The organism is Stutzerimonas stutzeri, from assembly GCF_000935215.1.
In the GTDB taxonomy this organism is placed as follows: Bacteria; Pseudomonadota; Gammaproteobacteria; order Pseudomonadales; family Pseudomonadaceae; genus Stutzerimonas.
This window is the reverse complement of record NZ_JXXD01000083.1, coordinates 1-55,554: the sequence shown is the minus strand read 5'-3', so window position 1 is coordinate 55,554 and position 55,554 is coordinate 1. Positions and strand designations below refer to the sequence as shown.

Sequence of the window (55,554 nt, the reverse complement as noted above, 5' to 3'; positions counted from 1 at the left end):
CCGCCGCGTACCGACTGACCCTGCTGGAAGGCTGCCTCTTCGCTGAGCCAGATGATCGGTGGTGCGTCGCCCTGGCGATAGCTGAGGATCTGCGCGCCCTGTTCGGCGATCAGCAGTTCGTCCTCGCCGCGGCGGACTCGCCAGACGGCGAGCTGGTCCATTTCGATGCGTTGGATATCGACAGGCATGGGCAATCTCGTGATGGGCTCGGGTTTGCGTCTGACAACGGTCACAAGGCGAGATTTCATCCGCCTCCGGGGCGTGGGGTGGATGTTGCTTATTACATCCAGCGTGGCTCCGTTCGATAGGGCCACTCGGTGGGGCGCCACCCGGTGGATCGCCATGGTGGATCGCCGGCGCGCGATCCACCCTACAGGTCGCGCGGTCAGCGACCCTGGCAGGCGTCGACCCGGAGCCAGCGTTCCAGCAGCTTGAAGCCCTGCATCAGGATGAAGGCGATCAGCAGGTAGATCAGGCCGGCGGTGAGGAACATTTCCTCGTGCAGGTAGGTGCGGGCGGCGATCTTGCGCGCCATGCCGGTCAGTTCCAGCAGCGTGATGGTGCTGGCCAGGGCGCTGGCCTTGAGCATCAGGATCACTTCGTTGCTGTAGGCCGGCAGGCCGATGCGCGTCGCGCGTGGCAGGATGATGTGCAGCAGCGCCTGCGCCCGTGACATGCCCAGCGCCCGCGCGGCTTCGACTTCACCCGGCGGCACGTTCTGGATCGCTCCGCGGATGATCTCGGCGATATAGGCGGCGGTGTGCAGGGTCATGGTGATGATCGCGCACCAGTACGGGTCACGCAGGTACGGCCAGAGCACGCTTTGGCGCACCACCTCGAACTGCGCCATGCCGTAGTAGACCAGGAACAGTTGCACCAGCAGCGGGGTGCCGCGGAAGAAGAAGATGTAGCCATAGGGCAGCGCGCGTATGGCCAGCAGGCGGGAGGAGCGGGCAATGCCCAGCGGCACGGCGAGGATCAGCCCGGCGACGACCGAAACGCCGACCAGTTGCAGCGTCAGCCAGGCGCCTTCGATGAAGCTCGGCAGCCACTTGATGAAGATTTCCCAGGTCATGCTGCGCTCCGCACGAAGCCGCGGCCGGCACGTTTTTCAAGAACATGCATACCGATCATGGCGACGATGGTCAGGCACAGGTAGATGAAGGCGGCGACCAGGAAGAAGGTGAAGGGTTCCTTGCTGGCGGTCACGGCGATCTGCGAGCGGCGCATGATCTCTTCCAGGCCGATGACGGATACCAGTGCCGTGTCCTTCATCAGGATCATGAACAGATTGCCCAGACCCGGCAGCGCCAGGCGCCACATCTGCGGCAGGATCAGCCGCGTGAAGATCCGCCGTTTGCCCAGCCCCAGGGCCAGGCCAGCCTCACGGTGTCCCTTGGGAATGGCCAGCAGCGCCCCGCGGAAGACTTCGGTGGCGTAGGCGCCGAAGCACAGACCAAGGGCTATGGTGCCGGCGGCGAACGGGCTGAGGGCCAGGTTCTCGATGCCAAACAGCTCGCCGATGCCGCGAATCAGGCTGATGGTGCCGAAATAGATCAGCAACACCCAGAGCAGTTCGGGTACGCCGCGCACGATGGTCGAGTAGGTGCCGCCGAGCCAGCGCAGCGCGCTGTAGGGCGAGGTCTTGGCGAGAGCGCCGAGCAGGCCGAGCACCAGCCCCAGCGCCAGGGAGGCGAGGGCCAGTTGAATGGTCATCCAGGTGCCGGCGATAAGCGCCGGACCGAATCCGTGAAGGTCAGGAATCATAGAAACTCAAACACCGAAGCCCGGTCGGCCAGTTTCAGGCGACCGGGCTTCGGCTCGGTTGGATCAGTAAATGCTGAACGGGAAGTACTTGTCGTTGATCTGCTTGTAGGTGCCGTCAGCGATGATCTCGGCCAGCGCCTTGTTCAGCTTCTCACGCAGCTCGTCGTTGCCCTTGCGCACGGCGATGGCGATCTTGTCGTCATCGAATACCGGCTCGCCCTTGAACTCGAAGCCCTTGCCAGCATCGCTCTTGAGCCATTCCCACTGCACGAAGGTGTCGGCCAGGATGCCGTCGACGCGGCCGGAGGCCAGGTCCAGGTAAGCGTTTTCCTGAGTGTCGTAGAGCTTGATGTCGACCACGCCGTCCAGGTTGTCTTCCAGCCAGGTGCCGGCGATGGTCGCGCGCTGGGCGCCGATGACCTTGCCGTCCAGGTAGTCCTTGTCGGTCTTGAAGTCGGTGGACTTGGGGGCCACGAATTGCAGCTTGTTGGTGTAGTAGTGATCGGTGAAATCGACGGCGTTCTTGCGCTCTTCGGTCACCGACATCGAGGCGGCGAGGAAGTCGAACTTGCCTGCGTTCAGCGCCGGGATGATGCCGTCCCAGTCCGAGGTGACCACTTCGCACTCGGTCTGCATCTTGGCGCAGAGGGCGTGGGCAATGTCGAGGTCGAAACCGACCACCTTGCCGCTGGCATCGATCAGGTTGAAGGGCGGGTAGGCGCCTTCTGTACCAATCCGTAGTTTTTCCGCGGCGAATGCCTGGGTGCCGATGATCAACGATGCAGCAGCGGTCAGCAGGATCTTCTTATAGCTCTTCATGCGGTGTTGCTCCATTAGCGATGGCTTGACATGAATTGTTTACAGCGCGCCGATTGAGGATTGTCAAATACCTGCTCGGGCGTTCCTTGCTCCTCGACCAGGCCCTGGTGGAGGAATACCACTTCGCTGGATACCTGCTTGGCGAAATTCATCTCATGGGTGACGAGCAGCATGGTGCGGCCTTCTTCGGCGAGCGACCGGATCACTGCAAGCACTTCTTGTACCATTTCCGGATCGAGTGCCGAGGTGGGCTCGTCGAACAGGATCACCTTGGGCTGCATCGCCAGCGTCCGCGCAATGGCCGCGCGCTGCTGTTGACCGCCGGAAAGCTGATTGGGATAGACGTGGCGTTTGTCGGCGATTCCGACCTTGGCCAACAGCGCCTCGGCCACCTCGGTGGCTTCGGCCTTGCTCTGGCCGAGCACGCGGCGCGGTGCCTCGATGATGTTGTCGAGGATGGTCATGTGCGGCCAGAGGTTGAAGTTCTGGAACACAAAACCCAGTTCGCTGCGAATCCGATTGAGCTGCTTACCGTCGGCGGCGACCAGGTCGCCCTGCTTGTCGCGCTTGAGCTTGAGCTGCTCGCCGGCCACCAGAATCTCGCCCTCGTGGGGGTTTTCCAGCAGGTTGATGCAGCGCAGAAAGGTGGATTTTCCGGAGCCTGAAGAGCCGAGGATGGAAATCACATCGCCATCGCGGGCGGTCAGCGAAATGCCTTTGAGAACTTCCAGATCGCCGTAGCGCTTGTGCAGATTGCGGATTTCCAGTGCAGGGATGGCCTCGGCCATGAGGGGTCCTCTTACAGACCGGCGAAGGCCGCCATGGTCTAGATATCTGATGGTGCGCTCCGCGCGAACTGCTCGCCGTCCTGGCGAGGCGCAAACCTAGCATGCGATGCGGCATGCGCCAAGCGCGATGCGGCGTTGAGCGGTGTGACCAGTCGGTCACGTTTCGCTGGTCGCCGATGCGCCCCTATCTATATAGATGAAATCGGTGCTGTACGCGCAGGCACACTCCGGTGCCTTGCGTAAACGGCAGGCTCGGTCCGCTTCCGTGCGGCCCGAAGCGGCCAGGGTCTCAGCTCGCTTCCGGCTTGGGCGTGTTTTGGTCGTCGGAGAGCATTTCGTCGTGCTCGGCCATCTTCCACGGCAAGCTGCCCGGCGAGATGTGCAGGAAGTGCAGGTACTTTTCGAACTGGTCGAGTATGTCGCTGATGATGTCCGCCTGGTCGTATCCGTAGACGTCGTAATGCTGGCCGCCGCGGCGCAGGAACACCTCGGCACGGTAGTACTGCTCGTCGGCCTCCGGCCCTTCGGTCAGCGCGAACGCCGGCATGGCGTAACCGACCGCACGGATCTCGTAGATGAAGTCCACCTGGTCGTCCTTGATGACCTCCAGGTAGAGCCGCGAGTGGGCTTCATCGGTGTGCACTTCGGCAGCCCATTCCTGGCCACTGAGTTCGCGCTGCACCCGGCGCATCGCCTTGAGCACCGTGGTGTTCATGAAGTCGTCGACCTCTTCCCTGCTGGGAAAGCTGACCATCCCCGCCAGGCGCTTCTTCCACAGGCCGGGACCGGCGTTGCTCGCCAGCCGGCTGCCCTGCATGTGGCTTTGCAGGCTGGTTTCGTGGTGGCCTTCGATCACCAGAGCACGCCACATGCCCAGCGCGGCGATCATCATGATGATTGCGAAGGGCAGCGCGCTGGCGATGGTCATCGTCTGCAGCGCGCTGAGGCCGCCGGCGAGGAGCAGGGCGGACGCAACTACGCCCTCGATGCTGGCCCAGAACACACGCTGCCAGACCGGCGTGTGCAGCGCGCCGCCGGCGGCCAGCGAGTCGATGACCAGGGAGCCGGAGTCCGACGAGGTAACGAAGAAGGTGATGATCAGAACCACCGCCAGGAACGAGGCTATGGACGTCATCGGTAGCAGTTCGAACAGTTTGAACAGCGCGATGGCGTTGTCCGCCTGCACATCCGAGATCAGCGAGGTGTAGCCTTCGACCATGATCATGTGCAGCGCGGTGTCGCCGAATACCGAAAACCAGAGGAAGGTGAAGATGGTCGGTACGAACATCACGCCGAAGACGAACTGGCGAATGGTCCTGCCGCGGCTGATCTTGGCGATAAACAGGCCGACGAAGGGCGACCAGGCGATGGTCCAGCCGAAGATGAACAGCGTCCAGTTGCCGATCCAGTCGCTGCGGCTGTAGGCCTGCAGGTTGAAGGTGCGCTCGATGATGTTGTTCAGATAGCTGCCGGTGTTCTGCAGAAACGTTTCGAGGATGAAAATGGTAGGCCCGACCAGAAACACGAAAAGCATCAGGCCAATCGCCAGGATCATGTTCAACAGCGACAGGTTCTTCACGCCCTTGTCCAGACCGGCGACCACCGAGCAGATCGCCAGGCCGGTGATGATCGCAATGGCGATGATCTGCACGTTGATGCTGATCGGTATCGACGGCCAGAGGTAGTTGATGCCCGCGTTGATCTGCGTGACGGACAGGCCCAGCGTGGTGGCGATGCCGAACAGCGTGCCGAGAATCGCGAAGACATCCACCACATGGCCGATCGGCCCGTGGATGCGCTCGCCGATGATCGGATAGAGCGCCGAGCGCATCGACAGCGGCAGGCCGTGGCGGAACGAGAAGTACGCCAGTACCAGGCCGGTCAGGCCGTAGATGGCCCAGATATGAAAGCCCCAGTGGAAGAAGGCGATCTGCATGGCCTGCTTGGCCGCGTCGACGGTTTCCCCCGCACCGGCGGGCGGCGAGGCGTAGTGCAGTACGGGTTCGGCCACGCCGAAGAACAACAGGGCGATGCCGTAGCCGGCGGAAAAGAGCATGGCGAACCAGGCCGGGAAGCTGTACTGCGGCTCGGCGTGATCCGGACCCAGCTTGATGTTGCCCCAGGGCGTCATGGCGATGCCGACGATGAACACCAGGAAAAAGGCGACCGAGAGCATGTAGAACCAGCCGAAATTGGCAGTGATGAAGGCCAGCGTCGAGCTGAACACCTCACCGGCCAGTTCCGGGTTGCTGATCGTGCCGATCACCAGCAGGAGCGTGACGATCACGGCTGGGATGAACACGGGGAACAGGATGATGGCCTTGGGCATTTTCTTGGCGGCGTCCATGGGCGGTCAGCCTCCCTTTGCGAATGGGTGATGAGCGGGATGTACGCGGCGAAACCTCCGGAGAGCCCGAACGCTGCCTCTGGGGTAGACGGCCCGAAGCGCCGAATGATTCAGCGAAAAGATGGGTTGGGTGCCGATTGACCGATAGCGCCGGTGCTAGAACGCGGGCTCCAGGCCATGGCGCCGTAGAATGGCCGCAACGCTGCCGTCGGCGATCAGCGCCTCGAGCGCGTCGTTGAAACGTTCGAATTCGGCTTCGCTGACCGCGGCGCGGGAAAGGCCGATCGCGTAGGACACCGGTTGCAGCTCGCCTGCCTCATGAATATTGGCGAGCCTTTCCTGATCGATCAGATGCCAGGCGACGTCCTGATTGACCACGGCGACGCCCTGTTCGCCGAACCTGCCGGCCTCCAGCATGCGCAGCAGCCGCCGGTTATCCGCCTCCAGAATCAGCGTCACGTCGCCGACCTCAGCCAGATGCTGACCGAGCACGAAGGAGGTTCCGGAGGGCCCATACACGGCGACACTGCGTCCCGCCAGGTCCTCGGGCGATGGAAGACGAAGCGGCTCGCCGACCGTGCATAGACCCCATAGCGGGAGGTGACGAGCATGCGGGTGAGGTGGAACGCGCGCTCGCGATCCGGTGAGCGGATCACGGTGAAGATCCCCTGCGCTTCACCGTCCTCGGCCAGCGCCAGTGCGCGTCGCCAGGGCAGCAGCTGCACCGGACAGTCGATTCGTAGCCGCGCGCAGACGGCTGCAACGATCTCGACGAAAGGCCCGGCTGCACGGTCCTCGGTGCCGGTGGCCGCCGTGGCATAGCTGAACGGCGGGAAGTCCTCGGTGACGAAGCGCAGCTCATCGGCTTGGCAATTGCCCATGAGTGCCAGGCCGACGACTATCGCAATCCATCGAGTGGGCATGCTGCAAGCTCCAGGCGATCGGCAGGGCGGCAATACGCTCCACGCCCTTGCAGGCTAGCGTGTCGCCGTCCGCGGCGCGACCCCCGAATCAGGGTAGCCAGCGCAGCAGGCCGGACTTCCAGGCGAGTGGCGTCGATCGATGCGAGCACCCCGGGCTAGCGGGTCTTGCGCATCTGCTCGCGCCATTCCCATGGCGGTTGCTGTTCGGTCTTGTGCAATGACCACAGGCCGCGCCGGAACTCGCGGGCGACCGCCTCCAGATCGAGCAGCGAGCGGTCGTCAAGGTGACCGCGATACGCCCAGGCTGCGCCAGACCTGACCATCTCCGAATTGACGTCGATGTTGCCAACGCCGACTCGCGCCAGGGTCCGTCCCAGGTCATCGCGGCCCTTGACTACGAGCGTCACGTTCTTGCCGAAGATGTGGTCGGAGAGCGCTTGCCGGGCCTGGCTGCCGTAGGGTTGCTTGAGCTCCGGGGTGTCGATTTCCGCCAGCCGGACCCTGAAACGTTCACCCGCGTTGGTCCGGCAGCTGAAGGTGTTGCCATCGGCGATGCCGATCACCCGGCAGTCGAACGATTCGGCAGAGGCAGGCATGGCAGTTATGAGCAGGGCGGCAAGCAGGTAGCGCAGCATGAGGGGGCATCCATGCGGTTCGGGGCGGGCGAGGGTAGCAGGCCGGTCGCCGCCCTGATTGGCGCCAGGTCTCAGATGGTCCGTCTGCGTTGGCGAAATGGCGGCCGGTCACGCATGCCGAGAAATACGCCGAACCGCCGCCTTGCCATGGCGCGCGCAACGCTCAGAAGGCGGCTTCGAGTTGGTGCTGGCGCAGGATCTTCGGCACCGTGCCATCGGCTATTGCCGCGTCCAGCGCCTGCTCGAACGCTTCGAACTGTGCCGCGCTCACCGTCTTGCGCGAAAGACCGATGCCATAGCTGATCGGGCCCATTTCGCCAGCCTCGCGCACATCGGCAAGTCGCTCTTCCTCGATCAGGTGCCAGGCAACATCCTGATTGAGCACCGCCAGGCCGTCCACACCGAAGCGCCCGGACTGCAGCATGCGCAGCAGTCGGCGATTGTCGGTAGTCAGGTGCAGGCGTACGTCGGGCACCGACTTGAGGCGCTCGGACAGCACGTAAGAGGTGCCGGATGGGCCATAGACGCCAATCAGCCGGCCCGCCACATCACCTGGTTGGTTGAAGACGAAGCTGCTCTCGGCCTGGGCGAAAACACTGTAGCGAGAAGTAACCAGCATCCGGCTGATGTGGAACATCTGCTCGCGCTGCGGTGAAGATGTCAGTGTGAATATTCCGTCCACCTGTCCCTGTTCGGCCAGGCGGAATGCGCGCTGCCAGGGATACAGGGTGATCGTGCATTGGTGCTGCAAGCGTGCGCAGATCGCATGTACCACCTCTACAAACGGGCCGGCCGCACCAACGCCTGCGGTTTCGCTGGCCGGGGCGTCAGCCGGGTAGGTGAACGGCGGGAAGTCTTCGGTCACGAAACGCCACTGCGCCGCGCCGGCCGGGGCGGCGTTCGACAACAGCCATATCAGCAGAATCGAGAGAATCCTGTGCACCGTTCGGCTCCTTGCGCTGTGCAGCATTCCTTGGCGGTTCGACGCGGCCGGGCAACATCTCGCTCAAGCCCGCTCCGTTAGCATCAGCCTAGCGCAGAATGAAGTCGGAGCGATTAAGTGATAAGGCCTGGCCGGGCATGCGTGGCACGTGCGGCGATTCGCCGAGGGACACTTCTGCAGTGGCCCCGTTGAGGCTTGCCAGCTCGCCGAGAGCGCAGAGGAATATCACGTTGATGCGTCGCTAAGTTTGGGCACTGCTCCCTTGCGCACCATCATAAAGATGCTTCTGGAAGCCGAAAAACAGACTCTTGATCAGTTCCGGCCTACCCAGATCTGCAACTGCATCGTTAATCGCATTCTTGTAGCGAAGCTTCAGCAAAGGGGAGAGCTTTTCCGGCCCCAATTCCTCCACACCCTCCTTCACGTATTGCGACAGCACGAAGTCAAGAAAGGCTTCTTGCTTGTCAGTGAATTGCCCATGCAGCGTGCTGCGAGCTCTGCTGGCGCGCTCTTCTCGAGTCTGCGGTTCGATGGAGAAGGCGACGTACGTCAGCACATCGAACAGGTCACTATGCTCGGCGTCGATGATGCGCTGCATTTCGTGCAGTACCTCGTTGCTAAAGCCACGTTCAGCCAGGCCCTGTAGGAGCGAAGTGCGAGTATCCGGGGCGCTCCAAAGCCCGCGTAGCTGGTCCTCATCTTTAAAAAATTCCGGCAGATTACCGAACAGGCTTTCCAGGAACTGCGCAGCAGACATCGGTTTGCCATCGGCGCCGAGGTACAGCGTCGCCATCATGCTCTTGATGCGGCGCACCGAGCCGTTGCTGAGTCTGACCTCGATCACGTCCGGGCGTGGATCGCGCGGTGGCTTGGGCGGCCTGGGTTCGTTTTCATAGCCGCCTCTGTCCTCTCCGGTGGCGACGCCTCCGGTCACGGTAGGCTCTATCGGTTCGCCATCCCATTCGGGATCGCTGAATAGGTGATGAGCTTTCACGAAGTCATAGATCGTGAAGTAATCCTTGCCGTCGAATAAGCGCGTACCACGACCGATGATCTGCTTGAACTCGATCATGTTGGTCACCGGCCGCATCAGCACAATATTGCGGACGTTACGCGCATCCACGCCGGTGGAGAGCTTCTGCGAGGTAGTGAGAACGGTCGGTATGGTCTTCTCGTTGTCCTGGAAATGCCGCAGGTGTTCTTCCCCCCGCGCACCATCATCGGCGGTCACCCGCACACAGTAGTCCGGCTCGCTGCTGCGCTTCATCTGGTTGATCAGGTCACGTACTTCCAGCGCATGCTGTTGGGTGGCGCAGAACACCAGCGTCTTCTCGTTTGGCGCGATCTGCTCCATGAACAGTTTGACCCGATAGGCCTCCCGCTCCGGGATCTTGATGACTCGATTGAAGTCCGCCTCGAGATAGCGCCGTCCCGCCTCAACCTCGCCTTTGATGACTATTCCGTCACCTGGCACATGCACGTACTCATCAAGCGTTGTAGCGATCTGCTTGACCTTGAACGGCGTGAGGAAACCGTCGTTGATGCCTTCCTTCAGCGAATACACATACACCGGCTCGCCGAAGTAGGCATAGGTGTCGACATTGTCCTTGCGCTTGGGCGTGGCAGTCAGACCGAGCTGCACCGCTGGGGTGAAATACTCAAGGATGCCGCGCCAGTTGCCCTCGTCGTTGGCGCCGCCACGGTGGCATTCATCGATGATGATGAAATCGAAGAAATCCGCCGGGTACTCGCCAAAGTAAGGCGTGCCGTTCGGCCCGCTCATGAAGGTCTGGAAAATGGTGAAAAAGATGCTGCCGTTCTTCGGCACCTTGCCCTTTTTGCGAATTTCGTCCGGGGCGATGCGCACCAGCGCGTCTTCGCTGAAGGCCGAAAACGAGTTGTAAGCCTGATCCGCAAGGATGTTGCGGTCCGCCAGGAACAGAATGCGTGGCTGACGCTGGGCGTCGCGCTTGAGGTTCCAGCGACTTTTGAACAGCTTCCAGGCCAGCTGAAAGGCGATAAATGTCTTGCCTGTGCCGGTCGCCAGCGTCAGCAGAATTCGCGACTGCTGCGCTGCGATTGCTTCCAGCACCCGCTTGATCGCAATGTCCTGATAGTAGCGCGCACCCCAGGTGCCTCCCTTGTCTTCGAACGGAATGGCGGCGAAGCGCTCGCGCCATTCATTGTGCTCGGCGAAGGTCAGGTTCCACAGTTCTTCCGGCGTGGGGAAGCTGAGCAAGTCGCCTTCTGCGCCAGTGAGCATGTCGATAGCGTAGATACGCTGGCCATTGGTTGCGTAGGTGAAGCGGATCGCCAGCTTCTTTGCATAGCTTTTGGCCTGGCCTGCACCCTCGGTGTAGTGCTTGTCCCAGGCTTTCGCCTCGATCACGGCCAGCTGAGTGTTGCGGTATACCAATACGTAATCGGCGATCTCCGCCTTGCCGCGTTGCCCCGCACCTTGGATGCGGCCATGAGTGATTTGAAACTCGCGTAGTACGCGGCTGCCATCGACCACGCCCCAGCCGGCTTCACGCAAGGCGGGGTCGATATGTTCGGCGCGGGTTTCAGCTTCGTTCACGGCAATATCCCTTTGGCATCATGCCCGGAGCATAACCCTCGGCGGCGTGGGTTTAGAAGGCGGAATCAACCTGCGAGCATGTTCATGATCAGGCGAATCAGCGTGTCTTTCTGCGCCGGGTCTGACTCCGCTACGAGCAAAGCGAGGGCGGCAAGGCCGATATCGTTGATCACTGGCTGGTTGGTAGCGTCCAGCAAGCGCCCATTGCGGTTGAGAAAGTCCACGAACAGAAACGCCCCGCTGCGCTTGTTGCCGTCGGCGAACGGGTGATTCTTGATCACGAAATACAGCAGATGGGCAGCCTTGGCCTCCACGCTGGGATAGGCCGGCTCGCCGAACACCGTCTGATCCAGATTGCCCAGCAGGCCGGCCAGTCCGTCGCCGCGTTCCAGGGCGAATAGCTCGGTGGCTTCGCCGCGAGCCATCAACTCGGCTTTCAGGCGAGCCAGCGCCTGGCGGGCTTCGTCCAGCGTAGGCAGCGCACCGCCAGCGATGGTGGGCGGATCGGTCAACAGGCCTTCGTCATACCGCTGAAGCAAGAGGAAGGTCTGCGCGTAGCGGGTAACGATATCCACCAGCCCTCGGCCGGTGTCGCTGAGCAACTCGGGGCTTTGCGCCGCTTTTCTCACCAGCTGCAGTGCGGCTTCCAGTTCCAGGGCATTGGCTTCGAAGCGTTGACGATTAAGGGTGTAGCCCTGGGTGAGGTGTTCGCGCAGCAAGCGTGTAGCCCATTGGCGGAACGACACGGCACGTTTGGAGCTGACCCGATAGCCCACCGAGATGATGGCGTCGAGGTTGTAGTGTTTCACCACACGGTTGACCTGCCGCTTGCCTTCCTGGCGAACTACCGAGGAATCCTCGGTAGTTGCCGCCTCGGCCAACTCGCCATCGGCAAAGATATTCTTCAGGTGCAGGCTGATGTTGTCGTTCGAGGTTTCGAACAACTCCGCCATCTGTCGCTGAGTCATCCATACCGTATCGCGCCCGGCATCCAGCCGAACCTCGACCGGCTGGCCCGCTTCCTGAAAGATCACCAGTTCCTGCTGAGCGTTATCCATCGTGTGCGCCTTGCGTCGATGCAGTTATAGCTGGCCGCTGAAGGCTTGGTGTAGCAGTGATTGCTTCAGTTCGTCGAGGGCGGCTAGTTTCTTTTTGTAGATGGATTCGAGGCGTTGGGTTTCTTTCGCGAGAGCATTGATCTTTTGGACTATTGCCAACTGCTCGGCTGTGTTTGCGGGAAACGGCACGACAACATCACCCATCTTGCTGGGTGATGTGTGGCGTACTTTTACACCAGACGCGCTGTCGTGTATTTCTTTCCTAACTCGCTGCGTATTGAAAACGTGAAAAAAGAACTCATTGCACCAAGGCGCTCCATTCTTCGCTGCGACTAACCCTAAACGCTGGTTATGTAGAAATCTACCAACCTTGGGCACCAGTATCGGGCTGCCGAGTAATCCTGCAGCCTGCTCAGTCATAGCGATCAGCAAATCGCCCTCAGCAAGTATGTAACCGGCAGGTATAGCGCCTTCGTAATATTTTTGCTTTCCGCCCCGATCCTTGTATCCGCCGCGCTCATGAAAATTGCCAGGGCTTAGCAGTATGTAGTCGCCCTTGGTCGAAAAGTATTCACTTTTGAATGCAAAACCATGTTTAAACTCGCACAGCTCATTTAACGGTTTCTCCAGCCAACCCTCTCCCTTTCGTATGAAAAGCGAATTCAAATAGCTTTCGAAAACCTCACGGGAGTTTTGCAGGTTCTTTTTGGCGTTGGCGCGGGCCTTGGCAATCTTGCCAAAGGCTTGGGCAAGGGTGGAGACGATGCGGCGCTGCTCGGGAATTGTCACGAGAGGGACATACATGTCCCGGATTTTTTGCTGTGAAATATTAGGCTGAGCGTTTCCGACTGCTTGGGCCACCAATTCACTCTTTCGTGACAGCAACAGGTAGTAAAGAAATTCAGGGATAAACGTTTTGTTAGGAAGAATCCCGCATACCGCCTGATTTGTCGCGGATTCAAAGCGCAATATGCCCACTTGTCCAGCTGTAGCCCCGTACATGGCGACCAAGACTGTGTTGGCCGGAAATAATTTGGCCGAGGATTTTTTTAATCCGAGTTCTGTAATAAAGGTTTTTGCCGCTGAAATTTCGCCCTGACTTACTTCGCCACTCTGAAGCCAAGGGATTTTTCCTCCTTCGTAAAACTCCTTATTAGACTTCAGCGGAGTACCGCCGGCCGCTGTCTTACAGACTTCGGCCAATCGGGTAACTTGCCAAACTGCTTTCACAGCAGCCCCCTGATAGTCGCCAGCACTTGCGCGCTCGCTTTATCCAGCGCCGCAATGTCGTCCAGGATTTCCTGCGGACTGCGGAAGGCTGCGTCTTGAGCGCCATTGGGGTTTTTCACCGACAGGTCGTAGCTCGCCTGATCAATGTCGGTCGCATTGACACTCCAGCTCTTCGGCGAATCGGCAAAGGTTTTTTGCAGTTCGATAAATTCAGTCAGGTCAGTGTCAGCCAGCGGGTTGGTCTTGCCCAGATTGCGGCCGGGGTCGAGCTGGTAGTACCAGACCTTGCGCGTCGGCGCGCCCTTGGTGAAGAACAGCACCACGGTCTTGACGCCCGCGCCCTGGAAGGTGCCGCTCGGGCAGTCGAGTACGGTGTGCAGGTTGCAGCTTTCCAGCAGCAGTTTGCGCAAGCTGACCGAGGCGTTGTCGCTGTTGCTGAGGAAGGTGTTCTTGATGACCACCGCGCCGTGCCCGCCGGCCTTGAGAGTCTTGATGAAGTGCTGGAGAAACAGGAAAGCGGTTTCGCCGGTCTTGATCGGGAAGTTCTGCTGGACTTCCTTGCGTTCCTTGCCGCCGAACGGCGGGTTGGCCAGCACGATGTCGAAGCGATCCTTGTCCTGAATATCGCTAAGGTTTTCCGTCAGGGTATTGGTGTGGATGATGTTCGGCGCTTCGATGCCATGCAGGATCATGTTCATGATGGCGATGACGTAGGCGAGGCTCTTTTTCTCCTTGCCGTAGAAGGTGTGCTTTTGCAGGGTTTCCTGCTGGCGAGTGGTCAGGTTCGGCTGGCTGCTCAGGTAATCGAAGGCTTCGCAGAGAAAGCCTGCCGAGCCGACCGCGCCGTCGTAGATGCGCTGACCGATGTGCGGATTGACCACCTTGATCATGGCGCGGATCAGCGGGCGCGGGGTGTAGTACTCGCCGCCGTTGCGCCCGGCGTTTCCCATGTTTCTGATCTTGACTTCGTAAAGGTGCGAGAGCTCGTGTTTCTCTGTCTGCGACCCGAAGCGCAGGCCGTCGACGATTTCCAGCACTTCGCGCAGGTTGTAGCCGCTCTGGATGCGGTTCTTCAGCTCGCCGAATATCTCGCCGATCTTGTACTGGATGGTGTCCGGTCCTTCGGCCTTCTGCTTGAAGCCATGCAGATACGGAAACAGCTTGGTATTAACGAAATCCTTGAGGTCATCACCGGTCAGTGCGCTGTTGTGGTCGATCTGGCCATTCGCGGTCTTGGGCGCCGCCCAGCGCTCCCAACGGTATTCCGGGTCGAGTATGTACAGGTAATACTTGCCCTCAAGCTGTGCCTCCACGGCTTTTTCCTGCTCCAGCGCGTCGAGGTACTTGAGAAAAAGCAGCCAGGAGGTTTGCTCGGTGTAGTCGAGCTCGCTGGTACAGCCGGCATCCTTGTGCAGGATGTCGTCGATGTTCTTGAAGGCCTGTTCAAACATGGCGGGCAGCTATTCCGTGAAGTGCCGGCTGGATCATAGCGGGCCGCTGGCACAAATCGCAGGCAATAAAAAACCCCAAGGAGGTTAATTTCGCTTGGGGTTTTTCGGTATTAGTGGTGCCCAGGGACGGAATCGAACCGCCGACACGGGGATTTTCAATCCCCTGCTCTACCGACTGAGCTACCTGGGCAACGGGGCGCTATTAGACGGATTTGGCTTTTGCCTGTCAAGCGTGGTCCGGAAAAATATTTAATCCGGACGGGCGCTTAGCGCAGCCGACGGTCATTCGCTCGGCGGCACGTAGCCTTCGGCCTTGGCGTAATCCTCGCCGGAGAAGAACTTGTCCATCTCGCCCTGAAGGAACTTGCGGTCTTCGGCGTTCATCATGTTCAGCCGGCGTTCGTTGATCAGCATGGTCTGGTGCTTCTGCCAGTCGTCCCAGGCCTGTTTGGAAATGTTGTTGTAGATGTCCTCGCCTTTCTGGCCTGGAAACGGCGGGCGCTCGAGGCCGGGGAGTTCTTCGTTGTACTTGCGGCAGTTCACGGTGCGGGTCATGAGGTTTCTCCTGCATTCAATTCAGCGGCGGCGCGCTTGAGCAGTGTCTTTACTGGCGCGGCAAGGCCGAGGCGCGGCGGGGTGGCGAGGTTATACCAGAGCCAGTCGGCCTCGGCCACGGCGTCGGGCGCGGACTTGACCCTGATCAGCCAGGGTTCGATTGCCAGCTGGAAATGGCTGAAGGTGTGGGTCAGGCCGGGCAGTTCGCGGCGCTCCTCGAGCTGCAGGGCATGCCGCGCGGCCAATGGGTCGAGCGCGGCGAGGTCGTCCAGTTCCGGCAGGCTCCAAAGTCCGCCCCACAGGCCCGTTGACGGGCGGCGGTAGAGCAGGATGGCGCCGTCGCGATTGGCCAGCAGCGGCATCAGTGTGCGTTTCTGCGGCAGCGCCTTGCGTGGCTTGGGTACCGGGAAGTCGGTTTCGCGCCCGAGCAGATGGGCGCGGCAGCCGTCCCTGAGCGGGCAGAGCAGGCAGCTCGGGCGGCTGCGCGTGCACAGCGTGGCGCCGAGATCCATCATCGCCTGGGTGTAATGGTTGACGCGCTGCTGCGGGGTGAAACGCTCGGCCACCTCCCACAGCTGGCGGGCCACCTTCGGCTCGCCGGGATAGCCGTCCTGCGCAACGTAGCGGGCCAGCACGCGCTTGACGTTGCCGTCGAGGATCGGCGCGCGCAGGCCCAGGCTGATGCTGGCGATGGCGCCGGCCGTGGAGCGGCCAATGCCCGGTAATTCGGCGAGCTGGTCGACATCCGCCGGAAACACGCCGCCGTATTCGGCCACGATGAGTTTCGCGGTCTTGTGCAGATTGCGTGCGCGACTGTAGTAGCCGAGCCCGGTCCACAGGTGCAGCACCTCGTCTTCCTCGGCGGCGGCGAGCGCCTCGACGCTGGGCAGCGCCTCCATGAAGCGGTCGAAGTAACCGAGCACGGTGCTGACCTGGGTCTGCTGCAGCATGATCTCCGACACCCACACCCGGTACGGCGTGATGTTCTGCTGCCAGGGCAGATCCTTGCGGCCGTGGCGGTCGAACCAGTCGAGGACCGCCGCGCCGAACTGCTCGGGGCTCATCGGTTGAACAGGCCTTTGAGCGCGTCCTTGAGCTCGGGGCTGACCTTGTCGCCGAGCTTCTCTTCGATCTTTTCGTTGAGCTTCTCGCCGGCCAGCCGCGCTGCGACCTTGCCCAGGGCGTCGTTGTCGAAGCGGCAGGCCTTGGCGCCCAGCTCCAGCGGGCCGCGGCAGCGCAGCGGCCATTCGATGCCGACGTAGCGCTCGTTGACCTGGCAGGCCGGGTCCGGCATGGCGCCCTTGTCGCCTTCGATGACGATGCCGACGCGGTAGTCCATGCCCAGCACGCGCAGATCGACGTCGCCGTTGCCGTTGACGGTGAGCCCAGGAATGCTGGCCTTGAGGTCGGGGTTGCTGGCCACGCCGTTGCGCAGCGTCAGGTTGCCCTTGAGTTCGCGGAACGGCGTGTCCTTGCTGCGTGGTTCGCTGGTGAGCGGCTTGCGATTGAGCGTGGCGATGGCACGGCACAGCTGCTGCTCGAGGTTGGCATCGACCAGCACGCCGTTGTCGATGATGAAGCCGACCTTGCCGTTGAGGTTGTCGATCCAGGCCTTCTCGCTGTTGCCCTGGGTGCGCAGGTCGGCATCCAGGTTGAGCAGCCCCTTGACCACCACGTCCTCGCCCTGGCTTTCCAGCAGGCGCTCGACCGGCACGCCATTGAAGCGGTTCTGCACGGTCAGCAATGGCAGTGCCGGGCGTACGTCGAGGCTGGCCGAGCCGTCCAGGCGGCCGCCATACAGCCCGCCGCGCACTTCCTGCAGGGTCAGCAGGCCGTTGCGGGTGCGTGCCTTGAGGTTGAAACCGTCCAGCGGGATTTTCATTGCGGTCAGGCTGCCGATGGCCAGGTTGACCTCGGTGTCGAGCTTGCGCAGCTGATCCAGCGGCAACACCGAAGCTTCGCTCCAGGCCTGCTGGGTCGGCGCGTTGGGCAGTGGCGTGGTGCCGCTGCCGACCGCGCTGGCCTGGGTGCTCTTGACCTCGCTCTTGCGCGCCGCCTCGGCCGGTTGCTCCTTGCTCGGTGGCGGCAGGTAGCGGTCGAGATTGAAGCGGTCGCCTTTGAGGTCGACGCGCAGTGCCTGGCGGGCGAAGTCGCTGATCGCGAGGCGGCCGGTGAAGGTGCTGTCGTCGAGCTTCAGGGTCAGCTCTTCCAACGCCAGGCTGTTCGGCGTACCGCTCAGGCGACTGACCAGTTCGGCCTTGCTCAGTGCGGCAGCGTCAGCCATGGCCGGCAGTTGCTGGCCGGTGCCCTGAAGGAATTCGCGCAGGTTGAACTGCGCCACGGTCAGCGCACCGCTGATCTTCGGTTCCTTGTCCAGATCACGCGCCTTCAGTTCGCCCAGCCCGCGGAGCTGGTTGGCGGTGAACTTGAGGCTGTTCCATTCGGCGATCTGCGCAGCGAGATCGACCAGCAGCTGGCCCTGGGCGCTGAAGGTCAGTGTCTGCCCTTGCAGCGGCTCGCCGGAAGCCTCGCCGGACAGGCGCATGTCTTCGAACTGGTAGCGCTTGAGCTGGTTGTCGAAACGCAGCGCGCCCTGCAGTTCTGTGCGCGCGCGCATCACCGGCTTGTTGCTGCCGAAGAAGGCGTTGAGCTTGAGCGGGATCGGGCTGCCTTCGCGGATCGCGCCGGTCGTGAGCTCGATGCTTTCGGCGCTGTACTGCTGGCCGGTCTTGGCGTCGCTGTAGGTTACGCGGGCATCGCTGACGGTCAGGCTGTCGATATCCAGCGTCAGCGGCTTGTTGCGCGAAGCTGGCGCTTCGTCGGCCTGTTCTGGGCCTGGCTCGCTGGCCTTCGGGGTTTGCGCGGACTGCTCTGGCTGTTTGGCCGGCTGGCCAACGCCCTCCCAGTTGCCGCGGCCCTGTTCGTCACGGCTCAGGGTCAGGTTGAGGCCGTTGACGGTGATGTCGCTCATCTGCACTTCGCGGCTCAGCAGCGGCATTACCCGCACCGACAGGCCGAGCATGCGCAGGTCGGCGAACGGCTGCTCGGGTGTCTGTGCGCTGGCCAGGGTGGTCTCGTGCAGCTCCAGGCCGAGCCAGGGGAACAGGCTCCAGCCGATGTCGCCTTTGATGTCCAGTTCAAGGCCGGCCTTGCTGCGTGCCAGGTCGCGGATCTCGTCCTTGTAGTCGTTGGGATCGAATAGGTGGGTCAGGGCGAAGCCCGCCGCCACGACGATCAGCAACAGCCCGAGAAAGACCAGACCCAGGATTTTGCCGAGCGATTTCATGGACGAGTCCTTGTAGATGAACGATCTGAAAAGTGCCGAGTATAGCCCCGTGCCTGCACTTGTCGGGAACGCGGTCGGCGTTGGAGTGCCGTTGCGGGTGCGGGTTCCACAGATGGCCGCGGCGGGCAAGCGCGCCCCGTCGGCGGATCAGGCAGGGCGCAGCGGATATCGTGTGGGCGACTTAGAGCGAATCCAGCGGCAGATGCGTTCGCGCAGCCAGAGCGCTGGCTTCCAGATGACCGGCGGGTGCGGCAAGGCGCAACGGCTTGCCGGCTTCACTGGCCAGCCGTTGGGTTTCTTCCAGCAGCCGGCGGCCGACGCCGCGCTTGCGGGTGACCTTGCGTACGCACAGGTGCGACAGGCGCCAGGCTTCGTCGCCGCGCCTCAGCAGGGCGGCGCCGAGCAGACGGTCATTGAAGCGGCCGGCAATCAGGCTGCCATCGGCCAGCGCCGCCTCAATCAGCGCCTCGGCGCTGGCATAGGGCGTCAGCAGCCATTCGGGGGCATCGGCGTAGATTTTCGCCAGATCGGTTAAATCCTGCGGGCTGGGCTGGGTGACGGATTCGACGTAGACGGGCATGGCGACCTTGCGACGGCTGAGCAGAAGTGCCGGCAAGGATACGCCGAACCGCCGCCAGCGCACGAGACGGCGGCGGTTGGCGCGTTCGCTCAGTGCAGGCGATGGCGCTCGTGAAGGAAGCTCAGCACCGCACGGCGATAGTGGTTGTACTCCGGGTCGTCGGCCAGGGCGATGCGATCGCGCGGGCGCGGCAGTTTCACCTCGAGGATTTCGCCGATGGTCGCCGAGGGGCCGTTGGTCATCATCACGATGCGGTCGGAGAGCAGCACGGCCTCGTCGACGTCGTGGGTGATCATCATCATGGTGTTGCCCAGGTCCTTCTGGATCTTCATCACCTCGTCCTGCAGGTGCGCGCGGGTCAGCGCATCGAGGGCGCCGAACGGCTCGTCGAGCAGCAACACCTTGGGCTTCATTGCGAGCGCACGGGCGATGCCGACGCGCTGCTTCATGCCGCCGGAGATTTCCTGCGGATACTTGTTCAGTGCGTGGCCCATGTTTACCAGCGCCAGGTTGTGTTCGATCCAGTCGCGCCGTTCGCGCTTGTTCATGCTGCGCTTGAACAGCTTGTTCACTGCCACTTCGACGTTTTCGTAGACGGTCAGCCAGGGCAGCAGCGAGTGGTTCTGGAACACCATGCTGCGGTCCGGGCCGGGGCCGCGGACTTCCTTGCCGTCGAGGATCACGCCGCCGAGGCTGGGGTCGAGCAGGCCGGCGACGATGTTCAGTACCGTTGACTTGCCGCAACCGGAGTGGCCGATGATGGAGATGAACTCGCCCTTGGCGATGTTCAGGTTGATGTCCTTGAGCACCTGCGAGGCAAGGTTGCCGCGCACGAAACTCTTGTCCAGGTGTTCGATGGAGAGATAGCTCATGGCGTTGCTCCTCAGTTGGCCGGAATGCCGCGGGTGATGCGCTGGCCGACGAAGGCCACCAGGCGATCGAGCACGAAACCGACCACGCCGATGTAGACGAGCGCGAGGATGATGTCGCTGATGCGCGAGGCGTTCCACGCATCCCAGATGAAGAAGCCGATGCCGACGCCGCCGATGAGCATCTCCGCGGCGATGATCGCCAGCCACGACAGGCCGACGCCGATGCGCAGGCCGGTGAAGATGTAGGGTGCAGCGGCCGGCAGCATGATGTTCTTGAAGTACTCGAAGCCGTTGAGCTGCAGCACCTGGGCGACGTTGCGGTAGTCCTGCGGGATGTTGCGGATGCCCACCGCGGTATTGATGATGATCGGCCAGATCGCGGTGATGAAGATGACGAACAGCGCTGAGGGATGGCTGTCCTGAAAGCCCGCCAGCGATAGCGGCAGCCAGGCCAGCGGCGGCACGGTGCGCAGCACCTGAAAGATCGGATCGAGGCCGCGCATGGCCCAGTCCGACTGGCCAATCAGCACGCCGAGGCCGACCCCGGCGACCACCGCCAGCATATAACCCACCGCAACCCGCTGCAGGCTCGCCAGCAGCTGCCAGGCCAAGCCCACGTCATTGCCGCCGTTGTCGTAGAACGGATCGATGATCAACTCCCAGGTTTCCGCGACCACCTGCGAGGGCGGCGGCAGCGCGGCATCGGCACCGGAGCAGAGCATCTCCCAGATCAAGCCGAGCAGCAGCAGGATCACCAGTGGTGGCACCAGCTGCTGCACCGCGTAGCGGCCGCTGCGCCGAGCCAGTGTGGCGAGCCGGGAAGGGCGGACGATGGACACCGGCTCGGCGCTGGCGGGCTGCAGTTTGACGTTGGCATTCATGGGCTTTTCCTCGCGGGTTGCGGTTATCAGGCCATGGCCTTGATGGTCAGGCTGTCCAGATAGGCTTGCGGGTTCTCGGGGTCGAACACCTTGCCGTCGAAGAACTTCTCCACGCCGCGGGAGGTGGAGGCCGGGATCAGCTCGGCGGGCAGGTTCAGTTCGCCAGCGGCGGCGCGCCAGATGTCCTCGCGGTTGACCTTGGCGATCAGCGCCTGGCTGTCGAAGTCGGCCGGCAGGTAGCCCCAGCGCTTGTTCTCGGTGAGGAACCAGAGGTCGTGGCTCTGGAAGGGGTAGGAGGCGTGGTCGTCCCAGTAGCGCATCTGCTCGGGATGGTTCTCGATGACCTTGCCGGTGCCGTAGGCGAAGTTGCCCTTCATGCGGTCGACGATGTCCTTGTAGGGAGCGCCGATCCACTTGCGCTGCGAGCAGATCTTCGCCACTTCCTCCTTGTTTTCGGCCTTTTCGCAGAACTGCTGGGCTTCCATGATCGCCATGGTCAGCGCCTTGGCCGCGTTGGGGTTGGCCGCCACGTAGTCGCTGCGCAGGGCGAAGGCCTTTTCCGGGTGGTTGTGCCACAGCTCGCCGGTGGTGTTGGCGGTGTAGCCGATCTTCTGGTTGATCAGTTGGGCGTTCCACGGCTCGCAGACGCAGAAGGTGTCCATGCTGCCAACCTTCATGTTGGCGACCATCTGCGCTGGCGGCACGACGATGGTGTTGATGTCGGCGTTCGGGTCGATGCCGCCGGCCGCCAGCCAGTAGCGCATCCACAGGTCATGAGTGCCGCCCGGGAAAGTCATCGCCGCACTGACCTTCTTGCCGCTGGCCTTCTTCGCCTCCAGCGCGACCTTGAACGGGGTGCTGTCGAGGCCGATCTTCAGGTCGCGATATTCCTCGCCGACCGAGATGCACTGCCCGGCCAGGTTCAGCCGCGCGAGGATCGACATGGGTACCGGCTGGTTGTTCGGCGTGACGATGCCGGCGCTGATCAGGTAGGGCATCGGCGTGAGGATGTGCGCGCCGTCGATGCCGTTCTTCGCCGAGCCGAGCACCAGGTTGTCGCGGGTGGTGCCCCAGGACGACTGCTTGAGTACCTCGACCTCGGTCATCCCGTATTTGGCGAAGAAGCCCTTCTCGGCGGCGACGAACAGCGGCGCGGCGTCGGTCAGGGCGATAAAGCCGAGCTTGGCCTTGCTGGTCTCCACATCCCCGCCCGCCGCCCAGGCGGCCGAACGCATGCCCAGGGACATGCCGCCGAACAGGGCGACGCCGCTGGCGGCAATGATCGAGTGCTTGAGAAAGCTGCGGCGCGAGGCCAGCGTTACGCTGCTGGGCTGGTCGTTGTTCGGCTTGTCGGTCATGGTCGGGTTTTCCTTTGGGCGAAAAAAAACGGCGCCACACCGCCCGGCTGGAGCCGGAGAGCGTGGACACCGTTGTCCTAATGAGGAGTTGTGAAAGCCGAAGGATCCGGCCTTGCCTGAGCTTTGCGAAAGCTGTGCCAGAACTGCTCAGGCGGCGCGGAACGGGTGCTGCCGCGGCATCGAATCGCCGGGAGGTTTCCATCGAATCAAGCACTTGCGGCGGGGCGCAAACAGAGCGCGACCAGTTCCGTGATTGGCTTGCTCGAGATGAATTGCGCTTGGCGATCCTGCGGGACTGGCGGCGCATGCACATCCGCGGGGCAGGCATGCTGTGCTGATGGTGCGGCGTGCCTGTTTTCAGTGCTTGGAGCGCTGGCCCAGAGTGCGGGCCGGGGCGCGCTCGGCGGGCTGTGCCAGTGCCAGCAGGCGCTGGGCGACCTCCTCCAGGCGCAGGCCCTGATTCATTGCCGCCTGACGCAGCCAGCCGTAGGCCTCGCCTTCGGAGAAGCCCTGCTGGCGCATCAGCTGCTGCTTGGCCCGCTCCACCTGTTTGCGTTCGTCCAGCGCCTGACGCGCCTCGCGCAATTCTTCATTGAGACCCTGCAGGCGCACGCTCTGGGTTAGCAAGAGTTCCAGGGTCGAGCGCGCCACCATCGCGGTCATGCCGTCCGGCGGTGGCGCGTCCAGATCGCTGGCCTGCACACTGAACAGCTTGGCCTGCTCGGCGGCGGCGTGCATGTCGGCGATGCCGTCGAGCAGCTTGCGATGGCTCTGCAGGTCCTTGCGGATACGCTCGATGCTGTACCGGCACTGTTGCAACAGATCCTGCTCCAGGCGCGTCTCGACCTGCTTCATTGCGTCGATGCGGTGCGTGTGCAGCTCGAACCAGAGCTCGCACAGCTGCGGTTCGACCGCCGCGCCGGGGCTGGTACGGCGGGCGATGTCACGCAGGCGGCAGGCGTTGATGTTCGTCTCGCTGGCGCACAACGCTTGCCATAGCGCCTGCGCTGCCGGGCTGGCGAAGCGGCTGAAGGTGGCGAAGCAGCGCTCCTGGCCTTCGAGCAGATGCTCCAGGCGCTCCAGCATGTCCGCGCGGAAATAGCCGCTGGCGAAGCCGACGACCCCGAGCGCGCGCTCCTGGCCGGCCAGTTCCTTGCCCTGCATGAAATTGAACAGCGCCACCAGGCAGCGGGTGATGTCCGGGTCGGCGGCGGTGTCGGCCGCTTCGAACACCACTGCCAGCAGCCCGCCGATCAGCCGCACCAGTGTTGCCGTGGCGTCCTGCATGCTGATGGCGTGCTCGCGGATGCGCCGGCGCAGAGCCGGCAGCTCGTCGAGACTGTGCAGGGCATAGGCGATGCGGGTGAACAGCCGGGTTTTGTCCGCAGTGCTGACGGCATCCAGGTCGATGCGATCCAGATCCAGGCGCACCCCGCGCTCCAGCGCCTCGGCTTCCAGGCTGAGCACGTCCAGCTGCTGGCGCTGATGGGCGGCGTTGCCGCTGAGGTAGATGTTCGAGTAGCCGCGCTCTTTCTGCAGCGCGTGCACCAGCTGGCTGATACGGGTGACCAGTTCGCAGGTGCGCGCCAGGTCTTCCAGGCCGAGCAGTTCGCTGCGCCGGGACGCCAGCATGAAGCGCAGGGTCGCAGGCATTTTCCGTCCGTGCATGGGCGGCACCTCCGCGGGTTGTCGCGCAGGTTCTTGCAAGATGCAGTCCAGTAAACCCGGCGCGTATCCGTGCTGCGGCGTTTGCGCCTATAATGTGCCCCTTTTCGCCCACGATCAGCGGAGCTGTTGATGTCCGAACGTACGGCTTACGTAGAGCGCAACACCCTGGAAACCCAGGTCAAGGTCACCATCAATCTGGATGGCACCGGCAAGGCGCGCTTCGCCATCGGCGTGCCCTTCCTGGAGCACATGCTCGACCAGATCGCCCGTCACGGGCTGATCGACCTGGATATCGAGTGCAACGGCGACCTGCACATCGATGACCACCACACCGTCGAGGACGTCGGCATCACCCTCGGCCAGGCCTTCACCAAAGCCATCGGCGACAAGAAGGGCATGACCCGCTACGGGCATTCCTACGTACCGCTGGACGAGGCGCTGTCGCGCGTGGTGATCGACTTCTCCGGGCGCCCGGGGCTGACCATGAACGTGCCCTACACCCGCGCGGTGGTCGGCAAGTTCGACGTCGACCTGTTCCAGGAATTCTTCCAGGGCTTCGTCAATCACGCCCTGGTGACCCTGCACATCGACAACCTGCGCGGCATCAACACCCACCACCAGATCGAAACAGTGTTCAAGGCCTTCGGCCGCGCGCTGCGCATGGCCGTCGAGCTCGATCCGCGCATGGCCGGGCAGATGCCGTCCACCAAAGGGTGCCTGTAATGCAGACCGTCGCCGTCATCGACTACGGCATGGGCAACCTGCACTCGGTGGCCAAGGCGCTGGAACACGTTGGCGCTGGCCGCGTGCTGATCACCAGCGATGCCCAGGTCATCCGTGAGGCCGACCGAGTGGTGTTTCCCGGCGTCGGCGCGATTCGCGACTGCATGGCGGAGATCCGCCGGTTGGGCTTCGACGAACTGGTTCGCGAAGTCAGCCAGGACCGCCCATTTCTCGGCATCTGCGTCGGCATGCAGGCGCTGATGGAGCGCAGCGAAGAAAACGACGGCGTCGATTGCATCGGTCTGTTCCCCGGTCAGGTGCGCTTCTTCGGCAAGGACCTGCACGAGGACGGCGAGCACTTGAAGGTACCGCACATGGGTTGGAACGAGGTCAAGCAGGTGGTCGACCATCCGCTCTGGCACGCGATTCCGGACAATGGGCGCTTCTATTTCGTGCACAGCTATTACATCGAAGCCGGCAATCCGCGGCAGGTGGTCGGTCGCGGCCATTACGGCAACGACTTTGCCGCCGCGCTGGCCGACGGCTCGCGCTTCGCCGTGCAGTTTCACCCGGAGAAGAGCCACACCCACGGCCTGCAGCTGCTGCAGAACTTCGCCGCCTGGGATGGCCGCTGGTAAATGAGCCGGGCCAAGCTCAAGCCGCCAGTCCTGACGCTGGATGCCGCTCAGGAGCAGGCGGCGCAACAGGTCATCAAGCGCTTTCTGGAAGAGCGGTTCGAACTCGAGCTGGGCTCGTTCGAGGCGCAGGAAGTGCTCGATCTGTTCGCCCGGGAAATCGCGCCGCTGTATTACAACAAGGCGATCTTCGACGTACAGAGCCACCTGAAGGAACGGTTCGAGAGCATCGAAAGCGACTTGTGGGCGCTCGAGAAGAGCTGACCCTTAACCGACACTTGATTTGAACAGGTTCAAGCCATGCTGATTATCCCCGCTATCGATCTGAAGGACGGCGCCTGCGTGCGTCTGCGCCAGGGCCTGATGGACGATGCCACGGTGTTTTCCGACGACCCGGTGGCCATGGCCGCCAAGTGGGTCGAGGCCGGCTGCCGTCGCCTGCACCTGGTCGACCTCAACGGTGCCTTCGAAGGCCAGCCGGTCAACGGCGAGGTGGTCACCGCCATCGCCAGGCGCTACCCGGACCTGCCGATCCAGATCGGTGGCGGCATCCGCACCCTGGAAACCATCGAGCACTACGTGCGCGCCGGTGTCAGCTACGTGATCATCGGTACCAAGGCGGTCAAAGAGCCGGAGTTCGTTACCGAGGCCTGCCGCGCCTTTCCGGGCAAGGTCATCGTTGGCCTGGATGCGAAGGACGGCTTCGTCGCCACCGATGGCTGGGCCGAAGTCTCCAGCGTGCAGGCAGTCGACCTGGCGCGCCGCTTCGAGGCCGATGGCGTCGCGGCGATCGTCTATACCGACATCGCCAAGGACGGCATGATGCAGGGCTGCAACGTCGAGGCGACCGTGGCGCTGGCCAACGCCAGCCGCATCCCGGTGATCGCCTCCGGCGGCATCCATAACATCGGCGACATCCAGAAGCTGCTCGACACCAACACGCCGGGCATTGTCGGCGCCATCACCGGCCGGGCGATCTACGAAGGCACGCTCGACGTCGCCGAGGCGCAGGCGCTCTGCGACCTGAAGTACAAGGACGAGTGATTCGCTGAACTGCGGTGGATCGGTGAAGCGCGATCCACCCTACACGCTACCTGCAGCTTGAAGCCTGCGGCTTGAATAAGCCGCTTTCGGAGAAAGCCATGGCCCTGGCCAAACGCATCATTCCCTGCCTCGACGTGGACAACGGCCGCGTGGTCAAGGGCGTCCAGTTCGAGAACATCCGCGACGCCGGCGACCCGGTGGAAATCGCCCGCCGCTACGACGAGCAGGGCGCCGACGAGATCACCTTCCTCGACATCACCGCCAGCGTCGACAACCGTGACACCACCCTGCACACCGTCGAGCGCATGGCCAGCCAGGTGTTCATCCCGCTGACTGTGGGCGGTGGCGTGCGCAGCGTGCAGGATATCCGCAACCTGCTCAATGCCGGCGCCGACAAGGTCTCGATCAACACCGCCGCGGTGTTCAACCCGGACTTCGTCGGCGAGGCCGCGGACCGCTTCGGCTCGCAATGCATCGTCGTCGCCATCGATGCGAAGAAGGTCTCCGCGCCGGGCGAGCCGGGTCGCTGGGAAATCTTCACCCATGGCGGGCGCAAGCCCACCGGCCTGGATGCGGTGGCCTGGGCGAAGAAGATGGAAGACCTCGGCGCTGGCGAAATCCTGCTGACCAGCATGGATCAGGACGGCGTGAAGAGCGGCTACGATCTGGGCGTCACCCGGGCCATCAGCGAAGCGCTGTGCATCCCGGTGATCGCCTCCGGTGGCGTCGGCAATCTGCAGCACCTGGCCGATGGCATCCTCGAAGGCAAGGCCGATGCGGTGCTGGCCGCCAGCATCTTCCACTTCGGCGAATACACCATTCCGGAAGCCAAGGCCTATCTGGCTGCCCGCGGCATCGTGATGCGCTGATCGCGTTGCCGGCAGAGCGAAAGGCTTCGCTCTCGAAACATGGACACGTCCGCGGCTGTTGCGGATAAGTACTCAGGGGGTACACACATGCGCAAGACAATCTCTACCATCGCCGCAGCTTTGCTGCTGGGCGCTACGCTGGCGCACGCTCAGGCGCCAGACAAGATCAATCTGCTGACCGAGAATTTCCCGCCCTACAACATGGCGGACGATGGCAAGAACTTCGCGCGTGACGAGCACATCACCGGGATCGCCGCGGACATCGTGCGCGAGATGTTCAAGCGTGCCGGCATCGACTACACCTTGACGCTGCGCTTCCCCTGGGAGCGCATCTACGGTATGGCGCTGGAGCAGCCGAACTACGGGGTTTTCGTCACGGCGCGCCTGCCCGAGCGCGAAGAGCTGTTCAAGTGGGTTGGTCCCATCGGCCCGGACGACTGGGTGTTGCTGGCTCGTGGCGACAGTCCGATCAACCTGACCAGCCTGGATCAGGCGCGCCAGTACAACATCGGCGCCTACAAGGGTGATGCCATTGCCGAGCACCTGGACGGTCAGGGGCTGCAGCCGCAGCTCGCCCTGCGCGATCAGGAGAACGTGAAGAAGCTGATCGACGGCAAGATCGACCTGTGGGCCACTGGTGATCCCGCTGGCCGCTACCTCGCCCGCCAGGACGGTGTGACCGGACTCAAGCGTGTGCTGCGTTTCGACAGTGCCGAACTGTACCTGGCGCTGAACAAGCAGGTCGCCGACGAGACGGTGCAGAAGCTGCAGAAAGCGCTCGACCAGATGCGCAGCGAAGGTGTGATCGACGAGATCAACGCCCGCTACCTCTGAGCCTTCCGTAGTCGGCGCATCTCCTGCGCCGACTTTTCGGTGATGGCGGTGCGCCAGTAGCGTGCGCCGATCCTCCTGCTCGCGCCGTCCTGGCGCATGCACGCTTCCCTGATTCAGCGGGCGCTCAGCCGCCTGGCGCCGTGGCGCTTCGCTGGTTCGCATCTTGCTTTGGACAGCCCCCGGCTCTGGCTCGCGGAGGGGTGGGCCAGGGAATCGAGAAAAAGGGAGCGATCCATGTTCAAGCGAATCATTGCCGTCGTCTTGCTGCTGCTCTGTGCTCACGCGCACGCCGCGCTGCCTGACGATTACCGAGTCGTGCTGCTGACCGAGAATTTTCCACCATTCAACATGGCTGAGGACGGCAAGAACTACGCCGCCGACGCGCGCATCCACGGCATCAACGCCGACATCGTGCGCGAGATGTTCCGCCGCGCGAATATCCGCTACGAGCTGACCCTGCGCTTTCCCTGGGATCGCATCTACAAGAAGGTGCTCGAACAGCCGGATCAGGGGCTGTTCTCCACCACCTTCACGGCCGAGCGCGAGCAGCAGTTCAAATGGGTCGGCCCGTTGGCGAGCATCAGCTGGGTGCTGCTGGCGCCCGCCGACAGTCCTCTGCGCCTGACCGGGCTGGAGCAGGCACGCGACCTGCGCATCGGTGCCTACAAGAACGATGCGGTCAGCCAGCATCTGGAGGGCAAGGGCCTGGCGCCGATCAACTCGCTGCGTGATCAGGAGAACATCGGCAAGCTGCTCAAGGGTCAGATCGACGTCTGGGCCACCGCCGATCCGGTCGGACCCTACCTGGCCAAGCAGGAAGGTGTGACCGGCCTGAAACCGGTGCTGCGTTTCAATGAAGCGCGGCTGTTCCTCGCGCTCAACCGGGCGACACCGGACGAAGTGGTTGAGCGTCTGCAGCGGGCGCTGGATGCGATGCGTGCCGACGGCACGGTGGATGCGATGCTGCGCCGCTATCTCTGAAGCTCAGCGGTAGACGCCGCCACGACCATGGGCGGCCATCGCGCGGTTGCTGCGGGTGGCGATCATCTGCCCGACATCGACCCATTCGATGCCCTGCGCCGAGAGTCGCGGCAGTTCGCGTTCGAGCACGGCCAGCGTGCTCTCGTGGGGATGACCGATGATGACGACCGAGCCTTGCTTGCGCGCCAGCGCGACTGCCGCGTGAAAGCGTTCGGCTACCGCGGACGGTGAAGGGTCGTCATCGAGAAAGATGTCCCGCGACAGGCTGGCCAGTGCCGTGCGTTGGGCGCTGGCGGCGGCTACGGTGCGCGGGCTGGTGCGGCTGTCGAGAAAGAACAGGTGGCGGCGCTGCAGTTCGCCCATCAGCCAGGTCATGGCCTGTATCTGATCGGTCATGGCGCTGCCCATGTGGTTGTTCAGCCCGCTGGCATGCGGTACCGCCGCAATCGCTGCGTCGAGACGGCGTGCCAGTTCGTCATGAGGTAGTTGGGGATGCCAGGCGAAACGGCCTTGGGCAGGCGCCATCGGCATGTGCAGCATGACCGTTTTGCCGGCGCGATGGGCCTGCTCGGCCAGGTCGGCTGCATGGCGGGTGTCGGGAAGGATCGCCAGCGCGACCGGCCCCGGCAGTTGCAGCACGCGGCGGTCGCGTGCCGGGTTCTGCCCGAGGTCGTCGATTATCAGGGTCAACCTCGGTCGCGGGACATGGTCCGGCGTGGCTGCGGGCTCGCTGGCATACAGCGCCTGGCTGGCGAGCAACACCAGCAGCGCCAGCCCTGCTACCCAGCCTGACATCTTCACTGGCCGCGGGTGAGGTTCAATCCCTTGAGCAGATTCAGGGCCTGACCGAGCTGGTAGTCATCGTCCTGCGGGCGCGGCGAGTCGCTGGCGATCTGGGTGGCGGTGGGACGGTCCGGACCGCCGTTGCCGTTGCCCAGGTGGCCAGCAAGATCTGCCTCGCGGAAGCCATCGGCGGCCTGCTCGCGGGTCAGCTTGGCACGCTCCACCTTGATGTCCGGCTCGATGCCCTGGGCCTGGATCGAGCGGCCGTTGGGGGTGTAGTACAGCGCGGTGGTCAGCTTCAGTGCACGATCGTTGTTCAGCGGCAGCACGGTCTGTACCGAGCCCTTGCCGAAGCTGTCGGTGCCCATCACCACACCGCGCTTGTGATCCTGCAGCGCGCCAGCGACGATCTCCGAGGCCGAGGCGCTGCCGCCGTTGATCAGCACCACCAGCGGTACGCCTTCGCTGGCATCTGCCGGGTCGGCGTTGAAGCGCAGCTCGGAATTGGCGATGCGACCCTCGGTGTAGACGATCAGGCCCTTGGTCAGGAAGTGGTCGGAAATCTCGACAGCCGCCTGCAGCACGCCACCGGGGTTGTTGCGCAGGTCGAGGACCAGGCCGTTGAGCTTCTTGCCGTCGTTGTCCTTCTTCAGCTTCGCCAGCGCCTTGCCCACTTCCTCGCCGGAGTTGACCTGGAACTGAGTGACGCGCAGGTAGCCGTAGCCCGGCTCCAGGATCTGACTGCGGACGCTGCGCACCTTGATGACCGCGCGGGTCAGCTTCACGTCGAACGGCTGGCCGCCTTCGCGCACCAGCGTCAGGCTGATGCTGCTGCCCGGCTTGCCGCGCATCTTGCCGATGGCGTCCATCATCGACAGCCCCTTGGTCGGCTGGCCATCGATCTTGACGATCAGGTCGCCGGCTTCGATGCCGGCCTTGGACGCCGGGGTATCGTCGATCGGTGAAACGACCTTGATGAAGCCGTCTTCCATGCCGACTTCGATGCCGAGACCACCGAATTCGCCGCTGGTGCTTTCCTGCAGCTCGGCGAACGCTTCGGGCTCGAGATAGGCGGAATGAGGATCGAGATTGCTGAGCATGCCTTTGATGGCATTTTCCAGCAGGGTCTTGTCATCCACTGGTTCGACATAGGCAGCCTTGATACGGTCCAGTACCTCGGCAAAGGTGCGCAGTTCCTCCAGCGGCAGCGGGGCTTTGGCACTGGCACTTGGCGCCGCGGCCTCCTCCATGGGCTGCTGGGCCCATGCGCCGCCCTGCATCCCCAGCAATACGGCCAGGGCGAGCGTGGATGGGCGGGCGAAACGGCGCAGGTGCAACATGTCGAACTCCAATTATGAGAGGGCGCGCTTGGTGGTGCGGGCGGCTCGGCAGGACCGAACGCCGCTGCTCGCTAACCTTGCGCGCGGCACCATTGGGCAGGATCGCTGGGGCGCCCCTGCTGGCGAATGGCGAAATACAGTGCGGCAGTTTCCTGGCCGCCGCTGGTGCCTACCGTGGCAATTGCGTCACCGGCCTTGACGATATCGCCGGCGTCGCGCAGCAGGCTCTGGTTGTGGCCATACAGGCTCAGATAACCATTGCCATGGTCGAGGATTACCAGCAGTCCAGCGCCGCGCAGCCAGTCGGCGAACACTACGCGTCCGCCATGGACGGCGCGGACCTGAGTACCGACGCTGGCGCCGATCAGTACGCCGTCCCACTTGGTTCGAGCGTCGCCGCCGCGCGGAGTGCCATAGCGGGCGACGAGACGTCCATCCACCGGCCATGGCAGCTTGCCCTTGGCCTTGGCGAACGGGCCGCCGAAGTTGCCGCCGGCACTGGAAACCAATGGGCCGCTCGGCGCAGTGCTGGCGCCGGGCCGGGATTGTTGTTGCTCCTGACGCTGGCGCTCGGCAAGCAGTTCGCGTTGCCGGGCTTCCTCGGCTTCGCGAGCCTGGCGCGCCAGAGTTTCCTCGATGGTCTTGAGAACCCGTTCGAACTGGGCCTGCTCCTGACGGCGGGCCTGCAGCTTCTGTTCGCGGCTGGACAGGTCGCTGTTGAGCTTGGCCAGCGTTTGCTGGCGCTCCTTGCGCACCTCGGCGAGCTGCTCGCGCCGCTCCAGCAGGCCGTCCTTCTTTTCCGCCAGAAGGTTCTGCTGCGCTTCGATGTCAGTCTCGACTCCGGCCAGTTGGCGCAGGGTCTCGTTGAAGCTGTCGAGCTGTTCGAGGCGCGCCTTGTTCAGGTAGTCGTAATAGGTGATGGTGCGGCTGAATTTTTCCGGGTTCTGCTGGTTGAGCAGCAGCTTGAGGTATTCCTGCCTCCCATTCTGATAGGCGGCGCGGGCCTGCAGCCCGATCAGGCGCTGTTGCTGCAGGCGTGCGCCTTCGAGGGTGGTTTTCTCCTCGTTCAGGCGTTCCAGCTCAGCCTCGCTGCGGTCGATCTCCTGCTGCAGGGTGTCGACCTGTTTTTCCAGCTGACCCATCTCGCTTTCGGTGGTCTTCAGCTGCTTCTGAACGCCGGATTTCTCCTGCTCGATCTGCTTGAGCAGTTTCTGCAGTTCGGCAATGTCCTGGCGAGCGGCTTCGATCTGCTGCCGCGCTGCGGCACGTTCGTCCGCCACGGCGGGGCCGAGCAGGCAGAGGAAGGCGAGGGCAAGAAAGGTACGAGGCATTGGAGGGCGTCAACCGAGCGTTATGACCGACGTAGTATGCCTAAAAAGCAAGCTGGAAGCTTGAAGCCTGTAGCGGGAAACGGCGGCTGGCGCCAGCCGCTTCCCGCCCGGCTCGATCATTTTAGCTCGACGATCGAGCGACCGGTCATCTCTGGCGGTACCGGCATGCCGAGCAGGGTCAGCATGGTTGGCGCGACATCGGCCAGCACGCCGCCTTCGCGGATCGAGACGTTGCGCTTGCCTATATAGATGAAAGGCACTGGCTCACAGGTATGCGCGGTGTGCGCCTGGCCGGTCATGACGTCTTCCATCTGTTCGACGTTGCCGTGGTCGGCGGTCAGCAGCGCTTCGCCACCGACCTTGTCCAGCGCCTCGACGATCCGCCCGACGCAGCTGTCCAGGCATTCCACCGCCTTGACCGCGGCATCGAACACGCCGGTATGACCGACCATGTCGCCGTTGGCGTAGTTGACCACGATAACGTCGTAGCGCTGGTTTTCGATGGCATCGACGATACGATCGGTGACCTCGGGCGCGCTCATCTCGGGTTTCAGGTCGTAGGTGGCGACCTGAGGCGAGGGGATCAGAATGCGCTCTTCGCCGGGGAAGGGCTCTTCGCGGCCGCCGGAGAAGAAGAAAGTGACGTGGGCGTATTTCTCGGTTTCGGCGATGCGCAGCTGGGTCTTGCCGTTGTTGGCCAGGTACTCGCCGAGCACGTTGGTCAGCGCTTCCGGGGCGAAGGCTGCCGGCGCGGGAATGCTCGCGGCGTACTGGGTGAGCATGACGAACTCGGCCAGTTGCAGCACTCGGGAGCGTTCGAATTCATTGAAGCCGGGTTCGACGAAGCAACGGGTCAGCTCGCGGGCGCGGTCGGCACGGAAGTTCATGAACACCACGGCGTCGCCATCCTCGACGCGCACCGGTTCGCCGATGGTGGTCGCCTTGACGAATTCGTCGCTTTCGCCACGCTCGTAGGCGGCGATCAGGCCATCCACGGCGTAGTCGGAGCGGTACTCGGCCTTGCCCTCGACGATCAGCTCGTAGGCCTGTTGTACGCGGTCCCAGCGGTTGTCGCGGTCCATGGCGAAGTAACGGCCGATCAGGCTGGCGATACGCCCCTTGCCCAGGCGCGTGAAGGTGGCCTGGAGCAGTTCGATGGAGTGCTGTGCGCTCTTCGGCGGGGTGTCGCGGCCGTCGAGGAAGGCATGCAGGTAGATCTTCTCGGCGCCGCGCTGGGCCGCCAGCTCGGCCATGGCGACCAGATGATCCTGATGGCTGTGCACGCCACCGTCGGAAAGCAGGCCGAGGATGTGCACCGCCTTGCCGGCCCCCGCGGCCTTGTCGACGGCGGCACAGATGGTCGGGTTGGCGAAGAACTCGCCATCACGGATCGCCTTGGTCACCCGGGTGAAGTCCTGATACACCACGCGCCCGGCACCCAGGTTCATGTGACCGACCTCGGAGTTGCCCATCTGCCCGTCCGGCAGACCGACATCCATGCCGCTGCCAGAGATCAATCCGTGCGGCTGGCTGGCCAGCAGGCGATCGTAGACCGGCTTGCGGGCGGCGTGGATGGCGTTGAAGTCCGGGCTGTCGCTGTGCCCGAAGCCATCGAGAATGATCAGTACTAGGGGTTTGGGCGCGGCGGTGGGGGCGACGGACATGCTTTCGGGCTCCTTGCACGGGGGCGGAAAAGGGCAGCCAGTCTACTGGCTGGCCGGGGCGAGGTCACGAATCATCAGGGTTCAGCCGGTAGGAGGGGCTGTGTATACTGGCCCGCATTTTATCGTCCGGGTACCCGTTGATGCTCGCTAACCTGATTGAATTTGTCTCTAACCACTACGTACTCAGCAGCCTGTTCGTGGTGCTGTTGATCCTTCTGTTCATCACCGAGACCCGCAAGGGTGGCAAGAGCCTGAGCAATCGCGAACTGACGGCACTGGTCAACAGTGGCGAGGGCGTGGTGTTGGACGTGCGCGTCAAGAAGGAGTTCGACGCCGGTCATATCGTCGATGCATTGAACATTCCCTACGAGAAGCTGGTCAGCCGCACAGGCGAGCTGGAAAAGCACAAGGCCAAGACCATCATCGTGGTCGACGCCATGGGGCAGCACGCCGGAACGGCCTGCCGTGAGCTGCAGAAGGCAGGCTTCACCGCCGCCAAGTTGTCGGGAGGGATTTCCAGCTGGCGCGGCGACAATCTGCCAGTGGTCAAGTAATCATGCCCAACGTCGTCATCTATACCACCGCCTGGTGCCCGTTCTGTATCCGCGCCAAGGCGCTGCTCGATCGCAAGGGTGTCGCCTACGAGGAAATTCCCGTGGATGGCAACCCGTCCCTGCGCGCCGAGATGGCCAGCAAGGCCGGACGCACCTCGGTGCCGCAGATATGGATCGGCGAGAAACACGTCGGCGGCTGCGATGAGCTGCACGCTCTGGAGCGCGCCGGACGTCTCGACCCGTTGCTGCAGGCTTGAGGCCGGCAACGCGGGTCTGCGAACAATTCAAACGACACGCACAACTGGATAGAAGGTTGCAGAAATGACCGAACAAGCTAACAACGGCGGCGCAGCGTCGCAGAACGAACAGGGCGCGCAGTTCTCCCTGCAGCGCATCTACGTCCGCGACCTGTCCTTCGAAGCGCCGAAGAGCCCGGAAATTTTCCGTCAGGAATGGAATCCGAGTGTCGCGCTGGACCTGAACACCAAGCAGAAGGCGCTTGAGGGCGACTTCCATGAAGTCGTGCTGACCCTTTCGGTCACCGTGAAGACCGGCGAAGAAGTTGCGTTCATTGCCGAAGTGCAGCAGGCCGGGATCTTCCTGATCAAGGGTCTGGAAGCGGCTGCGATGAGCCACACCCTTGGCGCGTTCTGCCCGAACATCCTCTTCCCTTACGCCCGTGAGGCGCTGGACAGCCTGGTGACCCGCGGTTCGTTCCCGGCGCTGATGCTGGCTCCGGTGAACTTCGACGCACTCTACGCCCAGGAAATGGCGCGCATGCAGAGCGCCGGCGAAGCCCCCAGCACCGCCCACTGATCCATGCGGATCATGCAGGAAGCGTCTGACGCTTCCTGCATTTCCCTTCTGCGCATTAGCGCACCTGCACCACCAGCTTGCCGACCGCCTTGCGCTGCCCCAGCGTGGCGATAGCCTGGCCAGCCTCTTCCAGCGCAAAGCGTTGCGATACCAGCGGCTTGAGCTTGCCTTCTGCATGCCAGGCGAACAGCTGACGGAAATTCGCGGCGTTGTCCTGCGGTTGACGCTGGGCGAAGGCGCCCCAGAACACGCCGATCAGTGCGGCACCCTTGAGCAGCGGCAGGTTGGCCGGCAACGCCGGAATGTCGCCACCGGCGGCGAAACCCACCACCAGCATGCGGCCGTTCCAGGCGATGCTGCGGAAGGCTTCCTCGAACAGCTTGCCGCCCACCGGATCGTAGATGACATCCACACCCTGGCCGCCGGTGAGTTCCTTCAGGCGCTCCTTCAGGCTGACTTCGCTGTAGTTGATCAGTTCGTCGGCGCCGGCATTCTTCGCCACCTCCAGCTTTTCGGCGCTGGAAGCGGCGGCGATGACTCGCGCGCCCATGGCCTTGCCGATTTCCACGGCAGCGAGGCCGACACCACCGGAGGCGCCCAGCACCAGCAGAGTCTCTCCAGGTTGCAGATTGGCGCGCTGGGTAAGCGCATGCATCGAGGTGCCGTAGGTCATGCTGAAGGCGGCGGCGGTGTCGAAGTCCATGCTCGGCGGAATCGGCAGCGCGTTGCTGCCGGCCACGGCAACCTGCTCGGCGAAGCTGCCCCAGCCAGTGAGCGCCATGACCCGGTCGCCGACCTTGAGGTGGCTGACCTTCTCTCCGACTGCGGCAATCACGCCCGCCGCCTCGCCGCCAGGCGAGAACGGGAACGGCGGCTTGAACTGATACTTGCCCTCGATCATCAGCGTGTCAGGGAAATTCACCCCGGCGGCATGCACGTCGAGCAGGATCTCGCTCGGCTTGATCTGAGGGGAGGGGGCATCTTCGACAACCAGGCTTTCGGGCGGGCCGAAGCTTTTGCACAGGACGGCTTTCATCGCTTTTCCTTGTTCGACTGGTCGGACGCTTGCCGCCCGACATGGGATGGCTCGACTGCTCAGGACTTTCCAGTCTAGGAGCGCTGCGTGGCGAGGCAATCAGCATCGTTCACTGTAATGGCGGCGTATAAGTAGCAGGCGGTCGTGCAACGGCTTGGGGGTTGCGCTGCGACTGGTTATGCTGGCGCAGATTCCTCCTGGAGCTGCTGCGTGAAATACCTACTATCGATATTTTTCTGTCTGGCATTTGCTGGAGCCGTTCGAGCCAATGAGCCGGCCGAAGAGTCCGCTGCTCCACAGGCCATCTATTACGCGCTGACGCCTGCGATGGTTGGCAACTACGGCTCCGGCGAGCGACTGAAGTACTACAAGGCCGATGTTGCGCTGCGTATCTCCAGCAAGGAGGTGGAGGATCGCGTCAAGCATCACGAGCCGCTGATTCGCCATCAGCTGGTGATGCTGTTTTCCCAGCAGACCGACGAGACGCTGAGCGGCCCCGAAGCCAAGGAACAGCTGCGTCAGGAAGCCTTGCGCCAGGTGCGCGAGGTGCTGGAGCAGGAGGAAGGCAAACCGCTGGTGGATGATCTGCTGTTCAACAATCTGATCATCCAGTAGCTCAGCGCATCGCCAGGATCGCCTGCCATTCGTCTTCGCTGACCGGCATCACCGACAGGCGGCTTCCTTTCTTCACCAGTGCCAGTTCGTGCAGTGCTGGCTCGGTTTTCAGACGCGCCAATTTCAACGGTGTCGCAAAGGCATCGACGAACTCGACATCGACCGCGCTCCACGGATTCGCATCATCGCGAGCCTTGGCGTCGTGATAGGGGCTGGCAGGGTCGAGGGCGGTGGGATCGGGATAGGCGCTGCGACTGATCCTGCCGATGCCGGCGATTCCTGGCTCGGCGCAACTGGAGTGATAGAAGAAGAACTGATCGCCTTCCTGCATCTGGCGCATGAAGTTTCTCGCCTGGTAGTTGCGTACACCATCCCAGCGTCCGTGACCCATTTTTTTCAGGTCCCGGATGGAAAATTCGTCGGGTTCGGACTTCATTAGCCAGTAAGGCATGAACCTTGCTCTCCTATCAGACGGTTCGATCAGACCATGATGGCAAAATCTCCGACAATCGGCTGCAATACCTGTTTGCGCGGTGCCGACGCTTCACGGAAAATGCCGCAGCTGTAAGGTGGCCTATCGAGTCCTAGAACGAAAACACATCGACTCGACGCAAGCATTTCGCCTGGTAGGGGGAGGCGAACACAAATGAAACGTAAGCCCGATATTCTGTGGATTTTGGTCTTTATCTTTGGTCTCGGCGTAGTCACCACGGGCTATACGCAGAGTCTGTGGGATCAGCACGATGGCGCGGCCGGCATGGCCCCGGTCATTCAGGTGCAGCAGGCTCAGCAGCGATGACCTCGTGCCGCATGGACGCGGCGTTCCATCACCCGGCGTACCAGCCCTGGTCCGTCACCGTAGCCTGAAGCGCTACATCCCAGCTCTCCAGCGGCAGTCGATCGACACGCTGACATTCATGAGCCAGTCCCAATAATGTCGGTTTGTGACTTTTTTTGCGCATGGCGCGATACGCCAGGCTGCGATCATAGAAGCCGCCACCCATACCAAGCCGTCCGCCCTTTTCGTCGAAGCCCACCAGTGGTATGAGCAGCAGGTCCAGCGCCCAGACGCGGCGTTGCCGAGCGGTCCGGATCACGGGTTCCAGAATGCCGAAGCGGTTGCGGCGCAGCTGTTCGCCGGGCTCGATGCGCTGGAACACCATGCGCGTACGTGGCCAGGGGTTGAGTACCGGAAGATAGGTTGCCTTGCCGCGGCGCTGAGCCGCTTGCAGCAGTAGGCGCGGATCGATTTCGCCATCATTGGGTAGGTACAGGGCGATATGCCGGGCGCGCCGAAACAGGGGATGCTGACCCAGCTGCCGATAGAGACGGCGAGCGGCCAGGCGCTGCTGGGCGGGTGTCAGTTGGCGTCGAGCGTGGCGCAGCTTGCGGCGTAGCGCCGGGCGCGAAAGGCCTTCGGCTACGATCATCAGAAGTGGCTCCCCAGCATGCCGCTGCCAGCGTAGGCCCTTGAACCCGAGAGTTCAAGGTGGCGACTACAGAGTACCTTAAGGCTTTCCGTCAGGCGGACATGCACACCGGCACCACGTGTAGCCTCCATGGTGTTGCTTATCGGGAGAGGGTCATCGCCGACTGGCGAACATGCCAGGGAGTTGGGCGGAGTATAACGCAAACCGGCTGCCGTTGATCAGTTGCCGGAAGGGTTCGGGTCGGTGGCCAGTGCGCTGTCGACGCGCTCCAGCAGCATGCGTACGTGCTCGCGCGCGCTGTTGGCTTCGGCATCCAGGCGATCATGCTTGTGTAGCAGTTCGTGGGTGATGTTCAGCGCGGCCATTACCGCAACGCGGTCGGCGCCGATGACTTTGCCGCTGCTGCGGATCTCGCGCATCTTGCGATCCAGATAGCGGGCCGCGCCTTCCAGATTGCTGCGTTCCTCTGGCGGACAGGCAATGCAATATTCCTTATCCATGATGTGCACGGTGACGGTGTTCGGCTGGGTCATGAGTCCTGCTCCAGGGCTTTCAGGCGCGAAATCATTGATTCGACCTTCAAGCGGGCCATTTCGTTCTTTTCGATCAGATGAGCGCGCTCTTCACGCCAGTTCCGCTCGTTGGCCAGTAGCAGGTGGTTCTGCGCCTTGAGCTGTTCGATGCGCTGAATCAGCTGCTCCAGCTTGGTGGTCAGCGCTTTCAGATCGGCGTCTTCCATGGGATTCCTGTTGGGGCACTGAGTGAAGACGGAGGCGATGCCCGGGGGCTTCGATGGTCTTGCCGCGGCCGCCGGTGCTAGGATACGAAGCCTTCATTCTAGTCATTGCGCCATCGTGCGCCTAGCCGCCATGTCCATTCAGAATTCCCCATATGCCGCTTTCGCCACACTTCTGGCTGGCGCACCGCAAACTGTTTCTCCTGCCGAATTGCATGGCCTGTTGCTCGGGCGCAGCTGCGCCGGTGCCGGCTTCGATGTCGAACCCTGGCTGACCGATGCTTCGGACCTACTTGGCGAAGCGCCGCAGGACAATATCCGTCAGGCCTTGATCGGCCTGCAGGAGATGGTCAAGGGTGAGCTCGCCGGCGACGACATTGCCGTCGTTCTGCTGCTGCCCAGCGATGATGCGCCGCTGGCCGAGCGCGCTGTCGCGCTGGGCCAGTGGTGCCAGGGCTTTCTCGCCGGCTTCGGTCTGACCGCTGGCGACCGCGCGCTGAGCGCCGAGGCCATGGAAGTACTGCAGGATCTCTCGGCCATCGCGCAGATTCAGGACTCGCTGGAAGAGTCCGAAGACGGCGAGACCGATTACATGGAAGTGATGGAGTACTTGCGCGTGGCGCCGTTGCTGCTGTTCACCGAGTGCGCCAAGCCGGTACCTGCTGCTCCGAAACCTTCCCTGCATTGAGGAAATCGTTCCGCTCATGACTCGCATCCCGAAATCGGAATACGCCCGTCGGCGCAAGGCGCTGATGGAGCAGATGGAACCCAACAGCATCGCCATTTTGCCGGCGGCGCCGATGTATATCCGCAACCGCGATGTCGAGCATGTCTACCGCCAGGACAGCGACTTTCAGTACCTGTCCGGCTTCCCCGAACCGGAGGCGGTGATCGCGCTGATTCCCGGGCGTGAGCATGGCGAATACGTGCTGTTCTGCCGCGAGCGCGACCCCGAGCGCGAGCTGTGGGATGGCCTGCGTGCCGGGCAGGACGGCGCGATAAGTGAATACGGTGCCGACGATGCCTTTCCCATCGGCGACATCGACGACATCCTCCCCGGGCTGATCGAAGGCCGCGACCGTGTCTACTACGCCATCGGCACCAACGAAGCCTTCGATCATCGGCTGATGGAGTGGATCAAGACCATTCGCGCCAAGGCGCGCCAGGGTGCGCAGCCGCCCAGCGAGTTCGTCGCGCTCGATCACTTGCTGCACGACATGCGCCTGTACAAGTCGAGCAACGAGGTGAAGGTGATGAAGCATGCGGCGGATATTTCCGCTCGTGCGCATATCCGTGCCATGCAGGCCAGCCGCGCTGGCCTGTTCGAGTACCACCTGGAAGCCGAGCTGGATTACGAGTTCCGCAAGGGCGGGGCCAAGATGCCCGCTTACGGCAGCATCGTCGCCGCGGGTCGCAATGCCTGCATCCTGCATTACCGCGAGAACGATGCGCCGCTGAAGGATGGCGACCTGGTGCTGATCGACGCCGGTTGCGAAATCGACTGCTACGCCAGCGACATTACCCGCACCTTTCCGGTCAACGGCCGCTTCTCGCCCGAGCAGAAGGCCATTTACGAACTGGTGCTCAAGGCCAACGAAGAGGCTTTCAAGCACATCGCACCCGGCAAGCACTGGAACGAGGCCCACGAGGCCACCGTACGGGTAATCACCGGCGGGCTGGTCGAGCTGGGCCTGCTGCAGGGCGAGGTCGACGAACTGATCGCAAGCGAGGCCTACAAACCCTTCTACATGCACCGCGCCGGGCACTGGCTGGGCATGGACGTGCATGACGTCGGCGACTACAAGATCGGCGGCGAGTGGCGCGTGCTCGAGCCGGGCATGTCGATGACCGTCGAGCCGGGCATCTATATTGCCGTGGACAATCAGAACGTCGCCAAGAAGTGGCGCGGCATCGGCGTGCGCATCGAGGACGATGTGGTGGTGACCCGGACCGGCTGCGAAATCCTCACCGGTGGCGTGCCGAAGAGCGTCGCCCAGATCGAGGCGCTGATGGCCGCCGCTCGCGAGAAGGTCGCCTGACATGCAGAGCCTGGCGATCATCGGTGGCGGGCTGGTTGGTGCCAGTCTCGCGCTGGCCTTGCAGGATGGCGCCCGTGAGCGCGGCTGGCGGATTCATCTGATCGAGCCGTTCGAGCCCGGCCACGAGTACCAGCCGAGTTATGACGCGCGCTCCACCGCGCTGTCCTATGGCACCCGGCTGATCTACCAGCGCCTCGGCCTGTGGGAGCGGATTGCCGAGCGCGCCGAACCGATTCTGCGCATTCATGTATCCGAGCGCGGCAGTTTCGGGGCGGCACGCCTCGATTGCACACGCGAAGGCGTCGAGGCGCTGGGTTACGTGGTGGAGAACGCCTGGATCGGGCATTGCCTGTGGCAGGCACTGGATGATGCGGTGGTGACCCGCCACTGCCCGGCCGAGGTCGAGCGACTGGAGCCCAGTACCACCGGTTACCGGTTGAGTTTTACCGATGGTCAGCAGCTGGAGTGCGACCTCACCGTGCTCGCAGATGGTGGCCGCTCCGGGCTGCGCGAGCAGCTTGGCATCCAGGTGTCGCGCCGGCCGTACGGCCAGACCGCCCTGATCGCCAACATCACGCCAGGCAAACCGCACGGCGGTCTGGCGTTCGAGCGCTTCACCGAAGATGGCCCGATGGCGCTGCTGCCGCTGCAGGATGATCGCTGTGCGCTGGTATGGACGCGCTCCCAGGTCGATGCCGCGCGCCTGGCGCAGGCACACGAGGCGGTTTTCCTCGGCGAACTGCAGGAGGCCTTCGGCTATCGCCTGGGCGCGTTGCAGCAGGTCGGTGCCCGGCATCTGTATCCGCTGACGCTGATCGAGGCCGAAGAGCAGGTACGTTCGGGGCTGGTGGTGCTCGGCAACGCGGCGCACAGCCTGCACCCGATCGCCGGGCAGGGCTACAACCTGTCGCTGCGTGATGTGGAGGCACTGAGCGTCGCTTTGCTGCGTAGCGACGCCGCGCTGGGCGACCTGGCGGTGCTGCAGGAGTATGCCCGCAGGCAGCGCTTCGATCAGCGCGTGACGGTCGGTTTCTCCGATCAGGTCACCCGGCTGTTCGGTGATTCCGGTCGGCTGGTCGCGGCCGGACGCAATCTCGGTCTGCTCGGGCTGGACCTCATGCCCGCCGCCAAGCGTTGGTTTGCGCGCCAGGCGATGGGCCTGGGCACTCGCGCTGGCTGAAAAGCGGCAACCAAAAGGACTCGGCATGAGCGGCTCCCGTTTGGCGCGCAAGGCGCGGTTTCTGCGCTGGGCCATGAATTTCTACCCGCCATACATCGGAGCCGGTGTTCGGGTGCGGCACATCAGCGCGGATATGCGCCTGGTTCAGGTCAAGATGGTGCTGCGCTGGTACAACCGCAATTATGTCGGTACGCAGTTCGGCGGCTCGCTGTATTCGATGGTCGACCCGTTCTTCGTGCTGATGCTGATGGAGAATCTCGGGCGCGACTACATCGTTTGGGACAAGGCGGCCAACATAGAATTCGTCAGCCCCGGGCGCGGCGCGGTCTACGCCGAATTCGCCATCAGCGACAGGCTGCTGGATGAGATCCGCGCGCACACGGCCGACGGCAGCAAGTACCTGCCCAGAATGCATGTCGAAGTGCGCGACGGCGAGGGCACGCTGGTGGCACGGGTGCAGAAGACCCTCTACATACGACTCAAGCCGCGGGCGCGGCAGCCAGGAGAGAAGTGATGCAAGCGGATCTGATCATCGTGGGTGCCGGCATGGTCGGCAGTACCCTGGCACTCGCCCTCGAAGGTTGCGGGCTGAAGATCGTCGTGCTCGATGCGAGCCCGCTCGAGGTCGTCGACTTCGACCCGCAGGGCGGCTTCGAACCGCGGGTCAGTGCGCTGTCCGCAGCCAGCCAGCGCATCCTGCAGCGGGTCGGTGCCTGGCCGGGCATCGCCGCGCGCCGCGCGAGCCCCTACACCGACATGCACGTATGGGACGGCTCGGGCACCGGGCAGATTCATTTTTCCGCCGAGACCGTACATGCCGAAGTGCTCGGGCATATCGTCGAAAACCGTGTGGTGCAGGATGCGCTGCTGGACGCGATGCAGCGCCGCGGCGGACTGCAGCTGATTGGCGATGCTCGCGTCGAGCAGCTGGCGCGCACCCCTGACGGTTGGCAGCTGACGCTGGTCGACGGCCGCGAGTTGCGTACGCCCCTGCTGATTGCGGCGGATGGCGCCAACTCGGCGATACGTCGCCTGGCTGGTTGCGAAACCCGCGAATGGGATTATCTGCATCAGGCCATCGTCACCAGCGTGCGTTGCAGCGAGGCGCACCAGCGTACGGCCTGGCAACGCTTCACCGATGACGGCCCCCTGGCATTTCTGCCGCTCGAGCGCGATGGCGACCGGCGCTGGTGCTCGATTGTCTGGTCGGTTACTGAAGCCGAAGCCAGGCGGCTCATGGCGCTGGATGACGCGGCATTCCGAACGGCGCTTGGTCGAGCCTTCGAGGAGCGCCTGGGCGAAGTGCTCGAGGTCGATCCGCGGCTGTGCATCCCGCTGCGCCAACGCCATGCCAAACGCTATGTGCAGCCGGGCCTGGCGTTGATCGGCGATGCCGCACACACCATTCATCCGTTGGCGGGGCAGGGCGTGAATCTTGGCCTGCTGGATGCTGCCGTGCTTGCGGAAGTGCTCAAGGCGGCGATTGCCCGCGGTGAGCGGGTGGCCGATGTGCAGGTGCTGAGCCGCTTCGAGCGTCGGCGCATGCCGCACAACTTGGCGATGATGGCAGCCATGGAAGGCTTCGAACGGCTGTTCCAGGCTGATCCACTGCCGCTGCGCTGGCTGCGCAATACCGGTCTCAAGGCCGTACAGGCGCTACCGGAGGCGAAGGCGCTGTTCGTTCGTCAGGCGCTCGGATTGAGCGGCGATCTGCCAGAACTCGCCAAGCCCTGATGTCAGATTGATATTTACAAAACATTACCTGCACGATTTGTCGCATTGAGAAGGTAAATAACATTCACTACTATTCAGCCTCTGTTCCAACTCACCAACAAGAGGCTGTTCCATGCAGGCAAGCAAAGGTTTACTCGCCGCCCTGGCGCTGACGGCGCTGTCGGGTGCCGTCCAGGCTGCCGACGAAGTAGTGGTCTACTCCTCGCGTATCGATGAGCTGATCAAGCCGGTGTTCGACGCCTACACCGAGAAGACCGGTGTAGCGATCAAGTTCATCACCGACAAGGAAGCCCCGCTGATGGCCCGCATCAAGGCCGAAGGCGCGAACACCCCGGCGGACCTTCTGCTCACCGTCGATGGCGGCAACCTCTGGCAAGCCGAGGAAATGGGCATCCTGCAGCCGCTGAACTCTCAGGTGGTCAAGGACAACATCCCGGCCCAGTATCGTTCCTCCAACGACGCCTGGACCGGCCTGTCGCTGCGCGCGCGGACCATCGTCTACTCGCCGGAGCGGGTCAAGGACGGCGAGCTGAGCACTTACGAGGCGCTGGCCGACGAGCGTTGGGACGGCCGCCTGTGTCTGCGCACCAGCAAGAAGGTGTACAACCAGTCGCTGACCGCGACCATGATCGAGACTCACGGCGCCGAGAAGACCGAAGAGATCATCAAGGGCTGGGTCGGCAATCTCGCCACCGACGTCTTTGCGGACGACACGGCGCTGGTGCAGGCCATCGACGCCGGGCAGTGCGATGCCGGCATCGTCAACACCTACTACTTCGGTCGCCTGCACGCGCAGAACCCGCAGCTCAAGGCCAAGCTGTTCTGGCCGAACCAGGAAGACCGCGGCGTGCACGTCAACCTGTCGGGCATCGGCCTGACCAAGCACGCTCCGAACCCGGACGCCGCGCGCAAGCTGGTGGAGTGGATGACCAGCGAAGAGGCGCAGAGCATCTTCGCCGACATCAACATGGAATACCCGGCCAACCCGGGCGTGAAGCCTTCGGCCGAAGTAGCGGCATGGGGCGAGTTCAAGGCCGATACCATTCCGGTGGAAGTGGCTGGCAAGCGTCAGGCCGAAGCCATCAAGCTGATGGATCGCGCCGGCTGGAACTGATCAGCCCTCCGCGCTTGCAGCGGTGACGTGCAGCTCCGGCCGCCACGTTCACCGCTGCGGTTATACTCGGCGCCCCGGCCTGGTCCGGGGCGTCGTCTTTTTTGCTGTCGAGGCTTGAGTGTCCCATCCCATCGAGCGCCGCTGGTATCCCATCACGTTTGCTGTCGCAGCCCTGGTGTTGCTGCCACTGAGCATCCTGCTGTTCAGCTGGAGCAGTATCGATACCGAGATCTGGTCGCACCTGTGGGACACGCAGATGCCGCGTCTGCTGGGCAATACCCTGACGCTGGTTCTCGGCGTGGGCATCGGCGTGGTGGTGCTCGGCGTCAGCCTCGCCTGGCTGACGGCATTGTGCGAATTTCCCGGACGCCGCTGGCTGGATTGGGCGCTGATGCTGCCGTTCGCGATTCCTGCCTATGTGTTGGCGTTCGTCTTCATCGGGCTGCTCGATTTCGCCGGTCCGGTGCAAACCCTGGCGCGCGAGTGGTTCGGTAGCGGCATTCGCTTTCCGCGAGTGCGCTCCACGGGCGGTGTGATCACGGTGCTGGTGCTGGTGTTCTACCCCTATGTCTATCTGCTGGCGCGCTCGGCCTTTCTCGCTCAGGGCAAGGGACTGATGGAAGCGGCGCGGGTGCTCGGCCAGTCGCCCTGGCAGGCTTTCTGGCGCGTGGCGCTGCCGATGGCGCGACCGGCGATCGGTGCCGGTCTGGCCCTGGCAATGATGGAAACCCTGGCTGACTTCGGTGCGGTGTCGGTGTTCAACTTCGATACCTTCACCACTGCGATCTACAAGACCTGGTACGGCTTCTTCAGTCTGACCAGCGCCACCCAGCTGGCCAGCCTATTGTTGCTGGCGGTGATGCTGGTGCTCTACGGCGAGCGTCGGGCGCGCGGTGCTGCGCGACCGGCCAATGAGCGAGCGCGCTCCGCGGCGCTGTATCGGCTGACCGGTGTGAAGGCGTTCGCGGCCAGCGCCTGGTGCGGCCTGGTATTTCTCTGCGCGTTCATCATCCCGCTGTTGCAGCTGCTGGCCTGGCTCTGGCAGCGCGGTCGCTTCGATCTCGACGAGCGTTACGCCGGTATGATCCTGCACACGCTCTATCTCGGTGCTATCGCCGCACTGATCACTGTGAGCGTGGCGCTGCTGCTGGCGTTCGCCCGACGTCAGGCGCCGGTGCGCTCGATCCGCAGCGCGGTGAGCCTGGCCAATCTCGGCTATGCCTTGCCGGGTTCGGTACTGGCGGTTTCGATCATGCTGGCGTTCAGTTACCTCGACCGGCACTTGGTCATTCCGCTGTCGAGCTGGTTGGGCGCTGGCGGCAAGCCGATCCTGCTCGGCAGCCTCGGCGCGTTGCTGCTGGCCTATCTGATCCGCTTCATGGCGGTCGCCTTCGGCCCGCTGGAAAACGCCCTGGCGCGGATTCGCCCCTCGCTGCCGCAGGCATCACGCAGCCTGGGTGTCGGTGGCCCGGCGCTGTTCTTCCGGGTCTACCTGCCGTTGCTGCTGCCAGGCACGCTGAGCGCGGCACTGCTGGTATTCGTCGACGTGCTCAAGGAAATGCCGGCGACCTTGCTGATGCGGCCATTCGGCTGGGACACCCTGGCCGTGCGCATCTTCGAAATGACCAGTGAAGGCGAATGGGCCCGCGCGTCGCTCCCGGCACTGACCTTGGTGCTGGTCGGACTGCTGCCGGTGGTGCTGCTGATTCGCCGTTCGGCGCGGCGCCCTGGCTAGTCACGCAGCTCTGGCGGCAGGGTGCTGAGCGACGCAGCCGCGCTACTGCGGGCCGCGATTCGACCTCCAGTCTCCTGCCACCTGATCTGCCGTGACCTGCTGCCACCTTGGGGCTACAATGCGCGCCATTCGAAAGTCGCCGACCCCCGCAGGGCCCGGCTTTACTGACTTTTCCAATGCCGATTCGGCGACCTGCCCGGAAGGAGAAACCCATGGGTCAGCGTACTCCCCTCTACGATCAGCACCTTGCTCTCGGTGCCAAGATGGTCGACTTCGGTGGCTGGGACATGCCACTGCATTACGGCTCCCAAGTAGAAGAACATCATCAGGTTCGTCGTGACTGCGGGGTGTTCGACGTCTCGCACATGACCATGGTCGATGTCTCCGGCGAGCAGGCCCGCGACTATCTGCAGCGCTTGCTGGCCAACGACGTGGCACGCCTGAAAAGCACCGGTCGGGCGCTTTACACCGCGATGCTCAACGAGCGCGGCGGGGTGATCGATGACCTCATCGTCTACCTGACCGATTGGGGTTATCGCCTGGTGGTCAATGCCAGCACCCGCGACAAGGATCTGGCGTGGATGCGGGCCCAGGCGGCCGGCTTCGCCGTCGAGGTCAGAGAGCGCCCCGAGCTGGCCATGCTGGCCATCCAGGGGCCGCATGCACGCGCGCGTACGTCCGAGCTGGTGAGCCAGGCCCGGGCAGGGCTGATTCACGATCTCAAGCCTTTTCAGGGCATGGCCGATGGCGACTGGTTCATCGGGCGTACCGGCTATACCGGCGAAGATGGCCTGGAAATCATCCTGCCCGCGGAGCAGGCGCCGGACTTCCTCAGCGAGCTGGTCGGCGCCGGCATCCCGCCGATCGGCCTCGGTGCGCGCGACACCCTGCGTCTGGAGGCCGGCCTCAACCTGTACGGCCAGGACATGACTGAAGACGTATCGCCGCTGGCGGCCAACATGGGCTGGACCGTGGCCTGGGAGCCGACCGAGCGTGACTTCGTCGGCCGTGCCGCCCTGGAGCAGCAGCGGGCTCGTGACGACCTGCCCAAGCTGGTCGGCCTGGTGTTGGAGGAGCGCGGCGTACTGCGTGCTCATCAGGTGGTGCGGGTGAATGGCGTCGGCGACGGCGAGATCACCAGCGGCAGTTTTTCTCCTACGCTTGGCAAGTCCATCGCCCTGGCCCGCGTGCCGGCCGGGACCGCCGAGCGCGCGGAAGTGGAGATTCGTGGCAAGTGGTATCCGGTGCGGGTCGTGCAGCCGACATTCGTGCGCCACGGCAAGGTACTGGTGTAAATTCGACCGACTGTTTTGCGCGACTGCTGTCAACAGCCTTGAGGACCCAACAATGAGCAATATCCCCAGCGATCTGCGTTACGCCGCCAGCCACGAGTGGGCCCGTCTCGAAGCGGACGGCAGCATCACCGTCGGTATCTCCGATCACGCCCAGGAAGCGCTGGGGGATGTGGTCTACGTCGAGCTGCCCGAGGTCGGGCGCCAGCTCAATGCCGGCCAGGAAGCCGGTGTGGTCGAATCGGTGAAAGCCGCGTCCGACATCTATGCGCCGGTGGCTGGAGAGGTGATCGCGGTCAACGAGGCGCTTGCCGATTCGCCGGAGCTGGTCAACAGCGACCCTTACGGCAGCTGGTTCTTCCGCCTGCAGCCGAGCGATACGTCGGAGCTGGACAAGCTGCTCGACGCGGCCGGTTACCAGGCCGCCTGCGACGCCGACGCCTAAGCATCATCCGCAAAAGCCCCGCTCTGTCGGGGCTTTTGTTTTTCCGAGAGTAGCGACCATGCCGTATATGCCGAGCCTTTCCCAACTCCAGCAACCCGATGCCTTCCTGCGCCGTCACCTCGGCCCGGATCAGGGCGAACAGCAGGCCATGCTCGACGCCCTGGGCCTGAGCAGCCGCGAACAGCTGATCGAGCAGACCGTGCCGCCGGCGATCCGCCTGCAGGCCGAGCTGAACCTGCCGCCGGCGCTGGACGAGCAGGCCGCGCTGGCCAAGCTGCGTGGCTATGCGGAGCAGAATCAACTCTGGACCAGCCTGATCGGCATGGGCTACCACGGCACCATCACCCCGCCGGTGATCCTGCGCAACGTGCTGGAGAATCCGGGCTGGTACACCGCCTACACCCCCTATCAGCCGGAGATCGCCCAGGGTCGGCTGGAAGCGTTGCTGAACTATCAGCAGATGATCATCGACCTCACCGGTCTCGACCTGGCCAATGCCTCGTTGCTCGATGAGGCGACCGCAGCGGCCGAGGCCATGACCCTGGCCCGGCGCATGGCCAAGAGCAAGAGCAACCGCTTCTTCGTCGACGAGAACTGCCACCCGCAGACGCTCTCCGTGGTGCAGACCCGCGCCGAGGCGTTCGGCTTCGAGCTGGTGGTCGGCACGCTGGACGAGCTGGCCGGACAGGAAGTGTTCGGCGCGCTGTTGCAGTACCCGGATACCCATGGCGAGATTCGCGACCTGCGTCCGGCCATTGAGCAGCTGCATGCGCAGCAGGCGCTGGCCTGCGTCGCCGCCGATCTGCTCAGCCTTCTGCTGCTGACCCCGCCGGGCGAGCTGGGCGCCGACGTTGTGCTCGGCTCGACCCAGCGCTTCGGCGTGCCGATGGGCTACGGCGGCCCGCACGCGGCCTATTTCGCCAGCCGCGACGAGTTCAAGCGCGGCATGCCGGGCCGCATCATCGGCGTGTCCAAGGACGCCCGCGGCAACACCGCGCTGCGCATGGCGCTGCAGACCCGCGAGCAGCACATCCGCCGCGAGAAGGCCAACTCCAACATCTGCACCGCCCAGGTGCTGCTGGCCAACATCGCCGGCTTCTATGCCGTCTATCACGGCCCGCAGGGCCTCAAGCGCATCGCCCAGCGCGTCCACCGGCTGACCGCCATTCTCGCTGCCGGCCTGGAGCAGAAGGGCATCGTTCGCCTCAACCAGCATTTCTTCGACACCCTGACCCTTGAGGTCGGTGGCGCGCAGACCGCGGTCATCGAAAGCGCCGAAGCGGCGCAGATCAACCTGCGCATCCTTGGCCGCGGCCGGCTGGGCGTCAGCCTCGACGAGACCTGCGACGAACGCACCGTTGAACAGCTCCTGGCGATCTTCCTCGGTGCCGATCACGGCCTCGACATCGCTACGCTGGATGCCAGCGAGCTGCCGGGCGGAATCCCCGAGGCGTTGCTGCGCGAGAGCAACTACCTTAGCCACCCGGTATTCAACACGCACCACAGCGAAACCGAGATGCTGCGCTACCTCAAGCAGCTGGAGAACAAGGACCTGGCGCTGAACCAGGCGATGATCCCGCTCGGCTCCTGCACCATGAAGCTCAACGCCACCAGCGAGATGATCCCGATCACCTGGGCTGAGTTCGCCAACCTGCATCCGTTCGTTCCGCGCGGTCAGGCCCAGGGTTACAAGCTGATGATCGAGGAGCTGGAAGCCTGGCTCTGCGCGATCACCGGTTTCGACGCGATCAGCATGCAGCCCAACTCCGGTGCTCAGGGCGAATACGCCGGACTCGTGGCGATCCGCAAGTATCATGAGAGCCGTGGCGAAGGGCAGCGCGACATCTGCCTGATTCCGTCCTCGGCCCATGGCACCAACCCCGCCTCGGCGCAGATGGTCAGCATGCGCGTGGTCATCGTCGAGTGCGACAAGGGCGGCAACGTCGATCTGGAAGACCTCAAGCGCAAGACCGCCGAGGCCGGTGATCGTCTGTCCTGCCTGATGATCACCTATCCGTCGACCCACGGCGTTTACGAAGAAAACGTGCGCGAGATCTGCGCCGCGATCCACGCTCACGGCGGCCAGGTGTATATGGACGGTGCCAACCTCAACGCTCAGGTCGGTTTGGCGCGGCCGGCGGACATCGGCGCCGACGTCTCGCACATGAACCTGCACAAGACCTTCTGCATCCCGCATGGCGGTGGCGGCCCAGGCATGGGGCCGATCGGCGTCAAGGCGCACTTGGCACCGTTCGTGGCCAATCACCCAGTGGTCGAACTGGAAGGCCCGCAGCCAGGCAACGGCGCGGTTAGCGCAGCGCCCTGGGGCAGCGCGAGCATCCTGCCGATCAGCTGGATGTACATTGTCATGATGGGCCCGCAGCTGCGCGACTCCACGGAAGTCGCGATTCTCGGCGCCAACTACCTGGCCAATCGCCTGGGCGACGCCTTCCCAGTGCTCTACGCCGGGCGCAACGGCCGCGTCGCCCACGAGTGCATCCTCGACCTGCGCCCGCTCAAGGCCGAGACCGGAATCAGCGAGGAAGACGTCGCCAAGCGCCTGATGGACTACGGCTTCCACGCGCCGACCATGTCCTTCCCGGTGCCCGGCACGTTGATGATCGAGCCCACCGAGAGCGAGTCGAAAGCCGAGCTGGATCGCTTCGTCGAAGCGATGCTGAGCATCCGCGCGGAGATCGCCAAGGTCCAGGGTGGTGAGTGGCCGGCGGACAACAATCCGCTGGTGCGCGCGCCGCATACGCTGGCTGACGTGATCGGTGAGTGGGGCCGGCCGTACAGCATCGCCGAAGCGGTAACGCCGAGCGCCCACTCCTGTGCCCACAAGTACTGGCCGGCGGTGAACCGCGTGGACAACGTCTACGGCGATCGCAACCTGTTCTGCGCTTGCGTGCCGGTGGATGCCTATCGCGACTGAGTTGCGCTGAGGGCCGGGTGGGCGTCGATTCCTGGCGCCTTTCCGGCTTCTGCGAGGCGATTGGTGCGTTGAAATTCGGGTGGTTTTAGCGATTGGCGCTGGACTTCGTAGGGTGGATGTCGCTTTTTACATCCACCGGAGCTCCGGCTCAGGGCTGCAGGAATCGGCGACGCCTGCCCCACTCTATGCCTCAGGCTCGTGCTCGTCTTCGGCTGCCTCGTCCAGCATTCCCAACCAGTTCGCCAGCACCAGCTGCGCTTCCTCGACCCCCTGCCGCTTCGGTGCCGAGAACAGCTGGACGCTGACATCGGCGCCCCAGCCTTTGTGGATATCGCGCTGGATGGCCAGCAACGCGTTTTTCGCGGCGCCGAAGGCCAGCTTGTCGGACTTGGTCAACAGGATGTGCAAGGGCATCTGGCTGGCGCTCGCCCAGTCCAGCATCATGCGGTCGAACTCGGTCAGCGGATGGCGGATATCCATCATCAGGAACACGCCGGCCAGGCTCTCGCGGCTGCCCAGGTAGGCTTCCAGGTGGCGCTGCCAGTGCTGCTTGAGCGGGATCGGCACCTTGGCGTAGCCGTAGCCGGGCAGGTCGACCAGTCGGCGTTCGTCATCGAGGCGGAAGAAGTTGAGCAGCTGGGTGCGGCCCGGGGTCTTCGAAGTGCGCGCCAGGTTGGCATGAGTCAGGGTGTTCAGCGCGCTCGACTTGCCTGCGTTGGAACGGCCGGCAAAGGCTACTTCCAGACCCTCGTCGGCCGGGCACTGATCGACCTTGGCGGCGCTGATCATGAAGGTGGCCTGTTGGCAAAGGCCGAGAATCGGGTTTTTCGGTAGCATGGTCGTTCCGGTGAGTGCACGCGGGTGCGGCAATGGTTCGTTTCCGTTTCAGAAACGGGAGTATATAATGCCGCAGTTTTTATGTGCGCTTTGGCCTGATATCGGGCCACGTGTGGTGTTCAGCCTGATCCGGACGCCGGTGCGGCGGTAGTTACCACCGCAATGCGGATGCCCAGCGTGCCACTATAACGAGCGTCGCCCCGGTTCGATGGCCGTGCGCGACCCGATGAATTCCTTTCAAACCCTTAGCCGTAGTTGGATTAGCTGATGAACAAAGTACTCGTGAGTCTGCTGTTGACCCTTGGCATCACCGGTATGGCCCACGCGGCTGGAGACGCCGAAGCTGGTCAGGGCAAAGTTGCAGTGTGTGGTGCGTGCCACGGTGTCGATGGCAACAGCCCGGCGCCGAATTTCCCGAAACTGGCTGGCCAGGGTGAGCGTTACCTGCTCAAGCAACTGCAGGACATCAAGGCTGGCAGCACACCGGGTGCCCCGGAAGGCGTAGGTCGCAAGGTGTTGGAAATGACCGGCATGCTGGACCCGCTGAGTGATCAGGATCTGGAAGACATCGCCGCCTACTTCTCAAGCCAGAAGGGCAGTGTTGGTTACGCCGATCCGGCTCTGGCAAAGCAGGGCGAGAAACTGTTCCGTGGTGGCAAGCTCGATCAGGGCATGCCGGCGTGCACCGGTTGCCACGCACCCAACGGCGCCGGCAACGACCTGGCTGGCTTCCCCAAGCTGGGTGGGCAGCACGCGGCGTACACCGCCAAGCAGCTGACCGACTTCCGCGAAGGCAATCGCACCAACGACGGCGACACCATGATCATGCGTGGCGTCGCCGCCAAGCTGAGCAACAAGGACATCGAAGCGCTGTCCAGCTACATCCAGGGCCTGCACTGATAACAGCGGCAGGTTGAACAGAAGGGCGTCGGGGCCGTTGGCTCCGGCGCCCTTTTGCGTTTTCACGCCTGGCTACACAATCTTCGTCACGGCTTTACACGCGCGGATGAAAAACGCTGGCGAGTCCTGACGTTTTGCTGCAGCCTGTTGCGCCATCGGTCCGTCGTAAACAGGAGTATTTCATGCGCAATTTCCTACTCACTGCCGTTTTTGCCGCTGCGAGCCTGTTCGGTGTCGCAGCCCAGGCAGCGGAGTTTCAGGCCGGCAAGGAATATGTCGAGCTGAGCAGCCCGGTCCCCGTTGCCGACCCGAGCAAGATCGAGGTGGTCGAGCTGTTCTGGTATGGCTGTCCGCACTGCTATCAGTTCGAACCGGTGATCAAGCCCTGGGCCGAACAGCTGCCGGATGACGTCCAGTTCAAGCGTATTCCGGCCATGTTCGGTGGCATCTGGAATGCGCATGGGCAGCTGTTCATCGCCCTGGAATCCATGGGTGTCGAGCCGAAGGTGCATGACGCGGTGTTCGCCGCCTATCACCAGGAGCGCAAGAAGCTCGCCACTCCCGAGGAAATGGCTGACTTCCTCGCCGGTCAGGGCATCGACAAGCAGGCGTTTCTCAAGGCCTACAACTCCTTTGGTGTACGTGGCCGGGTTGAGCAGGCGAAGAAGCTCGGCATGGCTTATCAGATCACCGGCGTACCGGTGATGATCGTCAACGGCAAGTACCGCTTCGACCTCGGCTCGTCTGGCGGCCCGGAGCGTACGCTGCAGGTGGCGGACTTCCTCATCGAAAAAGAACGCGCAGCGCGGTAACCCGCGATGCTGCGCCGTTGGAGCGCTCCGCGCCTTGCCGGCCCAGGCAAGGCGCGCGTCAATTCGCAGTGCCTGGCCAGTAGCGGGCTGCCCGCCGATGGGCGGCTAAGGCTGCTTAGCTTCAACATCCAGGTTGGCATCAGCACCGAGCGCTACCACCACTACCTGACGCGCAGCTGGCAGCATTTGCTGCCGCATCCCGGTCGCGCCAGCAACCTGCAGCGCATCGGCGAAGTACTGGGTAACTATGATTTGGTCGCCCTGCAGGAAGCCGACGGTGGCAGCCTGCGCTCCGGTTATGTCAATCAGGTCGAGCACCTCGCCCATCTGGGTGCCTTTCCCTACTGGTATCAGCAGCTCAATCGCAATCTCGGGCGTTTCGCCCAGCACAGCAACGGCGTCCTTAGCCGGCTCGAACCACAAGGCCTGGAGGATCACCCGCTGCCTGGCCCTTCGGGGCGCGGGGCGATTCTGTTGCGTTTCGGCGAGGGACCGGAGGCGCTGGTGGTGGTGATGATGCACCTGGCCCTGGGAGGCGGGGCGCGGTCGCGTCAGCTGGCCTATATCCGCGAGCTGATTGGCGGCTATCGGCATCAGGTGTTGATGGGCGACATGAATACCCACGCCAATGATCTGCTGGAAAATTCGCCGCTGCGCGATCTCGGCCTGCTCGCGCCGCAAATCGAAGCGACCTTCCCGAGCTGGCGACCGCAACGCTGTCTGGACCATATTCTGCTAAGCCCGAGCCTGACGCTGGAACGCGTCGATGTGCTGGCGCTGCCGATCTCCGACCATCTGCCGGTGGCAGTGGAGATCCGTTTGCCGGACTCGCTTCAGGCCGATTCCCTGCCGGTACAGGTACAAGAAACGAAATGAGCGAAGAAGTCGAACGCTGGAAGGAAAAGTATCTTCAGCTCGCCGAGCGGCAGGAGCAGCTCGAGGCGCGCTGGGAGCAGCGCGTCGATCTGCTGCGGCGCAGCCTGGTGCGTAGCAGCCTGGCGGTGGAGGGTGCTGATCCCGCGGTCGAGCGCTGCCTGCACGAAATGCGAGAGATCCTCCGCGACGGTGATCTGGATGAGGGGCTCAGCCAGCTGGTGCCGCGCCTGGAGAAGGCTGTGCTGGAATCCGAACGCCACCGCCAGGAACGGGCCGTTCGCCTGACCGAGGCTTTGCATCGGCTGGTCTCCCAGCTACTGGGCATGTCGGTGCCGGCGGAGCTGCGCAAGCCGCTCAAGCGATTTGCCAAGGAGCTGGACCAGCGTGCCGCCAGGCTGCGTGAGCTGCCGGTGCTGCTCGGCGAGCTGAGTGACCTGCAGGGCCAGGTGTTGGATCTGCAGGGGCTGGCGGCGCCGCAGCAGAGCGGTTTTCTGAAGCGCCTGTTTGGCGGGCGGGACATGCCGC

General features: G+C 63.4%; 55 protein-coding genes, 1 tRNA gene, 1 other RNA gene and 2 pseudogenes (1 of these 59 only partly in view). 26 read left to right on the top strand and 33 right to left on the bottom strand.

Annotation, left to right across the window (positions count from 1 at the left end):
- The 22 genes and pseudogenes from LO50_RS09910 to LO50_RS09805 form a co-directional block, all read right to left on the bottom strand.
- On the bottom strand, positions 1–188 hold the beginning of the coding sequence (locus LO50_RS09910) for a D-hexose-6-phosphate mutarotase (RefSeq protein WP_044314868.1). It extends 715 nt beyond the left edge of the window; 188 of the gene's 903 nt are visible here — the first part of the coding sequence; it begins with the start codon at positions 186–188; the stop codon falls past the left edge of the window.
- Between the two features lie 197 nt (positions 189–385).
- Positions 386–1,075 carry an ABC transporter permease gene (locus tag LO50_RS09905; RefSeq protein WP_044314867.1) on the bottom strand — a complete coding sequence of 230 codons (690 nt, stop codon included), beginning with the start codon at positions 1,073–1,075 and terminating at the stop codon, positions 386–388.
- Positions 1,072–1,767, bottom strand: coding sequence for an ABC transporter permease (locus LO50_RS09900; protein ID WP_044314866.1), 696 nt, complete (start codon positions 1,765–1,767; stop codon positions 1,072–1,074). Before LO50_RS09900 ends, LO50_RS09905 begins: the two co-directional genes overlap by 4 nt.
- A gap of 63 nt (positions 1,768–1,830) precedes the next feature.
- Complete coding sequence (locus tag LO50_RS09895) at positions 1,831–2,586, bottom strand: ABC transporter substrate-binding protein (RefSeq protein WP_023444040.1); 756 nt, start codon at positions 2,584–2,586, stop codon at positions 1,831–1,833.
- 14 nt (positions 2,587–2,600) lie between these two features.
- A complete protein-coding gene (locus LO50_RS09890; protein WP_003281313.1) occupies positions 2,601–3,374 on the bottom strand; it encodes an ABC transporter ATP-binding protein in 774 nt (257 codons plus the stop codon).
- Between the two features lie 289 nt (positions 3,375–3,663).
- Positions 3,664–5,721 carry a BCCT family transporter gene (locus tag LO50_RS09885; RefSeq protein WP_044314865.1) on the bottom strand — a complete coding sequence of 686 codons (2,058 nt, stop codon included), beginning with the start codon at positions 5,719–5,721 and terminating at the stop codon, positions 3,664–3,666.
- Positions 5,722–5,877: 156 nt separating this feature from the next.
- A pseudogene (locus LO50_RS09880) lies at positions 5,878–6,644 on the bottom strand (substrate-binding periplasmic protein).
- A 155-nt stretch (positions 6,645–6,799) separates the two neighbouring features.
- Complete coding sequence (locus tag LO50_RS09875) at positions 6,800–7,279, bottom strand: thermonuclease family protein (RefSeq protein ID WP_044314864.1); 480 nt, start codon at positions 7,277–7,279, stop codon at positions 6,800–6,802.
- A 163-nt stretch (positions 7,280–7,442) separates the two neighbouring features.
- Positions 7,443–8,222, bottom strand: coding sequence for a substrate-binding periplasmic protein (locus LO50_RS09870; protein WP_173425584.1), 780 nt, complete (start codon positions 8,220–8,222; stop codon positions 7,443–7,445).
- Between the two features lie 241 nt (positions 8,223–8,463).
- Positions 8,464–10,800, bottom strand: coding sequence for an EcoAI/FtnUII family type I restriction enzme subunit R (gene hsdR, locus LO50_RS09865; RefSeq protein ID WP_044314862.1), 2,337 nt, complete (start codon positions 10,798–10,800; stop codon positions 8,464–8,466).
- A gap of 65 nt (positions 10,801–10,865) precedes the next feature.
- Positions 10,866–11,858: a virulence RhuM family protein/type II toxin-antitoxin system death-on-curing family toxin gene (locus LO50_RS09860; protein WP_014818621.1), complete on the bottom strand. Its 993-nt coding sequence runs from the start codon at positions 11,856–11,858 to the stop codon at positions 10,866–10,868.
- A 24-nt stretch (positions 11,859–11,882) separates the two neighbouring features.
- Positions 11,883–13,088 carry a restriction endonuclease subunit S gene (locus LO50_RS09855; protein ID WP_080902088.1) on the bottom strand — a complete coding sequence of 402 codons (1,206 nt, stop codon included), beginning with the start codon at positions 13,086–13,088 and terminating at the stop codon, positions 11,883–11,885.
- Positions 13,085–14,539 carry a class I SAM-dependent DNA methyltransferase gene (locus LO50_RS09850; RefSeq protein ID WP_014818623.1) on the bottom strand — a complete coding sequence of 485 codons (1,455 nt, stop codon included), beginning with the start codon at positions 14,537–14,539 and terminating at the stop codon, positions 13,085–13,087. The genes LO50_RS09855 and LO50_RS09850 overlap by 4 nt, the downstream gene beginning before the upstream one ends.
- Before the next feature lie 114 nt (positions 14,540–14,653).
- A tRNA-Phe gene (locus LO50_RS09845) sits at positions 14,654–14,729 on the bottom strand.
- 92 nt (positions 14,730–14,821) lie between these two features.
- Positions 14,822–15,094 (bottom strand): oxidative damage protection protein, encoded by a 273-nt coding sequence (locus LO50_RS09840; protein ID WP_003280779.1) that lies wholly within the window; start codon positions 15,092–15,094, stop codon positions 14,822–14,824.
- On the bottom strand, positions 15,091–16,158 hold the full coding sequence (gene mutY / locus LO50_RS09835; protein WP_044314861.1) for an A/G-specific adenine glycosylase: 1,068 nt from the start codon (positions 16,156–16,158) through the stop codon (positions 15,091–15,093). Before mutY ends, LO50_RS09840 begins: the two co-directional genes overlap by 4 nt.
- A complete protein-coding gene (locus tag LO50_RS09830) occupies positions 16,155–18,380 on the bottom strand; it encodes an AsmA family protein (RefSeq protein ID WP_044314860.1) in 2,226 nt (741 codons plus the stop codon). The genes mutY and LO50_RS09830 overlap by 4 nt, the downstream gene beginning before the upstream one ends.
- A gap of 181 nt (positions 18,381–18,561) precedes the next feature.
- A complete protein-coding gene (panM, locus tag LO50_RS09825; RefSeq protein WP_041015118.1) occupies positions 18,562–18,960 on the bottom strand; it encodes an aspartate 1-decarboxylase autocleavage activator PanM in 399 nt (132 codons plus the stop codon).
- A gap of 89 nt (positions 18,961–19,049) precedes the next feature.
- Complete coding sequence (locus LO50_RS09820; protein WP_003296263.1) at positions 19,050–19,832, bottom strand: ABC transporter ATP-binding protein; 783 nt, start codon at positions 19,830–19,832, stop codon at positions 19,050–19,052.
- Positions 19,833–19,843: 11 nt separating this feature from the next.
- Entirely contained in the window at positions 19,844–20,713 is an 870-nt protein-coding gene (gene ntrB, locus LO50_RS09815) for a nitrate ABC transporter permease (protein WP_044314859.1), read from the bottom strand.
- 26 nt (positions 20,714–20,739) lie between these two features.
- A complete protein-coding gene (locus LO50_RS09810) occupies positions 20,740–22,071 on the bottom strand; it encodes a CmpA/NrtA family ABC transporter substrate-binding protein (RefSeq protein WP_044314858.1) in 1,332 nt (443 codons plus the stop codon).
- A 357-nt stretch (positions 22,072–22,428) separates the two neighbouring features.
- Positions 22,429–23,739, bottom strand: a complete 1,311-nt coding sequence (locus LO50_RS09805) for a nitrate regulatory protein (RefSeq protein ID WP_044314857.1) — start codon at positions 23,737–23,739, stop codon at positions 22,429–22,431.
- A 129-nt stretch (positions 23,740–23,868) separates the two neighbouring features.
- Between LO50_RS09805 and hisB the strand changes: the two genes are divergently transcribed.
- From hisB to LO50_RS09770, 7 genes are all read left to right on the top strand, one after another.
- Positions 23,869–24,462, top strand: a complete 594-nt coding sequence (gene hisB, locus LO50_RS09800) for an imidazoleglycerol-phosphate dehydratase HisB (RefSeq protein ID WP_003282885.1) — start codon at positions 23,869–23,871, stop codon at positions 24,460–24,462.
- Complete coding sequence (gene hisH, locus LO50_RS09795) at positions 24,462–25,100, top strand: imidazole glycerol phosphate synthase subunit HisH (RefSeq protein WP_003282884.1); 639 nt, start codon at positions 24,462–24,464, stop codon at positions 25,098–25,100. Before hisB ends, hisH begins: the two co-directional genes overlap by 1 nt.
- Positions 25,101–25,361 (top strand): DUF2164 domain-containing protein, encoded by a 261-nt coding sequence (locus tag LO50_RS09790; protein WP_014818632.1) that lies wholly within the window; start codon positions 25,101–25,103, stop codon positions 25,359–25,361.
- 36 nt (positions 25,362–25,397) lie between these two features.
- Positions 25,398–26,141 carry a 1-(5-phosphoribosyl)-5-[(5-phosphoribosylamino)methylideneamino]imidazole-4-carboxamide isomerase gene (gene hisA, locus LO50_RS09785; RefSeq protein WP_044314856.1) on the top strand — a complete coding sequence of 248 codons (744 nt, stop codon included), beginning with the start codon at positions 25,398–25,400 and terminating at the stop codon, positions 26,139–26,141.
- A 98-nt stretch (positions 26,142–26,239) separates the two neighbouring features.
- Entirely contained in the window at positions 26,240–27,010 is a 771-nt protein-coding gene (gene hisF, locus LO50_RS09780; protein WP_014818634.1) for an imidazole glycerol phosphate synthase subunit HisF, read from the top strand.
- 87 nt (positions 27,011–27,097) lie between these two features.
- Positions 27,098–27,844 (top strand): substrate-binding periplasmic protein, encoded by a 747-nt coding sequence (locus LO50_RS09775; RefSeq protein ID WP_014818635.1) that lies wholly within the window; start codon positions 27,098–27,100, stop codon positions 27,842–27,844.
- 234 nt (positions 27,845–28,078) lie between these two features.
- The gene (locus LO50_RS09770; RefSeq protein ID WP_044314855.1) at positions 28,079–28,825 is read left to right on the top strand and encodes a substrate-binding periplasmic protein; all 747 of its coding nucleotides are present in this window, start codon (positions 28,079–28,081) and stop codon (positions 28,823–28,825) included.
- A 3-nt stretch (positions 28,826–28,828) separates the two neighbouring features.
- On the opposite strand, the gene LO50_RS09765 is transcribed toward LO50_RS09770, so the two are convergent.
- The 4 genes from LO50_RS09765 to gpmI all read right to left on the bottom strand — a co-directional run bounded on the left by LO50_RS09765 (position 28,829) and on the right by gpmI (position 33,943).
- The gene (locus LO50_RS09765; RefSeq protein WP_044314854.1) at positions 28,829–29,620 is read right to left on the bottom strand and encodes a divergent polysaccharide deacetylase family protein; all 792 of its coding nucleotides are present in this window, start codon (positions 29,618–29,620) and stop codon (positions 28,829–28,831) included.
- 2 nt (positions 29,621–29,622) lie between these two features.
- Positions 29,623–30,948: a S41 family peptidase gene (locus tag LO50_RS09760; protein ID WP_014818638.1), complete on the bottom strand. Its 1,326-nt coding sequence runs from the start codon at positions 30,946–30,948 to the stop codon at positions 29,623–29,625.
- A gap of 71 nt (positions 30,949–31,019) precedes the next feature.
- A complete protein-coding gene (locus LO50_RS09755; RefSeq protein ID WP_044314853.1) occupies positions 31,020–32,279 on the bottom strand; it encodes a murein hydrolase activator EnvC family protein in 1,260 nt (419 codons plus the stop codon).
- 116 nt (positions 32,280–32,395) lie between these two features.
- On the bottom strand, positions 32,396–33,943 hold the full coding sequence (gene gpmI / locus LO50_RS09750; RefSeq protein ID WP_044314852.1) for a 2,3-bisphosphoglycerate-independent phosphoglycerate mutase: 1,548 nt from the start codon (positions 33,941–33,943) through the stop codon (positions 32,396–32,398).
- A 140-nt stretch (positions 33,944–34,083) separates the two neighbouring features.
- On the opposite strand from gpmI, the gene LO50_RS09745 reads away from it, so the two are divergent.
- The 3 genes from LO50_RS09745 (at position 34,084) to secB (ending at position 35,313) form a co-directional block, all read left to right on the top strand.
- Complete coding sequence (locus tag LO50_RS09745) at positions 34,084–34,497, top strand: rhodanese-like domain-containing protein (RefSeq protein WP_014818641.1); 414 nt, start codon at positions 34,084–34,086, stop codon at positions 34,495–34,497.
- A gap of 2 nt (positions 34,498–34,499) precedes the next feature.
- On the top strand, positions 34,500–34,754 hold the full coding sequence (grxC, locus tag LO50_RS09740) for a glutaredoxin 3 (protein WP_041015047.1): 255 nt from the start codon (positions 34,500–34,502) through the stop codon (positions 34,752–34,754).
- A gap of 64 nt (positions 34,755–34,818) precedes the next feature.
- Positions 34,819–35,313 (top strand): protein-export chaperone SecB, encoded by a 495-nt coding sequence (secB, locus tag LO50_RS09735; protein WP_014818643.1) that lies wholly within the window; start codon positions 34,819–34,821, stop codon positions 35,311–35,313.
- Positions 35,314–35,368: 55 nt separating this feature from the next.
- Here secB and LO50_RS09730 read toward each other — a convergent pair whose 3' ends face one another.
- Positions 35,369–36,349, bottom strand: a complete 981-nt coding sequence (locus tag LO50_RS09730) for an NADPH:quinone oxidoreductase family protein (RefSeq protein ID WP_041015048.1) — start codon at positions 36,347–36,349, stop codon at positions 35,369–35,371.
- Positions 36,350–36,577: 228 nt separating this feature from the next.
- Between LO50_RS09730 and LO50_RS09725 the strand changes: the two genes are divergently transcribed.
- On the top strand, positions 36,578–36,964 hold the full coding sequence (locus LO50_RS09725; RefSeq protein WP_236690575.1) for a flagellar basal body-associated protein FliL: 387 nt from the start codon (positions 36,578–36,580) through the stop codon (positions 36,962–36,964).
- A gap of 1 nt (position 36,965) precedes the next feature.
- Here LO50_RS09725 and LO50_RS09720 read toward each other — a convergent pair whose 3' ends face one another.
- On the bottom strand, positions 36,966–37,415 hold the full coding sequence (locus LO50_RS09720; RefSeq protein WP_041015049.1) for an EVE domain-containing protein: 450 nt from the start codon (positions 37,413–37,415) through the stop codon (positions 36,966–36,968).
- A 195-nt stretch (positions 37,416–37,610) separates the two neighbouring features.
- Here LO50_RS09720 and LO50_RS25085 point away from each other — a divergent pair, with 195 nt between their 5' ends.
- Positions 37,611–37,763 (top strand): hypothetical protein, encoded by a 153-nt coding sequence (locus LO50_RS25085; protein ID WP_014818647.1) that lies wholly within the window; start codon positions 37,611–37,613, stop codon positions 37,761–37,763.
- Between the two features lie 28 nt (positions 37,764–37,791).
- On the opposite strand, the gene LO50_RS09715 is transcribed toward LO50_RS25085, so the two are convergent.
- The 4 genes from LO50_RS09715 to LO50_RS09705 form a co-directional block, all read right to left on the bottom strand.
- Positions 37,792–38,394 carry a 5-formyltetrahydrofolate cyclo-ligase gene (locus LO50_RS09715; protein ID WP_044314850.1) on the bottom strand — a complete coding sequence of 201 codons (603 nt, stop codon included), beginning with the start codon at positions 38,392–38,394 and terminating at the stop codon, positions 37,792–37,794.
- A gap of 6 nt (positions 38,395–38,400) precedes the next feature.
- Positions 38,401–38,579, bottom strand: a non-coding RNA gene (gene ssrS / locus LO50_RS24105) — 6S RNA.
- 33 nt (positions 38,580–38,612) lie between these two features.
- Positions 38,613–38,927, bottom strand: coding sequence for a cell division protein ZapA (locus tag LO50_RS09710; RefSeq protein ID WP_003303305.1), 315 nt, complete (start codon positions 38,925–38,927; stop codon positions 38,613–38,615).
- Positions 38,924–39,133, bottom strand: a complete 210-nt coding sequence (locus LO50_RS09705; RefSeq protein WP_003303302.1) for a TIGR02449 family protein — start codon at positions 39,131–39,133, stop codon at positions 38,924–38,926. Before LO50_RS09705 ends, LO50_RS09710 begins: the two co-directional genes overlap by 4 nt.
- A 130-nt stretch (positions 39,134–39,263) precedes the next feature.
- Here LO50_RS09705 and LO50_RS09700 point away from each other — a divergent pair, with 130 nt between their 5' ends.
- The 10 genes from LO50_RS09700 (at position 39,264) to gcvP (ending at position 51,604) form a co-directional block, all read left to right on the top strand.
- Positions 39,264–39,818: a YecA/YgfB family protein gene (locus LO50_RS09700; protein WP_014818649.1), complete on the top strand. Its 555-nt coding sequence runs from the start codon at positions 39,264–39,266 to the stop codon at positions 39,816–39,818.
- 16 nt (positions 39,819–39,834) lie between these two features.
- The gene (gene pepP / locus LO50_RS09695; RefSeq protein WP_044314849.1) at positions 39,835–41,169 is read left to right on the top strand and encodes a Xaa-Pro aminopeptidase; all 1,335 of its coding nucleotides are present in this window, start codon (positions 39,835–39,837) and stop codon (positions 41,167–41,169) included.
- A gap of 1 nt (position 41,170) precedes the next feature.
- Positions 41,171–42,349, top strand: coding sequence for a 2-octaprenyl-6-methoxyphenyl hydroxylase (ubiH, locus tag LO50_RS09690; RefSeq protein WP_044314848.1), 1,179 nt, complete (start codon positions 41,171–41,173; stop codon positions 42,347–42,349).
- 25 nt (positions 42,350–42,374) lie between these two features.
- Complete coding sequence (locus LO50_RS09685; RefSeq protein WP_014818652.1) at positions 42,375–42,863, top strand: DUF4442 domain-containing protein; 489 nt, start codon at positions 42,375–42,377, stop codon at positions 42,861–42,863.
- Entirely contained in the window at positions 42,863–44,083 is a 1,221-nt protein-coding gene (locus tag LO50_RS09680) for a 2-octaprenyl-3-methyl-6-methoxy-1,4-benzoquinol hydroxylase (protein WP_044314847.1), read from the top strand. Before LO50_RS09685 ends, LO50_RS09680 begins: the two co-directional genes overlap by 1 nt.
- Positions 44,084–44,195: 112 nt before the next feature.
- On the top strand, positions 44,196–45,197 hold the full coding sequence (locus LO50_RS09675) for an extracellular solute-binding protein (protein ID WP_044314846.1): 1,002 nt from the start codon (positions 44,196–44,198) through the stop codon (positions 45,195–45,197).
- Positions 45,198–45,315: 118 nt separating this feature from the next.
- Positions 45,316–46,932, top strand: coding sequence for an ABC transporter permease (locus tag LO50_RS09670; RefSeq protein WP_044314845.1), 1,617 nt, complete (start codon positions 45,316–45,318; stop codon positions 46,930–46,932).
- Between the two features lie 212 nt (positions 46,933–47,144).
- A complete protein-coding gene (gene gcvT / locus LO50_RS09665) occupies positions 47,145–48,227 on the top strand; it encodes a glycine cleavage system aminomethyltransferase GcvT (RefSeq protein WP_044314844.1) in 1,083 nt (360 codons plus the stop codon).
- Positions 48,228–48,279: 52 nt separating this feature from the next.
- Positions 48,280–48,669 carry a glycine cleavage system protein GcvH gene (gene gcvH, locus LO50_RS09660; protein WP_003303288.1) on the top strand — a complete coding sequence of 130 codons (390 nt, stop codon included), beginning with the start codon at positions 48,280–48,282 and terminating at the stop codon, positions 48,667–48,669.
- Positions 48,670–48,727: 58 nt separating this feature from the next.
- On the top strand, positions 48,728–51,604 hold the full coding sequence (gene gcvP, locus LO50_RS09655; protein ID WP_044314843.1) for an aminomethyl-transferring glycine dehydrogenase: 2,877 nt from the start codon (positions 48,728–48,730) through the stop codon (positions 51,602–51,604).
- 183 nt (positions 51,605–51,787) lie between these two features.
- Here the strand turns inward: gcvP and yihA are convergent, their stop codons facing one another.
- Positions 51,788–52,441: a ribosome biogenesis GTP-binding protein YihA/YsxC gene (yihA, locus tag LO50_RS09650; RefSeq protein ID WP_014818659.1), complete on the bottom strand. Its 654-nt coding sequence runs from the start codon at positions 52,439–52,441 to the stop codon at positions 51,788–51,790.
- Between the two features lie 267 nt (positions 52,442–52,708).
- Here yihA and LO50_RS09645 point away from each other — a divergent pair, with 267 nt between their 5' ends.
- The 4 genes and pseudogenes from LO50_RS09645 to LO50_RS09630 all read left to right on the top strand — a co-directional run.
- On the top strand, positions 52,709–53,341 hold the full coding sequence (locus LO50_RS09645) for a c-type cytochrome (protein ID WP_044314842.1): 633 nt from the start codon (positions 52,709–52,711) through the stop codon (positions 53,339–53,341).
- 182 nt (positions 53,342–53,523) lie between these two features.
- On the top strand, positions 53,524–54,153 hold the full coding sequence (locus LO50_RS09640) for a thiol:disulfide interchange protein DsbA/DsbL (protein WP_014818661.1): 630 nt from the start codon (positions 53,524–53,526) through the stop codon (positions 54,151–54,153).
- A gap of 6 nt (positions 54,154–54,159) precedes the next feature.
- Positions 54,160–55,029, top strand: a complete 870-nt coding sequence (locus LO50_RS09635; RefSeq protein WP_044314841.1) for an endonuclease/exonuclease/phosphatase family protein — start codon at positions 54,160–54,162, stop codon at positions 55,027–55,029.
- Positions 55,026–55,554, top strand: a pseudogene (locus LO50_RS09630) (GGDEF domain-containing protein); the annotation flags it as partial. The gene LO50_RS09635 and the pseudogene LO50_RS09630, both read left to right, overlap by 4 nt.

Coding starts and splice junctions, on each gene's coding strand:
- LO50_RS09905 (WP_044314867.1), bottom strand. CDS start 1,075: ATGACCTGGGAAATCTTCATCAAGTGGCTGCCGAGCTTCATCGAAGGC.
- LO50_RS09850 (WP_014818623.1), bottom strand. CDS start 14,539: ATGTTTGAACAGGCCTTCAAGAACATCGACGACATCCTGCACAAGGAT.
- LO50_RS09885 (WP_044314865.1), bottom strand. CDS start 5,721: ATGGACGCCGCCAAGAAAATGCCCAAGGCCATCATCCTGTTCCCCGTG.
- LO50_RS09810 (WP_044314858.1), bottom strand. CDS start 22,071: ATGACCGACAAGCCGAACAACGACCAGCCCAGCAGCGTAACGCTGGCC.
- LO50_RS09640 (WP_014818661.1), top strand. CDS start 53,524: ATGCGCAATTTCCTACTCACTGCCGTTTTTGCCGCTGCGAGCCTGTTC.
- LO50_RS09840 (WP_003280779.1), bottom strand. CDS start 15,094: ATGACCCGCACCGTGAACTGCCGCAAGTACAACGAAGAACTCCCCGGC.
- ntrB (WP_044314859.1), bottom strand. CDS start 20,713: ATGAATGCCAACGTCAAACTGCAGCCCGCCAGCGCCGAGCCGGTGTCC.
- LO50_RS09705 (WP_003303302.1), bottom strand. CDS start 39,133: ATGGAAGACGCCGATCTGAAAGCGCTGACCACCAAGCTGGAGCAGCTG.
- LO50_RS09805 (WP_044314857.1), bottom strand. CDS start 23,739: ATGCACGGACGGAAAATGCCTGCGACCCTGCGCTTCATGCTGGCGTCC.
- LO50_RS09685 (WP_014818652.1), top strand. CDS start 42,375: ATGAGCGGCTCCCGTTTGGCGCGCAAGGCGCGGTTTCTGCGCTGGGCC.
- LO50_RS09895 (WP_023444040.1), bottom strand. CDS start 2,586: ATGAAGAGCTATAAGAAGATCCTGCTGACCGCTGCTGCATCGTTGATC.
- LO50_RS25085 (WP_014818647.1), top strand. CDS start 37,611: ATGAAACGTAAGCCCGATATTCTGTGGATTTTGGTCTTTATCTTTGGT.
- LO50_RS09730 (WP_041015048.1), bottom strand. CDS start 36,349: ATGAAAGCCGTCCTGTGCAAAAGCTTCGGCCCGCCCGAAAGCCTGGTT.
- LO50_RS09720 (WP_041015049.1), bottom strand. CDS start 37,415: ATGCCTTACTGGCTAATGAAGTCCGAACCCGACGAATTTTCCATCCGG.
- LO50_RS09770 (WP_044314855.1), top strand. CDS start 28,079: ATGTTCAAGCGAATCATTGCCGTCGTCTTGCTGCTGCTCTGTGCTCAC.
- pepP (WP_044314849.1), top strand. CDS start 39,835: ATGACTCGCATCCCGAAATCGGAATACGCCCGTCGGCGCAAGGCGCTG.
- panM (WP_041015118.1), bottom strand. CDS start 18,960: ATGCCCGTCTACGTCGAATCCGTCACCCAGCCCAGCCCGCAGGATTTA.
- LO50_RS09675 (WP_044314846.1), top strand. CDS start 44,196: ATGCAGGCAAGCAAAGGTTTACTCGCCGCCCTGGCGCTGACGGCGCTG.
- LO50_RS09900 (WP_044314866.1), bottom strand. CDS start 1,767: ATGATTCCTGACCTTCACGGATTCGGTCCGGCGCTTATCGCCGGCACC.
- grxC (WP_041015047.1), top strand. CDS start 34,500: ATGCCCAACGTCGTCATCTATACCACCGCCTGGTGCCCGTTCTGTATC.
- secB (WP_014818643.1), top strand. CDS start 34,819: ATGACCGAACAAGCTAACAACGGCGGCGCAGCGTCGCAGAACGAACAG.
- LO50_RS09745 (WP_014818641.1), top strand. CDS start 34,084: ATGCTCGCTAACCTGATTGAATTTGTCTCTAACCACTACGTACTCAGC.
- gcvP (WP_044314843.1), top strand. CDS start 48,728: ATGCCGTATATGCCGAGCCTTTCCCAACTCCAGCAACCCGATGCCTTC.
- LO50_RS09890 (WP_003281313.1), bottom strand. CDS start 3,374: ATGGCCGAGGCCATCCCTGCACTGGAAATCCGCAATCTGCACAAGCGC.
- LO50_RS09700 (WP_014818649.1), top strand. CDS start 39,264: ATGTCCATTCAGAATTCCCCATATGCCGCTTTCGCCACACTTCTGGCT.
- hisB (WP_003282885.1), top strand. CDS start 23,869: ATGTCCGAACGTACGGCTTACGTAGAGCGCAACACCCTGGAAACCCAG.
- LO50_RS09820 (WP_003296263.1), bottom strand. CDS start 19,832: ATGAGCTATCTCTCCATCGAACACCTGGACAAGAGTTTCGTGCGCGGC.
- LO50_RS09635 (WP_044314841.1), top strand. CDS start 54,160: ATGCTGCGCCGTTGGAGCGCTCCGCGCCTTGCCGGCCCAGGCAAGGCG.
- LO50_RS09710 (WP_003303305.1), bottom strand. CDS start 38,927: ATGACCCAGCCGAACACCGTCACCGTGCACATCATGGATAAGGAATAT.
- LO50_RS09790 (WP_014818632.1), top strand. CDS start 25,101: ATGAGCCGGGCCAAGCTCAAGCCGCCAGTCCTGACGCTGGATGCCGCT.
- hisF (WP_014818634.1), top strand. CDS start 26,240: ATGGCCCTGGCCAAACGCATCATTCCCTGCCTCGACGTGGACAACGGC.
- LO50_RS09875 (WP_044314864.1), bottom strand. CDS start 7,279: ATGCTGCGCTACCTGCTTGCCGCCCTGCTCATAACTGCCATGCCTGCC.
- gpmI (WP_044314852.1), bottom strand. CDS start 33,943: ATGTCCGTCGCCCCCACCGCCGCGCCCAAACCCCTAGTACTGATCATT.
- LO50_RS09715 (WP_044314850.1), bottom strand. CDS start 38,394: ATGATCGTAGCCGAAGGCCTTTCGCGCCCGGCGCTACGCCGCAAGCTG.
- LO50_RS09775 (WP_014818635.1), top strand. CDS start 27,098: ATGCGCAAGACAATCTCTACCATCGCCGCAGCTTTGCTGCTGGGCGCT.
- LO50_RS09680 (WP_044314847.1), top strand. CDS start 42,863: ATGCAAGCGGATCTGATCATCGTGGGTGCCGGCATGGTCGGCAGTACC.
- LO50_RS09765 (WP_044314854.1), bottom strand. CDS start 29,620: ATGTCAGGCTGGGTAGCAGGGCTGGCGCTGCTGGTGTTGCTCGCCAGC.
- LO50_RS09760 (WP_014818638.1), bottom strand. CDS start 30,948: ATGTTGCACCTGCGCCGTTTCGCCCGCCCATCCACGCTCGCCCTGGCC.
- LO50_RS09830 (WP_044314860.1), bottom strand. CDS start 18,380: ATGAAATCGCTCGGCAAAATCCTGGGTCTGGTCTTTCTCGGGCTGTTG.
- gcvH (WP_003303288.1), top strand. CDS start 48,280: ATGAGCAATATCCCCAGCGATCTGCGTTACGCCGCCAGCCACGAGTGG.
- yihA (WP_014818659.1), bottom strand. CDS start 52,441: ATGCTACCGAAAAACCCGATTCTCGGCCTTTGCCAACAGGCCACCTTC.
- LO50_RS09645 (WP_044314842.1), top strand. CDS start 52,709: ATGAACAAAGTACTCGTGAGTCTGCTGTTGACCCTTGGCATCACCGGT.
- LO50_RS09860 (WP_014818621.1), bottom strand. CDS start 11,858: ATGGATAACGCTCAGCAGGAACTGGTGATCTTTCAGGAAGCGGGCCAG.
- ubiH (WP_044314848.1), top strand. CDS start 41,171: ATGCAGAGCCTGGCGATCATCGGTGGCGGGCTGGTTGGTGCCAGTCTC.
- hisA (WP_044314856.1), top strand. CDS start 25,398: ATGCTGATTATCCCCGCTATCGATCTGAAGGACGGCGCCTGCGTGCGT.
- hisH (WP_003282884.1), top strand. CDS start 24,462: ATGCAGACCGTCGCCGTCATCGACTACGGCATGGGCAACCTGCACTCG.
- LO50_RS09755 (WP_044314853.1), bottom strand. CDS start 32,279: ATGCCTCGTACCTTTCTTGCCCTCGCCTTCCTCTGCCTGCTCGGCCCC.
- gcvT (WP_044314844.1), top strand. CDS start 47,145: ATGGGTCAGCGTACTCCCCTCTACGATCAGCACCTTGCTCTCGGTGCC.
- mutY (WP_044314861.1), bottom strand. CDS start 16,158: ATGAGCCCCGAGCAGTTCGGCGCGGCGGTCCTCGACTGGTTCGACCGC.